Raw genomic sequence first — 43860 nt, forward strand, 5'->3', positions numbered from 1 at the left:
AAGAATGCAGGCACAAAAGCTTTTCAAAGACTATACTCTTCAATCCCTGCTCGATAAATTGGACGTCATCGAGTCCTTTGAATCCCCGGGTCATGCGCTGAGAGTTGGTGAGATCTTGAATGCCCAGAAGGCTATTTATGCGGCACTAGGATCGTCACCCGGATCATGGGATAATACATTCATTAAAGATGGATGGAGATGAATCTCATGACCTTGAACGACCGAGATTTGTTATGGAAAGAACCGTATTGAAGCCTTCGAAGCCAGCGGCCTGAATGGGGCGCAATGGTGCCGGTCTCAGCGGTTTCTGGCTTTATTATAAGCGACTGGAAAAGGGCCGGTTTCAGTGGCCGCCGGCCACCGGTGCTTCGCCCTCTTTAGCGGTTAGCCGTCGCCAGTTGAGCTGGCTGCTCGACGGCTTATCCAAGCCGTTATATGCGAGTGTTGTCTTCGTACCACGGTAATCGCGCTCAATCAGCATGAGCAGCTCACCGAAGATTTTACTCATATTACCCCGATTGATTTCATCAATGATAAAGAAGAAATCTTTGTCCGGCTGGTTTGCAGCTTTTTGGCAAAAACGATAAAAGATACCGTATTTCAACTCAAAACCATCATTCACAGGTTTATAGCCCATCATGAAATCTTCGTAAGAGTAATTCTGGTGGAACTGGACGAATTCAATGCGGCTTTCATCCGATCCATTTCTCCGATCATCGAGTATGCCGAGGCGCTTTGCTGCGAAAGTTTTCCCGACACCAGGCTCTTGTTCGGGTCGCCTTTGACGTCAACAGCAATGTATTTCATCTCCGGCACTTTAATAATTGATGGTGTAGTTCTTGGTTGGTATAAATCTTTTTCGATTTTTTTAAAGTCAATTGGCATTATTCGACCTCATCTCTTTCTCAATAAGCGTTAGTGCAATCCGCAGGGCGTTCACCCGCCTGTCGTTCAGAGTTTTCTGCGATGACTGCAACTTGCCGCCTTCCTGAATCTTCTCGCACTTGTGGAGCGTTGATTCAAGGGAGGTCTTTGCATCTTCTAGTTCCTGTTTTGTGTATTCGTTCATTTGCCCCTCCTCGATTTTGGCTTAATCAGATCGTAGTTTTTACAGTCTAAACATCATACGCCCGATATAGAGCATTCCAAATACCATGAATGACACCGAGCAATACAGCACGACCGTCGTGATAAGTCCACCTGCAATCAGCACCACCTTGTTCGTGTGCTTGCCAGACAGCTTTTTGAGCAAGAAAAACCCGACAATCCCCGAAGCACCGCCAAGGGTGTTCAGCATCAAGTCTGTTGTGTCGCTGCTGCCAATTGCCAATGTATACTGCAAAATCTCAAACACAAGGCTTACGGCAAGAACCGTAAGAATTTGTTTAATCACACCGTGTTTTTTTGCAATCGCTGCAGCATAAAATCCCAGCGGTACAAAAAGCACAAGATTAAAAAGTTTTTCGTACCCGGCGTTACCGCTAAACGGGATCAAATTGATGACGCGCTCTGTGCCGCCGATGAATGGCACACGGAACTTCCACAATATCGCCCAAACAAGGAAGAGCAAATAGACGGCAAACATTACGCTGTTAGCCGCATGTTGCCTTGGTACTTTCTTATTATCACTTGGCATCGTTTCGCCTCCTCACTTTCGGCTTAAACAGGTCATAACTATTCCCGACCATCCTCTTTAACATCTAACCTGACCACACAACCTCGGCAAAAGCCGAGAAACATCTAAATCGACCACTCGCCAAGCCCCCAAAACCCAAAACATCCAAATCGACCACTCACCAATTGCCGACATCTAAATCGCTCTGTCATGAGCAAAATCGTGCCTTTGGTCTTATTTCCACAAAGCGATATTTCTACGATTCTTGCACATTGGATTTTTTCTCTCAAACCTCGAAAGGCCCTTATTTACTGGACTTTCTACATACTCACTCTTTCACCCTTGTTATCAATGCAACCGTCTCCACATGCAGTGTCTGCGGGAACATGTCGACGGGCTGAACCTTTTTGATCGCGTAGCCGCCGGGAACAAGCAGTTTCAGGTCGCGGGCAAGGGTGGCCGGATTGCAGGAGACATAGACGATGCGCTGCGGTTTCATGGCGAGCATCGTTTTGAGCAGAGAAGCCTCGCAGCCTTTGCGCGGCGGATCGACAACAATCACGTCCGGACGGATGCCTTTGTCGTACCATTTGGGCAGGATTTCTTCTGCTTTTCCGGTTTCGAAATGAGCATTGGTGATTTTATTGAGCTCAGCGTTCGCCTGTGCGTCTTTGACAGCTTCGGGAACGATCTCGACGCCGTACACCTGTTTTGCCTTCTGGGCGAGGAACAATGAAATCGTCCCGATACCGCAATAGGCGTCAATCACTGTTTCCTCTCCCGTAAGGTCGGCGAACTTCAGCGCCTTGCGGTACAGCACTTCGGTCTGTCTCGGATTCACCTGATAAAATGACTGTGCGGAGATGGCAAAGGTGACGCTGCCGATCTGATCATAAATAACCGGACGTCCCCACAACGTCTTCGTTTTGTTACCAAGAATCGCATTCGTCCGGCGTTTGTTCACATTCTGAACAATCGATTTGATCTGCGGGTAGTTCTCTGTCAGTTCTTTGATCAGTGCCTTCCGATGCGGCAGGTCTTCGGTCCGGGTCACGAAGACGACCATGACTTCACCGCTCTTCCGGCCGGAGCGGGCCATGATGTGGCGCAGCACGCCGCTGTTCTTCGCTTCGTTGTACGGCTCAATCCCTTTGTCCTCCGCAGCATGGCGGGCAGTCTGGACAATTTTATCAATCAGCGGGTCGGTAATGATGCAGCTGTCCAGATTAACGATCTCATGGCTTCTCTTTTTGAAAAAGCCGAATGCAAACCGGCCGTCCTGCGCGGCGACCGGAACCTGTATCTTGTTCCTGTATTTCCAGGGATCGGCCATGCCGATTGTCATCCCGACGCTGATTCCAGAAAAACCGCCGATGCGTTCCAGCGCGTCGGTCACAATTCGCCGTTTATAATCCAGCTGGCCCTGTGCGCTAAGATGCTGAATCGAGCAGCCGCCGCACTGATCATAGATCGGGCAGGGAGGAACCGCCCGCAGGCTGCTTTTTTCAATCAGCCGGGTCAGACGTCCATACCCGTATCCCTTCTTCGTCTTGACCACCTGCACTTCCGCCGTTTCTTCCGGCAGCGCGCCGGGGACAAACAGGGTGTAGCCGTCAACTTTGGCGACCCCTGACCCCTCCTGAGTGAGATCCGTAAAAGATACGGTCACTTTTTCATTTTTTTCAACAGGTATGGACTCCATCATTTTTGACTCCCTTTTCATGTTTGCGTTTCATTATAGAATACAACCTCATGGCTCAGCAGTTGTTCAGCATTTAATCACTGATCACGTAAAAAGCGGGAGGATTTTGGCTCATTTTCTTTAAAAAGTAACGCGCGATGACGTTTTTCGAATGTACAGAGCTGATCCGGCAGCAAAATCAGTAGTCGATTTCGCGGATATCAGCCAATTCCGGGTTTTATCAGCCGATCTGAGAACATATCAGCCGGATTTGCAGCACCTGGCCGCTTTTTTCCTGAGCAAATAAAATGCGCCTGTTCGCCAGGCGCACCTGTCAGTCAGCCGTTAACTCTTCTGCCTGTTTCTCCGTCGTTGTCACCGCATCCGCGGTCTCTTTCGGCACCATCAGATGCAGATGATGGCGAAGATTAATGATTTCACCGGGCATGACCCCGCCGTACTCGCCATCAACATTCAGCTGCATCTTTTCCGCAGATTCAACCTTGATCCGGTGCGCCTGAGCGTAGATGATCTTCGGATCTTTCATATGCTCGCCGCGGGAAGCCAGTGAGGCGAGCCGGATAAAATCTGCAAGATTCGTCTCTTTCAAGATGATTAAATCAAACAAACCGTCATCCAGTCTGGCATTCGGTGCGATCCGTTCAAATCCGCCGACAGAATTGGTATTCGACACAAGAAAAAGCATGATGTCGCCGGAAAATGTATGCTCGTCATACTCAATTTTCACCTTTGTCGGCCGCAATGAAGGCAGCATTTCAATCCCTTTGATGTAGTAAGCCAGCTGTCCGAGAATTGTTTTCAGTTTGCTCGGCACGTCATAACTTAGTTCGGTCAGTTTACCGCCGCCGGCGATGTTCACAAAATAATGATCATTTGCCTTGCCGATGTCGATCGGAATGGCAACCCCTTCGCAAAGCACATCGCAGGCTTTTGCGATATCGCGGGGAATGTTGACAGCACGGGCAAAGTCGTTTGTCGTCCCAAGCGGCAGCACGCCGAGCGTCGGGCGAAATTCCCTTTCCGCCAGTCCGTTGATCACTTCATTGATCGTCCCGTCGCCGCCGGCCGCGATGACCAGGTCGAACCGGCGCCGGACCGCCTTCCTGGCACCCCGGGTCGCATCACCTTTGCTTTTCGTCGCATAAGCGGAGGCTTCATAACCGGCATTTTCCAGTCGGTCAAGGATATAAGCAATATTCCGCTGTGCGAGTTCTCTTCCGGATGTGGGATTGTATATGAGCCTTGCTTTTTTCATCGTCATCATCCAATCACTTTCAGATAGAGCGCGGTGACGCCAGGGTCAAATTCCGCCTGGCTGCCGGTGAGCCGACGCACGCTTCACACCGGATGCACCTTCAAATTAATTATATGGTATCTATTTTTCAAAATCAAAGCGCCGGTCCGGGGCACGGACCCAGTTTAACCGGTATTTCCGGGAAACATTCAGCCTCAATCAAAAAAGAACGGCAGGGATGTATACCCCTGCCGTCCGACAAAAACAATCAGTTGTCTTACAGTTTTTCAATCTCTTCACGAATGATTTTATTCACTGCCGTAGGATTGGCCTTGCCGTGTGACTGCTTCATCACCTGACCGACAAGGAAGCCCATCGCCCGGTCTTTGCCGTTTTTATAATCGATCATGGATTGCTTGTTGGCTGCCAGGATCGGATCGATCAGTCCATGCAGTGTCGCTTCATCCGAGATCTGAATGAGTCCCTTTTCCCGGACGATCTTCTCCGGATCGCCGCCCTTCTCGATCAACGTCTTGAAGACTTTCTTGGCGATCTTACTGGAAATCGTTCCTTTTTCAATCAGCTGAACCAGTTTGGCCAGTGCCTGCGGTGTCAGCGGTACTTCGTCGATCGTCTTGTACTTGCTGTTGAGATAGGCAGAGATATCACCCATCAGCCAGTTGGCCGACAGTTTGGCATCGGCGCCTTCAGCGATCGTGCTTTCAAAGAAATCGGACATCGTCTTCGTCTGGGTCAGCACCATCGCATCATAAGCCGGCAGGCCGAGTTCGTCCACATAGCGTTTCTGACGGGCATCCGGAAGTTCAGGAATCTCGGCGTGGATCCGGTCGATCCAGCCCTGATCAATTTTCAGTTTGATAATATCCGGCTCCGGGAAGTAGCGGTAGTCGTCTGATCCTTCCTTGCCGCGCATCAGCGTGGTTGTCTTCGTTGCGTCATTATAACGGCGGGTCTGCTGCTCCACCTCGCCGCCGGAAAGCAGAATCCGTTCCTGGCGCTTCTCTTCGAAGGCAATCCCTTTCTCGACAAAAGTGAGCGAGTTCAGGTTCTTCAGCTCGGTTTTCGTGCCGAATTCCTTCTGGCCGTACGGGCGGATGGAGATGTTGGCATCGCAGCGCAGCGAGCCTTCCTCCATCTTGACATCAGATACACCGATGTACTGCATGATCGCCCGCAGTTTATCAAGATAGGCATAAGCTTCCTGAGGTGTGCGCATATCTGCTTCTGAAACAATTTCGATCAGCGGCGTACCGACACGGTTGAAATCGACCAGCGAGCCGGAACCATCCTCAAGGTGGTTCAGCTTCGCAGCGTCTTCTTCAAGGTGAAGCCGGTGTACACCGATCCGCTTTTTCTTCCCGTCCACTTCAATTTCAATATAGCCGTTGCGTCCGATCGGCTGGTCGAACTGCGAGATCTGGTATGCCTTTGGGTTATCCGGATAGAAATAGTTCTTGCGGTCGAACTTCGTCACCCGGGATATATCGCAGTTCAGGGCGAGTGCTGCTTTGATCGCATAGTCCACTGCCTGACGGTTCAACCGCGGCAGGACGCCGGGATGGCCAAGACAGATCGGACAGGTATGTGTATTCGGCGGTGCACCGAATTCATTGGCACAGCCACAGAATGCTTTCGTTTTTGTTTTTAATTCCACATGCACTTCGAGGCCGATGATCGTTTCAAAATTACTCATCAGTCATTCGCCCCCTTGATGGCCGTCGGTGCCAGTTTAAATCCGGCGGTTTGTTCATAAGCGTGCGCTGCGCGATACAGCGTCTCCTCACCGAACGGGCGGCCGATCATCTGCAGACCGACCGGAAGTCCGTCGGCGAGACCGCACGGCAGACTGATCGCCGGAACACCGGCCAGATTGACCGGAATCGTCAGCAGATCGTTGGCGTACATCGTCAGCGGATCATCCACTTTTTCACCGATTTTGAACGCGGTGGTCGGGGTGGTCGGGCCGACGATAATATCATGATTCTCCAGCACTTTTTCAAAGTCCTGTTTGATCAGCGTACGTGCCTGCTGCGCTTTTTTATAATACGCATCATAATAGCCGGAGCTCAGTGCAAAGGTACCGAGCATGATGCGGCGTTTGACTTCATCACCGAAGCCCTGGCTGCGCGACTTCTTGTACATCTCGATCAGGTCTTTGGACTCGGCGCGTTCGCCGTAGCGGACCCCGTCAAAACGGGCCAGGTTGGCCGAAGCCTCTGACGACGCAATGATGTAATAGGCAGGAACTGCGTACCGGGAGTGCGGCAGTGAAACTTCTTCGCAGACAGCGCCGAGCGCTTCGAGCTGACGGACCGCATCTTTGATCTTGTCCTTGATTGCCTCATCGATGCCTTCACCGAGATATTCCTTCGGGACGGCCACACGCAGACCCTTAATGTCTCCGGTGAGTGCCGCCGAATAATGCGGCACCGGCACGTCGGCGCTCGTCTCATCGTAGGGATCCAGTCCGGCGATCGTTTCCATCAGATAGGCATTATCTTCCACCGTCCGTGTGATCGGTCCTACCTGATCCAGGGAAGACGCGAAAGCTACGACGCCAAAACGGGAAACGCGCCCGTATGTCGGCTTCATCCCGACAACGCCGCAGAACGCCGACGGCTGGCGGATCGACCCGCCGGTATCCGTGCCGAGTGCGAACAGCACTTCACCTGAGGCAACAGCCGCTGCCGAACCGCCGCTCGAGCCGCCCGGCACCCGGTCCAGATCCCATGGGTTGCGGGTGATCGCCATGCTGGAGTTTTCCGTTGACGAGCCCATGGCGAACTCATCCATGTTCAGCTTGCCGATCATAATACTTTTTGCGGCTTTGACTTTTTTAATCACAGTCGCATCAAAAATCGGATCATAGTTATCGAGAATATGGCTGGCACAGGTCGTCCTCAGACCTTTCGTCACCATGTTATCCTTGATTCCGATCGGCATGCCGTAGAGCAGCGTATCCGCTGCAGCTTTCTCATCCAGTTCTTTTGCGTCTTCTCTGGCGGCCTCTTCATTCAGCGTCAGAAACGCTTTAACCTGATGATCGACCTTGCCGATGCGCGCATAGGCTTCATCGACAAGATCGGATGCCTTGATTTCCTTCTTATGTATCTTCTCTTTAAGAGACACAAGGCCCTCTTCAAAAAGTGGCATCTTCCGTCTTCCTCCTCCTGTATCGGTCAGTCCGCTTCCATAATTTGCGGTACTTTAACCTGTCCGTCTTCCTGAACAGGCGCATTCTTCAGCGCTTCTTCCCGTGGCAGCGACGGTTCGACCACATCATCACGCATGACATTGTACATATCAAGCACATGGGTTGTCGGTTCAACGCCTTCCGTATCCAGTTCATTCAGCTGTTCGGCAAAGCCGATAATGTCCCCCAGCTGTGTGGTGAACTTCTTGATCTCCTCATCATCAAAAGAAAGCCTTGCCAGATTGGCGACATATTTAACCTGTTCCTCAGAAATTCTGCTCACCAAAAGTCACCTCCAGACTGAATCATTTCGCGTCGTTTGCAGCGTCCGGGCAAACGCTCATAATGCTTTAATCATACCAAATTCTGCCGGTACAGTGCAATGACACCCGATCCCGGCAGAAATAAGAAATTGGATGAATTAATGCTGATAGATGGAGACAAAAGCGTTATTCATGCTCGCTCTCCGTTCAATCAGCGCGTTCTGCACATCTCCTGTTTTTATATTAATTTGAACCGGCACGTCACGGGGAAAGCTGAAACTGTTATTGACGATATTGGCGACATAATTCGTAAAGCCGATAATCTCCGTCTGATCTCTGAACTTGTTCATATTGATGTTCATCGTCAGCTGTTTCAGCGTCCCGTTCTGGTAAAAACCGGAACCCACCACATCGATATAATCCGGGTAGTATTTCTGGACGGCACTTCTGAAGCTGTTGAATCGTCCGGCATCCGCTTTATATGCCGAACTTGCCGCGCTCGACGGAAATACGACATGATGGTTATCCACCGTTGTCCAGCCGCCGATCGTCGAGGACCCGGCACCAACCGTTGTTCTGGCAAAAAAGTCGCCGGAAACCAGCGCATTCGGTGCGGCCGTCATATACAATGTCAGAAAAATCGGTACCTGGCCCAATCCCTTGACACTGCGGATCCGCTGCAGAATCTGCGGCGCGTGCGCTTCACCCCAGGCCCTGACTTTAGCCCTGTTCAGCGGCACCGAAATCTGGTGAATCAGGCCTTTGCTGTCGGTAATGCTGTCGGAATAAACCGAGTTCAGCGACACGGCAATCGAGACGCCGCCAAGCGTATATTTCCCGCCGCCGGTCTTTTTCAAGTAATCCTGTTCGAGAACATAATTGATGTACTTCGGGCTGCTCTGCGCCTTTTTCACCGCACTGCCGCTCTTGGCAAGCGGCGGGTTCATTCCGGAGAGCGTTTTTCCTGTACTCTGGCCGTTCTGCAAGTTGGTCTGCTTCTGGCCCTGACGGTAAATAAAACTGTTGATGGTCGTGACATCAAGGTACTGGCCGGTCTGGAAAACATACTGATTCGGGCTGAACACGCTTTTTGACAGATCCATCAGGCCGGTCTCCAGTTGATCGCTGTCGGAGAGGTTCGTCGCGCCATACTGAATATAGCCGCGGACGGTGTCGTTGGCGAGCGGCCGCATCATCTGGTATTCACCTTTTCCCGATCCGGGTACAATCCGGGCCGTTTCAGTCTTGCCGGTGTGCTTGTTGACCACCTTGCTTGTCGTATTCGTGTTAAACCAGCAGCCGGACAGAACCAGTTGCAGACTGAGCACAACGGCGACCGCCGCGCCCATTTTTTGATGTTTCAATCAGAACCCTCCTCAGTCCTTGAGTGAATCAAGAAAACGTGCTTCATCCCAGATTTCAATAGACCACTTTTTCGCTTTATCAAGTTTCGAACCGGCGGCTTCTCCGGCAATGACCAGATCCGTGCTGGCACTCACACTGCCGGTGACATTGCCGCCGCGCTGTTCAATCTCCTTCTTCGCTTCCGTGCGGGTAAAATGCTCCATTTTGCCGGTCAGCACAACCGTCTTCCCGCTGAATGGCGTATCTGCCGGAGCCGGTGCATCCGGTCCGAGATAGGTCATATTCAGTCCCGCTGTTTTCAGTTCATCGATCAGTGCGGCCACTTCCGGCTTGGCAAAATAGGTGCGGACGGAGTCAGCCATCTTTTCTCCGATCTCGTCCACCGCCGTCAGTTGCTCCATCGATGCCGCGGCCAGCTGATCCATCGTGTGAAAGGCACGCGCCAGGATCTGCGCTGCCTTGGCACCGATGAACCGGATGCCGAGCCCGAACAGCAGCCGTTCCAGGGAATTCTGCTTGGACCGTTCAATCGCCTCAAGCAGATTGGTGACCGATTTCTCGCCCATTCGGTCTAAAGCGATCAATTCGTCAAAATTCAATTTATAAAGATCAGCCACATCATGAATCAGGTGCTTCTCAAAAAGCTGCGTGATGACCTTCTCGCCCAGTCCGTCGATATTCATCGCATTCCGGGAAACAAAGTGAATCAGGCCTTCACGGATCAGCGCGGGGCACTTCGGATTGATGCAGCGCAGGGCCACTTCTTCTTCGAGACGAACCAGCGCACTGCCGCATTCCGGACAGTTCTCCGGCATCGAAAAAGGAATTTCCTTGCCTGTCCGCTGCCCGGTCAGCACATTGACCACTTCCGGAATGATGTCTCCCGCTTTATGGATCACCACCCGGTCGCCGATCCGCAGATCCTTCTCGCGGATCAAGTCTTCGTTATGCAGCGTCGCCCTTCTGACCGTCGTTCCGGCGACCTGAACCGGTGTCAGCACGGCAGTTGGCGTGACCGCACCGGTGCGACCGACGCTGATCTCGATCGCCTCAAGCCGGGACACCACTTCTTCAGCAGGAAATTTATAAGCGATCATCCAGCGCGGCGTTTTGACAGTATGTCCCAGCGCCGCCTGCTGCGCCATGGAGTCCACCTTGACGACAATGCCGTCAATTCCATACGCCAGGGAATCTCTTTTTTCCGTATATTCCTTTATATAGTCAAACACTTCCTGCATTGTCCGGCAGCGCCGCGACTCCGGATTGACCGGCAGCCCGAGCGTCCTGATGGCCTGAAGCAGTCCGTAATGTGTCGTGATCTTTTCCCGGTTAAACGTGCCGGCGCTGTAAAGAAATACCGCAAGCCGCCGGTGCGCCGTGATCTTCGGATCGAGCTGGCGCAGCGAACCGGCAGCCGCGTTCCGCGGATTGGCAAAGAGCGGCTCGCCGTTCGCCTGACGCTGCTGGTTCAGCTTGTCAAATGATTTCTTCGGCATATAACATTCGCCGCGCACCTCAATGGTTTCGTCCGTAGGCAGGGTCAGCGGCAGCGAGCGGACCGTGCGCAGATTGTTCGTGATATCTTCACCGGTCGTGCCGTCGCCGCGGGTTGCGCCGAGTACAAACCGGCCGCGTTCATAGGTCAGGGAGATCGCCAGCCCGTCGATTTTCAGTTCGCATACATAAGTGACGTCATCGCCGACCTGCTGGCGGACACGGCGGTCAAAATCAAGCAGTTCTTCTTCGCTGAACACGTCGCCCAGGCTGAGCATCGGAATCTCGTGGGTCACCTTCGTAAATTCTTTAAGCGGTTTCCCGCCGACGCGCTGGGTCGGAGAATCCGGTGTGATCCATTCCGGATGCGCCTTTTCAGCCGCGATCAGCTCCTGCATCAGCCGGTCGTATTCACTGTCGGGAACACTCGGATTATCTTCCACATAATATTCATAGCTGTACTGATTGAGCCATTTGCGCAAATCGCGGACATGAGCGGGCAGATTGTCTTCCATGTTTCTCTGTACTCCTTTTCAGACGGTGCATCCGTCCTGTGTATTGAAAGAAGGCGTCATCGGTCTCATCATGTACCTTTTCATACTTTTTCAATCGGTGCAAAGGCTCCGAGCAGCCGTTTCAGGCCGACCGGATTCGGGAAAGCAATATCGAGTTCGATGCTGTCGCCCTTCCCCTTTGTGCTGACGACCGTGCCCTCGCCCCACTTTTTATGCCTGACTTTGTCGCCGGCATGCCATTCCTCATCAGACACGGCTCGCTTTTTCAGCATCGGCGCCGGTGTTTTATACACCTGACCGAACCGGCTGCCGAACGGCGAGCCGAATCCGCTCTGAGCGGCAAAATGCCGTGAACTTTCCTGATGCTCCGGTTCCTCAATATCGAGCAGTTCATCCGGAATTTCCTTGACGAATCGCGACACCGGATTGGTCACCGTCTGCCCGTACAGCATGCGGATCTGAGCCGATGTCAGGAACAGGCGCTGCTTGGCCCGGGTAATCCCGACATATGCGAGCCGCCGCTCCTCTTCCATGGCGTCCTCGTCATCCATCGACCGCGACAGCGGGAAAACGCCGTCTTCCATACCGACAAGAAAGACGACCGGAAACTCAAGGCCCTTGGCCGAATGGAGCGTCATCAGCGTCACAGTATCCTTGACATCTGTGTCTTCGGTGTCCTCGGAATCCGTATCCAGAGCCAGCTCGGTCAGAAAATTAATCAGCGACTTGTCTTCGTGAGACGCTTCAAATTCTTTCGTCACGGAGAGCAGTTCATCAAGGTTCTCCAGCCTGCTCTGCGCTTCGATTGTCTTTTCCGCCTTCAGCGCCTTGCGATAGCCGCTCTTATCGAGAACTTCCTCCACAAGGTCGGTCACCGACAGAAATTCCTGCATCTTCGACCAGTTGAGAATCAGATCCGAGAACTCTTCCATTTTCCGGGACGCACGGGCCGCAACGCCGGTCTGCCCGACTTCGCCGATCGCCTTCATCAGCGACAGATCGGCATGAATCGCATAGTCGGCCAGTTTATCCATCGACGACGCGCCGATTCCCCGCTTCGGTTCGTTAATCACCCGGGCCAGACTGATGTCGTCGTCCGGGTTGGCAATCAATTTCAGATAGGACAATATATCTTTAATTTCCTTACGTTCATAGAATTTAATACTGCCGACCATCCGGTAGGGAATGCTGGACTTGAGCAGTGTCTCTTCAATCACTCGCGACTGGGCATTCGTCCGGTACAAAATCGCCAGATCCGAGTACTTGAACCCGTCACGAAACAGATTGCGGATTTTACCGGCGACATAGTACGCTTCATCGTGCTCCGTGCCGGCCTTGTAATAGGTCACCTTTTTCCCCTCGGCATTCTCCGTCCAGAGGTTTTTCGGCTTGCGGTGGTGATTGTTCTCAATGACATGGTTGGCGGCATTCAGAATCATTTTCGTCGAGCGATAGTTCTGCTCAAGCTTGATCACCGTTGCATCCGGATAGTCCTCTTCAAAAGAGAGGATATTGTGAATATCGGCCCCGCGCCAGCCATAAATTGACTGATCGGAATCACCGACCACGCACAGGTTCTTGAACCGGTCCGCCATCATGTGTACGAGCAGATACTGGGCACGGTTCGTGTCCTGATACTCATCAACATGGATGTACTGAAACTTTTTCTGGTAATAGGCCAGTACTTCCGGAACCTTCTGAAAAAGTTTCACCGTGGTCATGATCAGATCGTCGAAATCCAGCGACTGGTTCTGCAGCAGCCGCTTCTCATATTCCTTGTACACATCACGGACCACTTCGTCGTACGGACCGGCCGCCGTCTTCGCAAAATCAGCCGCCGTCTTCAGCACATTCTTCGCACCGCTGATCGTTCCGAGAATGCTGCGCGGCGTGAACTTCTTCGGATCGAAATTCAGATCCTTGAGAATATGTTTGACAACCGACTGCTGATCGGTCGAATCCAGTATCGAAAAATTGCGGCTGATGCCGAGCCGGTCGATATCGCGCCGGAGAATGCGCACACACATCGAGTGGAATGTCGACACCCAGACATCATTAACAAGCGGCCCGGCAAGTTTCGCCAGCCGCTCCTTCATCTCTTTCGCCGCTTTATTAGTAAACGTGATCGCCAGCAGATTCCACGGCGCCACGTCTCGTTCAATCATCAGATAAGCCATGCGGTGCGTCAGCACGCGTGTTTTTCCACTGCCGGCGCCCGCCATGATTAACAGCGGTCCCTCATGATGCCTGACCGCTTTCAACTGCTCGGGATTCAGCCCCTCGAGTAATTCCTGTGACGTGCTGTCCATCGTACCACTTCCTGATTTTCTGTTACTTATCCCTGTTTACTGATTGGCGCCAAGTCGTTTCAGTGTCATTTGATAGCCGTCGTTACCGAAATTGATGCATCGTTTCACCCGGGAAATCGTCGCAGTGCTTGCCCCGGTCTCTTCTTCGATGTGATGGTACGTATGGCCGGCCATCAGCATTCTGGCCACTTCCAGGCGCTGGGACAATGACTGGATTTCGCCCATCGTGCACAGATCGTCAAAGAAACGGTAGCATTCCTCGCGACCTTTCAGCGTCAGGATCGCGTCAAACAGCTGGTCCAAAGCCTTGCCTCGTAATTTATCGATTTGCAATCTCGTCCATTCCTTCCTATAGTCCATCCGATTCAGCCGGAGCGAGTGCCGTTCAGTGTCGTGCACTGCTCTGTGAAAGTATTTCATTTATCATCTTACAACAATTAAACTTGCGATAAAAGGCAAAAAAATTTAGTGTTAAATTGTACCCGGTCATGTCTGAAGAACGGGTTTGAAGGAAATAATCGGGTAATAAGGAGAACTTCAGAGGTGTTTTACAGTCATGAATATTCTATGGGACTTTGACGGGACCCTGTTCAATACCTATCCGGTGTATACAGGGCTGATCAAACAGATTCTCGGCGATGAGGCAAGCAGCTCCGACATATACGGACAATTGAAAAAATCTTTTGGCGAAGCATTCCGGTATTTTCAACTCTCCGGCGCTCAGACACAGCGTTTTTTCGAGTTGTATCAAAGTACGCCGGCCGAGTCGTTTGTCCCTTTTAAAGATGTTGAAAAAGTCCTTGACTACGCGCAGAAAAATTTTATCGTCACGCACAATGACCGGGAGAACCTGTACCGGATGCTGCGGCCGTATCAGTTTGACTCCTATTTTACCGAAACGGTGACCAGCGATGACGGCTATCCGAAAAAACCTAATTCCCTGGCCTACAGGTGTCTGAAAAAGAAATATCAGATCGACCTAGTTATCGGCGACCGGCTGCTGGACATCGTTCCCGGACATGAACTCGGCATCCGCACGTGCCTTTTTCAGAATCATGAGCCCGGCGCGGATTTTTACCTGGACGAGTATAAAGACTTCTTCCGGAAGGTCGTACAGACGGAGAGTACAAATCGATAAGGGATCAGTGGGACTTTTTAAGACCCATCTTCCTCTGCAGCGGAAGCTTCACTTCTGTAATCATCGTGATACTGCTCAGGATAATCGCCAGTCCGGCAAACGTTCCCGGCGACAGCCGTTCATTGAGAAACAGTGCGCCCCACAGCACCCCGTACATGGAAACAAGCAGCGTCACACTGAGCGTTTTCGTCGGTCCGACATTTTTTATCAGATAAAAAAAGAGCAGATAGGCAAAAGCTGTACACAGCACGGCGAGACCGAGCACCGCCGCGAGAATGCCGGTGCCCATGACGGGAAGGCGTCCGGAAGCGGGCAGGCTGAACGGAATCAGAACCAGCCCGGCAGCGAGCTGCTGGCCGATCGTCAGGGTCAGGGAGGATTCACCGCTGAACCCGCGCTTGACATACGCGCCGCCGATCCCGTAGCACAGTGAAGCGAGCAGAGAGAACAGCACGGCCAGAAGCACCATCGGCGACCCGCCCATATGGCCCCAGCCGACGAGTACGGCAACACCGGCAATTCCGAGCAGGATACCGGCCACTTTTTTTACCGTCAGCAGTTCGCCGAGCCAGATGCGAGCAATGATCAAGGCGAACAGCGGCGTCGTCGCATTGAGGATGGACGACACCGAAGCGGTGAGATAAAGCTCCGATGCGGCAATCAGTGTAAAAGGGATCGCCGCGTTGATCGCGCCGAGTGTGAGATAGGCCTTCCATTTCTTCCGGTAGTCGGGGAAGTGACGGATCGCCGCTGCATATAAGAGAAAGATCAGACCTGCAATCAAGACGCGCAAGTCAATCAACAGAAACGGGCCAAGCACCGGCGCAGCAATACGCATAAATAAAAAGGAACCGCCCCATAATGCTCCGAGCAGATTCAAAATCAAAAAGTCTCTGACACTCATGATCGCGCACCTCTCACAACAGTCTTTCCTCAATCTAAACGACATCGGGCCGTGCGTCAATTGTTTTGGGCCGGAGTTGACTGAGTTTAGTATGAATTCGGCTGATATATCCTGAATTCCGCTGATATATCTCCAGATCGGCTGATAAATCTCAAATTCAACTGATATATCCCATTGGAGGCCCGAGAATTCCGCTTCCGGGCAGTTCAATTTATCCTGTTTGAGCGAAATGTCACACCGACCGCTGTTGATTCCGGTACAAATTTTACAGTATTGGCCTCATAAAAACACGGCCCATACTCAACATGGGCCGTGCTGTATCAGCTTATATTCAGATCTATCACATTGCTTATTCTGCCGGTGCTTCCTCATGTTCGGCCAGTGTGCGGTCAATATAGCTCCTGATCAGTTTTGCCGAAGCATTGAAACTCGCCTGTTCTTTTTCGCTCAGATGGAAGTGAAGAATCTCTTCCACACCGTTCCTGCCGAGGACAATCGGCACGCCGATGGTCAAGTCTTTCTGGCCGTATTCCCCGTCGAGCAGAACAGAGGCCGGCGTAATCGTGTGCGCGTCGTTTAAAATCGTTTTGGCAAAAAAGGCCAGCTGATTGCCGATACCGAACTGTGTGTTGCCCTTGCGTTTATGGATCTCCCAGCCGAGGTGACGGGCGGCGTCTTCAATCTTATCGCGATCCAGCTTGCCCAGCCGGCCGCTGTTCTCTTCTTCATAATCATCAATCGACTGGCCGCCGATCCGGACCTGCGACCAGGCAGCAAACTGCGAGTTCCCGTGCTCGCCCAGCATATAACCGCTAATGCTGCGCGGATCGATGCCGCCGACCGCTTCGGAAATCTGCCTGCGGAACCTCATGCTGTCCAGCGCCGTTCCTGTTCCGATGACATGATTTTTGGGCAGTCCGGACAGATGATAAAACAAATATGTAATAATGTCGCAAGGATTGGTGGCTATGACATAGGTTCCGTTGAATCCGGCTTTGCGGAGTCTCGGGGCAATGTCGTAAACAATCGCAGAGGTCCCTTTCAGCAATGCCAGCCGGGATTCCGTTGCTACCAGCGAACGATCCGTTACCGAAACAAGAATAACATCACAGACGGCCAGCTTTTCCAGCGGTACTTCATAAACCCGCGTCCGAGACGGTGTTGCTTCGATACTGTCGGCAAAATCCCAGGCTTCACCCTTCGCCCGTTCTGTGTCGATATCCGAGATGTAAAGCTCATCAGCCACATTGCCGTGCACAATCGCTTCCCCGGCGGCCTTCCCCACGTTCCCGATTCCGACAATACCGACTCTTCTGACAGTTTCGTTCATATGAACTCTCTCCTTTTTGTTTTCGCTCTCTTTTTCTGTGTCGTGCCGCTATTTTACACCTTTATTTTTACTCGATCAAGACAGAAGAGGCAATCAGCCACGAGAAAGAATTGTGCATCCGGAGAAAGAATCGGTCGCCCGGAAAAGAAATCGTTCGTCCTGGCAAAAAATCGTTCGTTTTCGGCATTCAGCAGCTATCTTTTCCTAAATAAAAAAGAACAGAACTCCGCAGGAATGATTCACTGCGTCTTGGTTCTGCTCCATTAAAATTCTATTCTGTTAATTGCATTATCGCAGCCTATTTCTCCGCTGCTTCCAGCGCCCGGTGGCCGATATCCTTGCGGAAGAAAACGGCATCCGTGGCGATGCTTTCAAGGTCGCGGTTGGCGGCATCGCGTGCTTCCTTCAGATGCGCGCCGAGCCGGGTGACGAGCAGCACGCGGCCGCCGTCGGTCAGCCAGGTATCTCCCGCTTTCTTCGTGCCAGCATGGAAAAGCAGAGCGCCATCCGGCAGGGCGTCGAGGTCGCCGAGCTTCAGGCCCTTCGGATAAGACCCCGGATAGCCCTTCGACGCCAGAACAACACCGGCCGCGGTCCGGTCCGACCAGGTAATCTCAGGCTGCCGGCCATCGAGAATGGCCGTTACAGCGTCTATTAAATCAGAGGACATCCGCGGCAGGACAACCTGGGTCTCGGGATCGCCGAACCGGCAGTTGAATTCAATCACTTTCGGACCTTTTTTCGTCAGAATCAGTCCGGCATACAGAACACCGGTGAACGGACAGCCTTCAGCAACCATGCCTTCCGCCGTCGGACGGAGAATCGTCCGCACCGCTTCAGCAACAATCGATTCCGGAATCTGAGGAACCGGGGAATAGGCACCCATGCCGCCGGTATTCGGTCCCTTGTCCCCTTCGAAGGCTCGCTTATGATCCTGGGCGATCGCCAGGGGGCCCACCGTCTTTCCATTGACCAGTGCCATCAGCGAAAATTCATCGCCTTCAAGAAATTCTTCGATAACAACCCGGGCACCGGCATCGGCAAATTTCCGGTCGAGCATAATCTCTTTCAGGCCGGCTTCGGCTTCGGCCATCGTCATTGCGACAATGACGCCCTTACCTGCCGCCAGACCGTCCGCCTTTAAGACAATCGGTGCACCGACCTTCTGGAGATAGTCGCTTGCCTTCCGATAATCCGTGAACGACCGATACTGCGACGTTGGGATCCGGTACTTTTCCATTAGGCGCTTGGCAAACGATTTACTGCCTTCGATTTGTGCCGCCGCCTTTGTCGGACCAAATATTTTCAGTCCCCTTCCGGCAAAATAGTCAACGATCCCGCCGACCAGCGGAATTTCCGGACCGACCAGGGTCAGTCCGACATCATGGGCTTCCGCAAAATCGGCCAGTTTTGTAAAATCAAGCACATCAATCGGCGCACACTCAGCAACGGAAGCTATCCCGTCACTGCCCGGAGCCGCGTACACTTTATCCACCTTCGGACTTTGCGCCGCTTTCCATGCCATCGCATGTTCGCGGCCGCCGCCGCCGACAATCAACACATTCATGCCTGTTCTCCTCTCAAGCAGCCATTGTCTGTCATTCTCCGGGAAATCAGTGTTTGAAGTGGCGCATCCCGGTCATGACCATCGCAATATTGTACTTGTTTGCCATATCAATCGACTCCTGATCGCGGATCGAGCCGCCCGGCTGGATAATTGCCGTAATGCCGGCTTTTGCTGCCGCCTCAACTGTATCGCCCATCGGGAAGAACGCATCGGAAGAAAGTACGGCGCCTTTCGTCTTCTCACCGGCTTCTTCAAGGGCGATTTTCGCTGCCCCGACACGGTTAGTCTGTCCGCCGCCCATACCGACCATTTTTCCATGATTAACCAGTGCGATCGCGTTGGACTTGACGTGCTTGACAATCGTCCAGGCAAACTTCAGGCTTTCCATTTCTTCGTCCGTCGGCTTGCGTTTCGTGACCACTTTCAGCTGATCCTTGATAGCCTCATAGCCCTTGGTATCCAGGTCCTGGACGAGCATGCCGCCGCGAACCGATGTATATTGAACAAAATCCTGCTGATCGTCCGTCATTTTCACCTGAAGCAGGCGGAGGTTCTTCTTCCGTTTTTCCAGGACGGCAATCGCTTCGTCCGTATAAGACGGCGCGATCACAATCTCCAGAAAAATGCTGTGCAGTTTCTCAGCCAGCGCCGCATCCACTTCCCGGTTCAGCGCGACAATCCCGCCGAAAATCGATACCGGATCCGTTTCATAAGCCCGATCGTAAGCTTCGTTGACGTTCTCGCCGATGCCAATACCGCATGGGTTCATATGCTTGACGGCAACGGCAGCCGGCTGCTTGAATTCTTTGACAATCCCGAGCGCCGCATCGGCATCGCGGATATTGTTATAGGAAAGCTCCTTGCCATGGAACTGTTTCGCCGCGGCAATGGTCGACACATTCAGCAGCGGTTCGCTGTAGAATGCCGCTTTCTGATGCGGGTTTTCGCCATAGCGCAGGCTCTGCTTCTTCTCATATGTAATCGTCAGTTTCTCAGGAAATTCTTCACCGGCTTTTTTCGTGAAGTAGTCGGCAATCAGCGCATCGTAGGCCGCTGTATGACGGAATACCTTGGCCGCCAGTTTCTGTCTCAGTGCGAACGGGACTTCAGCATGCTCATCCAGGCTGGAGGCAACCAGATCGTAGTCCGCAGGATCACAGACGACCGTGACACTTTTGTGGTTTTTGGCCGCAGAGCGCAGCATGCTCGGTCCACCAATATCAATATTTTCAACAGCTTCATCATAGGCAACATCCGGCTTTGAAATCGTTTCTTTAAAAGGATAAAGATTGACAATCACAAAGTCGATCGGCTGGATACCCAGCTTGGCAATGGCATCCATGTGTTCCTTTTTGTCACGGACCGCAAGCAGTCCGCCGTGAATCGCCGGATGCAGTGTTTTCACCCGGCCGTCAAGGATCTCCGGAAATCCGGTAATCTCGCTGACCGATTTAACCGGAATGCCGGCGGCCTCGATCGCTTTTTTCGTCCCGCCGGTGGAAATGATTTCAATTCCGGCAGCCACCAGTTTCTTCACAAAATCTGTCAGACCTGTCTTGTCCGATACACTTACAAGGGCACGCTTTGCCACAAGATGACATCCTTTCTTTATTCTGCGAGTAGTTTCGCAATGGTTTTCGGATAGAGCTGATGTTCCATTTCGTGAATCCGCGACTCCAGTGTTTCAATTGTATCGCCGTCTTTGACCGGTACGGCGGCCTGCGCGATGATCGGCCCGGTATCCATACCCTCATCGACATAATGAATCGTGACCCCGGTAACCTTCACGCCCTTGCGGAAAGCCTGACCGATTGCGTCCAGTCCGGTAAACGACGGGAGCAGCGCCGGATGGATGTTGACGATCCGGTGCGGGTAGGCATTCAGCAAGGTCTTCCCGATCAGCCGCATGTATCCGGCAAGAAAAATATAGTCGACCCCGCAAGCCTTCAGCGCCGCCGCAATTTTTTCCTCAAACGCGCGTTTGCTCGGGAAGTCCTTCCGGGCAACCACCAGCGTTTTCACCCCGGCTTTTTCTGCGCGCCCGATGACGGCCGCACCCGGTTGATCGCAGACCATCAGCGCGATCGTCGCATCGATCTCGCCGCAGCCGACGGCTTCATCAATCGCCTGAAAATTTGTCCCGTTCCCGGAGGCAAAGACGGCTATCTTATGACTCATGAGTATTCACCAGTTTCAGTCCTTGATTTTCTGTTATTTTTCCGATCAGATAAGGAGTTTCCCCTGATTCTTTTAATGCTGCCAGTGCCGCCTGCGCCTCTTCGGCAGGAACGGCAATGATCATGCCGATGCCCATATTGAAGGTATGGTACATATCATCGGTATCCAGACTGCCGAGTGTCTGCAGCCAGCGGAAAATAGCCGGCTTCGGCAATGCCGCACAATCAATCTCGGCCCCCAGCCCTTCCGGATACATCCGCGGCACATTTTCATAAAAGCCGCCGCCGGTAATATGGGACAGTCCGTGGACGGTTACAGACCGGAGCAGGCTGAGCACCGGCCGGACATAAATCCGTGTCGGCACAAGCAGTGCGTCGCCGATTGTCTTGCCCGGATCCGGTTCATAAGTGTCGCCGTAATCCAGACCGGCATCGGCCACCAGTTTGCGGACGAGCGAAAAACCGTTGCTGTGAATTCCACTGGATGCCAGACCGATCAGACGATCTCCGGGACGAACCCGGTTTCCGGTAATCCGCTTTGATTTTTCAACGACGCCGACCGCGAAGCCGGCAATGTCATAGTCTTTCTGACTGTATATTCCCGGCATTTCCGCCGTCTCGCCGCCGACCAGCGCGCAGCCGGCCTGGACGCAGCCGTCGGCAATCCCCTTGACGATCGCTTCGGCCTTCTGCGGATCGAGCGCGCTGCAGGCCAGGTAATCGAGAAAATAGAGCGGCTCGGCGCCCTGGGTGATAATATCATTGACGCACATAGCGACGGCATCGATTCCGACCGTGTCATGCTTTCCGGTCGCGAAAGCCACCATCAGCTTCGTGCCGACGCCGTCGGTTCCAGAGACAAGCACCGGCTCTTTGACACCGGTTTTCATCAGGTCAATCGCTCCGCCGAAACCGCCGAGCCCGCCGATGACTTCGGGGCGCATCGTCCGGCCGACATGCTTCCTGATCCGGTCCACCGTTTCATAACCGGCTTCGATGTTGACCCCGGCTTTCTTATATGCTTCGGCCATGCCGATCCTCCTCAGACAAGCAGTTCTTTTTCATGCGGCAGCACCGTATCCGGATAGATCTCCGTCGGATACTTGCCGGTAAAGCAGGCAAGACACTGGCCGCAGTTCTTCAGCGCCGGATCACGGCCGATCGCTTTCATCAGTCCGTCGACACTCAGATAAACAAGCGAATCGGCACCGATTTCTTTGCGTATTTCCTCAACCGAATGCGTTGCCGCGATCAGTTCCGACGACGTCGATGTGTCAATGCCGTAAAAACACGGATGTGTGATCGGCGGTGAACTGATCCGGACATGGACTTCTGTCGCGCCGGCTTCACGCATCATGTTGACGATCCGGCGGCTGGTTGTGCCGCGGACGATTGAATCGTCGACCATCACGACGCGCTTCCCCTTAATAATGGCACGAACCGGGGACAGCTTCATTTTGACACCCTGCTCCCGCAATTCCTGCGACGGCTGGATAAACGTCCGGCCGACATAGCGGTTCTTGATCATGCCGAGTTCGTAGGGAATGCCGGTGGCTTCCGCATAGCCGATCGCCGCCGAGATACTGGAATCCGGAACGCCGGTCACGACGTCGGCCTCCACCGGTGCTTCCTGGGCCAGCATCTTCCCGAGGTTTTTGCGGGCGGCATGAACATTAATACCCTGGATATTGCTGTCCGGCCGTGAGAAATAAATATATTCCATGCTGCAGATGGCCGGCTGGGTATGGTTGGTGAAAAATTCGGAACGCATGCCTTCATTATTAATCATCACGATTTCACCGGGGTTGACGTCACGCACATAGGTGGCACCGATCAAATCAAACGCGCACGTCTCCGAGGCGACCACCCAGGCATCGCCGAGACGTCCGAGTGACAGCGGCCGCAGCCCGTTCGGATCCAGTGCGGCGATCAGCTGATGCTCCGTCAGCATCGTCAGCGCATAAGCCCCTTTGATCACCGATAGAGCATGCTTCAAGCTCTCCATGAAGCTGTCAGCATAATCGCGCTTGATCAGGTGGGCGATGACTTCCGTATCCGACGTCGTCTGAAAAATACTGCCCCGCTCTTCCAGTTCACCCTTCAGCTTGTGGGCGTTCACCAGGTTGCCGTTGTGTGCAATCGACAGCGAATCCTTCTGTGAGCGGAAGACCAGCGGCTGCACATTCGCATAGCTGTTGCCGCCCTGCGTCGAATAACGGACATGGCCGATCGCCGCATAACCTTTGCTCAGATTCTCCAGTTTCTCATGGTCGAACACATCATTAACCAGGCCGAGCCCTTTATGATCATAAATATGTTTTCCATCCGTTACGGCAATGCCCGCGCCTTCCTGGCCGCGGTGCTGCATGCTGTGCAGACCGTAGTAAGTCAGTTTGGCTGCATTGGCATGACCCCAGATCCCGAATACGGCACACTCTTCATTCAGTTCTTTGCCGACATAGCACATGACAGGACACCTCTCCAGTCTTTTTCGAGTTCCGGTCGTCTCAGGGAAACAGATTCCGTGACAAAGTGCATCTCAATGTTTTCACTGCGTGTGACACTGCCGGCAAGTACTGCACCGGCAACGGTTGCTTCAAATTCTTTGCGCAATGCCTCAGGGACAGAAACAAGGTAGCGTGACTGGGTTTCGGAAAAAAGTTCAGTGACCGGATCGGTTTCAAAATGCAGGTCCGCGCCGAATTCCGTACCGAAGACGGCATCGGCTGCAGCCGCCGCCAGTCCCCCTTCGGAGAGGTCGTGAACCGATGAAACATAACCCTTGCGAATCGCCGACAGTACCTCATCCTGGCGCTTCTTCTCCAGTTGCAGATCGATCACCGGCGGTTTGCCGCTCGCCTTGCCGTCGAGCATGATCTGCAGCGCGCTGCCGCCGAATTCCGGTGCAGCTTCGCCGACCACATAAATGGCGTCGCCTTCGTGTTTGAATGACGCGGTCGTCAACCGGCCGAGATCGTCGATCAGTCCGACCATCCCGACAACCGGCGTCGGATCGATCGCCTGATGATTCGTTTCATTATAGAGCGACACATTGCCGCTGATCACCGGCGTTTCAAAGACTCGGCAGGCTTCCGCCATGCCCCTGACTGACTGTTCCATTTCCCAGAACACTTCCGGATTCTCCGGTGTGCCGTAGTTCAGGCAGTCGGTGATGCCGAGCGGTTCGCCGCCGGAGCAGACAATGTTTCTGGCCGCTTCGGCAACCGCGATCTTTCCGCCTTCCAGCGGATCAAGATCAATATATTTCGCGTTGCAATCGGTGGTCATTGCCAGACCCTTTTTCGTTCCGCGCACCCGGATGACCGCAGCATCCGAACCCGGCGCGACCACGGTATTGGTCTGAACCATATAATCATATTGGCGGGTGACCCATTCTTTGGAAGCCAGTGTCGGCTGCGTCAGCAGCTGATGCACTGTTCCGGCAAGATCGGTGATCTCCGGCTTCCAGACCGGAGCCGCCTGATTCGCCGTGTATTCAGCGGGAACACGTGACGGCATATGACGGACCGGCGCTGAAGCCAGCGCATCCGATGGCACTTCGGCCACGATCTTCCCTTTATGCTCCAGACGCAGGACTTCTTCTTCAATCACTTCACCAACGGCGACGGCATGCAGTCCCCATCGGGCGAAGATTGCCTTAATCTCTTCTTCGCTGCCTTTTTTAATGACGATCAGCATCCGTTCCTGGGATTCTGACAGCATCATCTCATAAGGCGTCATATTGGTTTCACGCTGCGGAATCAGATCGAGATTCATGTGAATACCGACCCCGGCCTTGGCAGCCATCTCGCTTGCTGATGAAACCAGCCCGGCGGCGCCCATATCCTGAATACCGACCAGCGCCTCATGCTTCGTCAGTTCAAGGCAGGCTTCCACAAGCAGCTTCTCCATAAACGGATCGCCGACCTGTACGGCAGAGCGCTTCTCATCGGACTTTGCCGAGATCTCCTCAGAAGCAAAGGTCGCGCCGTTGATCCCGTCACGGCCGGTACTTGCGCCGACATACATCACGGTATTTCCGATACCGCGCGCCTGACCGACCTGCAGATCCTCATGCTTCATCACACCGACGCACATCGCATTGACGAGCGGATTGCCGTTATAGCAGTCGTCGAACTGCAGCTCGCCGCCGACGGTCGGAATACCGATACAGTTCCCGTATCCGGCAATGCCGCTGACGACTTCTTCAAAAAGATACCGCACGCGCGAATTGTTCAGGTCGCCGAAACGGAGCGAATCGAGGATGGCAACCGGACGCGCACCCATCGAAAAGACATCGCGGATAATTCCGCCGACCCCGGTTGCCGCACCCTGATAAGGTTCAATGGCCGACGGGTGATTATGGCTTTCAATTTTAAACACTACCGCCTGATCATCGCCGATGTCGAGAATCCCGGCACCTTCACCCGGACCCTGCAGGACACGTTTTCCTTTTGTCGGGAACAATTTCAGCAGCGGCTTTGAGGTCTTGTAGCTGCAGTGCTCCGACCACATCACGGAGAACAAACCGGTCTCCGTATAGTTCGGTTTGCGGCCGAGCAGCCGGACCACTTCCTGATACTCACTTTCTGTCAGGCCCATGGTTCGGTAAATTTTCTCCTGTTCAATCTGTTCCGGTGACGGTTCAAGATGTGTAAGCGGCATGAGCAGATTCCCTCCAGTGATTCAGGATTGATTGAAAAAGCCGGAGTCCGTCGTCGCTGCCGAGCAGCGCATCGGCCGCCCGCTCCGGATGGGGCATCATGCCCAGTACATTGCCCGCCCGGTTCATGATGCCGGCGATGGCTTCGCGTGAGCCGTTCGGATTTTCCCCGTGATACGTGAATACGATCCGGTGATTGTCTTTCAGCGTTTTCAGTGTGGCATCATCACAATAATAATTGCCTTCACCATGAGCAATCGGAATGCGGATGATCTCATCTTTTTTATAGAGCGACGTGAACAGCGTCTCATTATTTTCGACCTTCAGGCGGACGGTTTCGCAGATGAACTTAAGATGGCTGTTCTTCAGCATCGCACCGGGGAGCAGACCCGCTTCAAGCAGGATCTGGAAACCATTGCAAACGCCCAGAACCGGTTTGCCTTCCTGCGCCGCCTTGATCACTGCCGGCATGATGCCGGCAAAGCGGGCGATCGCACCGGACCGCAGATAGTCTCCGTAGGAAAAGCCGCCAGGGATCATGACCGCATCGAAACCGTCCAGGGAAGTTTCCGCATGCCAGACATACTCGACGTCCTCACCGAGCCCGTCTTTGATCGCATAGTACATATCCTGGTCACAGTTCGCTCCGGGAAAAACAATGACTGCGGTTTTCACGAGTGAACCTCCTCTTCGATCTCGTAACGGTAATTTTCAATCACGGTATTGGCCAGCAGCTTATCGCAGATCTCGTCAACTTCAGCGGCCACATCGGCCGTATCCTCCAGTTCAAGTTCGATGTACTTACCGATCCGGACATCCTTGACATTCGGATAGTCCATGTTGTGCAGCGACTGCATGACTGCCTGTCCCTGCGGATCCAGCACGCTCTCTTTCAGGGTGATAAAGACCTTCACCTTTTTCATTTGACAGCCTCCAGTCGGCCCAGCAGTTTCTCATAAGTTTCCGGTAAATCGGCAATGTTGCGGCGGAAAACGTCCTTATCCAGTTTCTCATGCGTCTTCTTGTCCCACAGGCGGCAGCTGTCCGGCGAAATTTCATCAGCCAGCACGATCTTGCCGTCCGACTTCAGCTTGCCGAATTCGATTTTGAAATCAACGAGCAGAATACCGGCTTCGTCAAAAAGTTTCTGAAGAATGCCGTTGACCTTCAGCGCCAGTCGGCGGATTTCCGCCAGATCTTCTTCCGTCGCGATCTTCAGCGCCAGCGCGTGATCGTCGTTGATCATCGGATCGCCGAGCGCATCGCTTTTATAGTAGAATTCGATGATCGTTCTCCCGAATGACGTGCCTTCTTCCAGATTGAAGCGTTTGGCCAGACTGCCGGCGACTACATTGCGGACGACACATTCGATCGGGATGATCGATACGGCCTTGACGAGCTGCTCTGTTTCAGAAATCTTATCGATAAAATGGGTCGGAATCCCGTCCTTCATCAGGACATGAAAAACTTTCGTACAAATCGCGTTGTTCAGTTTCCCCTTGCCCGGGAATACGGCTTTCTTCTTGCCGTTGAACGCCGTTGCATCATTCTTATATTCCACACGCAGCACATTGGGATCATCCGTTGCATACATTTTCTTGGCTTTGCCTTCATAAAGTAACTGACTCATTTTATTTGCCCCTTTTCAGGATGTCCGTCAGGCTCAAGGCCGTTCCGGACAGATTTTCCGGATACAAAACTGCTCAGTCGTTCAGGCCGAGGCGTTCAAAAATCAGATTCACATTCTTCAGGTGATAGGTTTCATCGAAGCAGGCATCCAGATCCTTCGGCGTCAGCCGGTCGGTTACCCGCTTGTCCTGTTCGAGAATCGAGCGGAACGAGGTTTCCGTCTCCCATGATTTCATCGCATTCGGCTGGACAATATCATAAGCCGCCTCACGACTTAATCCCTTCTCGATCAATGCCAGCAGCACATGCTGGGAGAAAGGCAGGCCAAACGTCTTCTTCATGTTGCGGCGCATATGTTCAGGGAAAACAGTCAGGTTCTCCAGTATATTGGTGAAGCGGTGCAGCATGTAGTCAAGAGCGATCGTTCCGTCAGGCAGGATCACCCGTTCCGCAGAAGAATGGGAAATGTCGCGTTCATGCCAGAGCGGTACGTCCTCATAAGCTGTCAGCATATAGCCGCGCAGAACACGCGCCATGCCGCACATATTCTCCGATCCGATCGGATTGCGCTTGTGCGGCATCGATGACGATCCCTTCTGGCCTTTGGCGAAGCCTTCCTCAACTTCGCGGATTTCCGAACGCTGCAGGCCGCGGATCTCAACGGCGAATTTTTCAATCGACGTCGCAATCAGTGCCAGCGTAGCCATGTAGTGGGCATGGCGGTCACGCTGCAGCACCTGAGTGGAGATTGGCGACGGTCTCAGCCCAAGATGTTCGCAGACATATTTTTCGATGGACGGATCGATATTGGCATAAGTTCCGACGGCGCCGGAAATCTTGCCGACACGGATATCTTCCGCCGCATCTTTGAACCTGGCGAGGTTGCGTTTCATCTCCTCATACCAGAGGGCCATAACCAGGCCGAATGTCGTCGGTTCGGCGTGGACACCGTGCGTCCGGCCCATCATGATCGTATTTTTATACTTTTTCGCTTTCTCGCGGATGACGTCGATAAACTTTTCAATGTCTTTCTCAAGAATTTCGTTGCATTGTTTCAGCAGGTAGGATTGCGCCGTATCGACAACGTCGGTCGACGTCAGCCCGTAATGCACCCACTTCTTCTCCGCGCCGAGCGATTCGGAGACGGTCCGCGTAAACGCGACCACGTCGTGCCGGGTAATCTTCTCAATCTCATGAATCCGGCCGACCGTAAACGTCGCATTTTTCCTCAGCCTGACGACGTCTTCTTTCGGGATCTCGCCGATTTCCGACCAGCCTTCACAGGTCAGCAGCTCCACCTCAAGCCAGGCTTTATATTTGTTTTCTTCTGTCCAGATCGCGCCCATCTCCGGCCGCGTGTACCGATCAATCATGCATTCCGACCTGCTTCCTGTTCAATTTTCCAGATATTTAATTTCTCAGCCTTATCAATGCAATCCTGAACCGTATCGCCAAGAATGGTCAGATGCCCCATTTTACGTCCGAAGCGTGCCTCATCTTTACCATAAAGATGAAGATGCGCATCCGACAGCCGCGAGATCTTGTTCAGGACCGGCTGCACATGCTGTCCGAGAATATTCACCATGATCACGGGCCTGAGCAGCTCCGTGCTTCCGAGCGGCAGGCCGCAGATCGCCCGGACATGCTGTTCAAACTGTGACGTATCGCAGGCATTGATCGAAAAATGTCCGGAATTGTGCGGCCGCGGCGCCGTCTCGTTGACATAAACCTTGCCGTCCTTGCCGACAAACATCTCGACAGCAAGCGTGCCGACGAGATGGAGCGCTTCAGCAAGATGCAGCGCATGCTGTGTTGCCTCTTCACGAAGTGCGCCCGAAATTCTCGCCGGCACAAGCGTATGATGCAGGATATTATGACGGTGAATGTTTTCCGCTACCGGGAAAACCGAAGTTTCTCCGGTTGTGCTGCGCACGACAATCACCGATATTTCTTTTTCAAAAGGGAGCCATTTTTCCAGTTCGAACGGCGTTTTGCCGATGTAAGGGAGCGCTTCTTCAAGATCTTCCCTAGCCTTCAGCACGTACTGCCCTTTCCCGTCATAGCCGCCTTCTGTCGTCTTCAGTACGGAAGGAAAACCAATCCCGGCAAGCGCTGTCTCCAGTTCCTCCTGGTTTCTGACCGGCATATAAGGAACGACCGGAAGGCCTGCCTTACGGATCGCCGCTTTCTCATTCAGACGATCCTTGGTGATTTCAAGCAGATGGTAGCCCTGCGGCAGATAGCTGTGCTCCTGCAAATAGTCTGCCGTCTTTACATCAACATTTTCAAATTCATAGGTGACCACATCGGCGATTTCTGCCATTTGTCTGGCCGCTTCCGGGTCATCATAGTCGGCAACGATCGCCTTATCGGCAACCTGCGCACACGGACAGTCTTCCGTCGGGTCAAGCACGGCGATCCGGTAGCCCATCTGTTTCGCCGCAATCGCCATCATCCGTCCCAGCTGCCCGCCGCCAAGAATACCGATCGTCTGTCCGGGCAAAATGGTTTTCACTGTCACTGCAAATCACTGTCCTTTACTTTCTTAACGAGCGAATCACGGTAGTCATTCAGCTTGTCCGCGATCGACACATCGAACGCCGAGAGAAATCTGGCGGCAAGCAGGGCAGCATTGGTCGCTCCGGCATTGCCGATCGCCAGGGTACCGACCGGAATACCTGAGGGCATTTGCACGATCGAGAGCAGGGAATCCATTCCGCTCAGAGCATGCGATTGCACCGGTACACCGAGCACCGGCAGCGTGGTCTTCGCTGCGATCATGCCCGGGAGATGCGCCGCACCACCGGCACCGGCGATGATTACTTTCAGTCCGCGTTCCCGGGCTGTTTCTGCATATCGGAACATCAGATCCGGCGTCCGGTGCGCCGAAACCACCTTTTTTTCATACGGTATTTCCAGTTTGTCCAGAATAGCACAGGCATTTTTCATGGTTTCCCAGTCTGAACTGCTTCCCATAACTACACCAACGATTGCGTTAACCAAGATATTGCCTCCTTGAAAACTCTGAATAAGCGATTTCTTTGCACTCATTCGAAACAAATGGTGAAGAAATAAAAAAGCCCAGAACGGCTGAATCCTCGGAAAGAGAAAACAAGCTGTCTGGTGCAAACCGCAGGCAGCGGTTTCCAAAACAGGACGTTGTTATTTTCCCCTTCATAGTCCGGTCATTTTCGGTAACCGGGTAGAAACAGTTGGGCCATATTCCCAAAAATATATGAGGGCATTTGATTCTCATCTGATGCTTCAATCATATCAGCATTATTCAAAAGGTGTCAACCAATAATCGAACATTAAGTTAACACGTAACGTTATTGTTCGCCTTTTGTGACATTCAGGCGTCCTTCGATCACACACCGCCTGCCGATTACCTCCGGACCATTCTTCCCCTCACGAAATACGGGACGTTCGACACGCATGACCGGACGGTAGCCTTCCGCTTTCATCCGGTCAAGCACCTCGTCAAGGGATTCGTGATCCCCGACGACAAATGTTTTCTTCGCCGGCTTCTGTTTTAAATGGCCTTTATTCCCCTTCTGATTCTTCCTCATGATTCCACCACCGATCAGACGCATTCCTGTTCATTATATACCATGCCGCCCGGCCGGTCAGGCCGCAAGCAGCAGCGAATACGTCTCAGACAGCCATAAAGGCGAGTGCGACAAAACCCATGACGATCAGCAGTGATCCGGAAACCCCGGTGACTGTGTGGATGACATGGCCCGGTATGAATTCAACGATCTTTCCCTCAATTGACAATGCAATACTGGCCGAGTTGTCCTTCCCTTTTTCATGGTCGGCATGTTCCAGCAAATGCTTCCCCGCCCGGCGCAAATTCCGATGGAGGAAAAAGCCGCCCGACAGAACCGCAAAACCGGCCAGCCAGAAGATAATGGCAAATATCAGTGCTGCCATAGCAATCACGTCCCTGTTGTTTAGTCATTCTAGTTTGCCTTACCGGAGAACGTCTATGCAGCAGGTTCAGGATCCGGGCAAAATAAAAAATCCCCTCCCGCATGACGCGAAGAAGGGATTCTGCACCGGAAAAACCGGTCAGCTGATTACTGAATGAACAGTGCCCAGAAGAAGATCAGGAAGATCACGAACAGGCCATAGACGATCGGATGGATCTGTTTCCATTTGCCTGCGGCAACCATGGTAATCACATAAGTAATAAAGCCAAGCGCAATGCCGTCGGAAATGCTGTATGTCAGCGGCATACCAAGTACGGTCAGGAATGCAGGTACGGCAATTTCAAATTGATCCCACGGGATCTGCTTGAGTGCCGACGCCATCAGCACGCCGACGATGATCAGCGCCGGCGCCGTAACCTGAGACGTAACAACGGCGAGAAGCGGCGAGAACAGCAGGCCGACCAGGAAAAGAATCCCGGTGACAACCGCAGCGAAGCCGGAACGTCCGCCGACAGCAATACCCGTCGACGATTCGATATAGGCCGAGGTCGGTGAGGTACCGAGTACAGAGCCGACCAGCATCGATGAAGAGTCGGCGAGAAGCGCACGGCCGACGCGCGGCATCTTGTTGTTCTTGATGAACCCGGCCTGTTCGGCGAGGCCGATCAGCGTGCCCGCCGTATCAAAGAACGTGACCAGCAGGAACGTCAGAACAACAATCGCCAGCTGAACCGTATTGATATCGGGGATATGCGTGATGGCAACACCAAATGTCGGAGCCAGGCTGGGTGCCGGCGAGATGATCGCCGTCGGAAGCTTGATCAATCCGAAGATCATGCCGACAACGGACGTCAGTACCATGCCGATAAATACAGAGCCGGGAACTTTGCGGACCATCAGGACGATGGTGACCAGCAAGCCGAAAATCGTCAGCCAGGTTGTTCCTGAAGTCAGCATATTAAATTTAACCAGCGTTGAAGGATCCTTAACGATCAGGCCGCCCTGCTGCAGGCCGATGAAGGCGATGAACAGGCCGATGCCGGCTGCCATTGCCAGTTTCAGGCTTTGCGGTACGGCATCGATAATCATTTCACGGATCTTGAAGACCGTGATCAGGAAGAAAATAACCGATGCAATGAACACACCGGCGATCGCTGTCTGCCACGGTACCTTCATGCCGATGACGACAGAAAAGGCAAAGAAGGCATTGACACCCATGCCCGGTGCGATCGCGATCGGATACTTCGCCAGGATACCCATGATCAGGCAGCCCAGCGCACTGGCCAGCGCCGTCGCGGTGAATACCGCTTTCGGATCCATTCCCGCGTTAGCGAGAACAGACGGGTTGACGAACAGTATGTAAGCCATCGCGATGAATGTTGTCAGACCGGCCAGTGTTTCACGGCCCAGTGTGGTTTTCAATTCGGAAAACTGAAAATAACGGGACAACCAATTTTCGTTCACAATAATCCTCCTTGTATTGTTTGCTTCTCCATCCGGACAAGCCGTTCCTGACGTCCGAAAAACCTGATAAAAAGATAAACTGGGAATAAGAGCATGGAGCCGGGAAAATATCTTTCGGCAGGCCGGAATACAGAGAAAGCACTTTTCTATCAGCCATTATACCAGCGCATTTGATTGCAAGTCAACAAAAATGCGAACATTCATCGTTCCTTACAACATATTGTTCGTGTATTATGAAAGCCTGCAGTTACTATTCTCCAATCAAAGAGAAACCGGCTTTCACGATGCGAAGCATTTTCGTTTCGCAGTGAAGCCGTTTACATCATTTACAAATTCAGCTAAACTCAAGACGGGAAGTGCAGATCACTGCACTGCCATTGAAGGGGATGTATCGATTGAAAATCCTTTTTTTCAGCGTTACTGAAGATGAGAAAGAGCCGGTTGCGCACTGGTCGGCAGAGCATCATATTGACGTCGACACGACGCGGGATCCTCTGTCGCTCGCAACGGTCGACCGTGTTAAGCGCTATGACGGGATCTGTATTCAGCAGCCCGTTTCGGTGGGCGCACCTGAAGTTTACCGGAAACTGAAAGCCGGCGGGATCCGCCAGATCTCCACCCGTTCGGCAGGCTACGACGCTATTGATCTTGAGGAAGCAGGAAAAAACGGAATTGTAGTTACCAATGTACCGGCGTATTCTCCTTACTCGGTTGCCGAGCTGGCGGTAACGCAAGCGCTGCAGCTGGAACGCCATATCCCTCAATTCAGCCGGCGGATCCACCATCAGGACTTCAGGTGGGACGGGCTGATTTCAAGAGAAATGCGGTCGCTCACAGTCGGCATCATCGGAACCGGGCATATCGGTGCAACCGCTGCCCGGCTCTTTCATGGTTTGGGTGCCCGGGTGATCGCTTTCGATAAGTATCCAAACGAACAGCTGCGCACAGTTGTGGCGTACCAGCCGTCTTTTCAGGACGTGCTCAGAGGCGCCGATATCGTTTCGCTCCATACACCGCTGCTTGATACGACACGCCACATGATCAACAAAGAGACACTTGCGCTGATGAAGCCCGGATCCTTCCTGATCAATATTGCCAGAGGCGGACTGATCAACACCGCCGATCTGATTGATGCCCTTGAACACCATCAGATTGCCGGTGCCGCACTGGATACTTTTGAAGATGAAACGATGATCAATCAGGATCTGAGCGGTCAGCCGCTCCGTGATCCGCTGCTGGGCCGGCTGATCGCGATGGATCAGGTGATTCTGACACCGCACATCGGCTTCTTCACAACGACGTCAGTAAAAAACATGGTTGAAGGGGGTCTGAACGGGGTTGTCGACATTCTGACTACCGGCACGAGTGCAAATCTCGTACACATCTGATCGTTCGCATCATCCAATCGGGCCGCAGGGGAACATCCCTGCGGCCCGATTGCCCCATCACTTCAGCGCTTCCCGCTCATTTTTCAGCAGGCCGCGCAGGCTCATTGCCATCATGTCCAGAAACTGATTGATGATCGGTTTCAGCGCATCAATGCTCGCGCCCGGATGTACTTTCAGATAGCCCATAGCCTGAGCGGAATAGTAATTACAATGGGACTGGAGGACGGCCAGCAGTGTCACCGGATCAACGTCATCCTTGAGGTCAAGTCCGTCAATCAGCTTCTTCAAAAATTGCGGTGCCAATGCGGAAAGTTCCGTGAACAGGCGGCTCATTTTCCCGCTCAGTTTCTCCGGCGGACTGGCGAACGCCGAGATAATCAGCTGGTAGACATCCGGATAATCTTTGTAAAACAGTAATTCCTGCTCGCTGTACTGCTTCAATTTTTCCATCAGATGGGTACACAAATCCCATTTCTCATAGTCCAGTTTCTTCATTGAGAAAGCAATCGCGTCATTGACACATGCCTCAAAAAGTTTCTCCTTGGACTCAAAGTAGTGGAAAATCAGCCCTTTCGAAACGCCGGCCTGCTTTGCGATGCGATTGGTCGACGCCTGTTCAAAACCCTTTTCCGCAAATTCATGAATGGCTGCGGTCAGAATCGTTTCTTCTTTCGATGCTTCCATTCAGACTTTCAAATCCTTCCGTCGATAGATCACGCAGGTCAGCAGTGCGGCAACCACTAGGACGATCAGATCGGTGACGACATATTTCCATTCGATGCCGTTCTTGAATACGGCACTGGGGAGCGCCGTGTCCACCGGTGAGAAATAGATCAGCGACTGAAATTTGTCATTGAGTTTCCCGACAACACCAAGAATGAACGTCAGGAAAACGATCGCCAGCGACAGTGAGGTGGCCGGCTTATTCGATTTCATCAGCGACGACAGCAGGAAACCGACACTCATGAACGTCAGACCCATGATCCATCCGGTGAAGGTCAGCTGCGTGAACGACCTGAAGAGGCCGGATACAGATGCCCCCGATTCTTTAAAAATCAGGCAGGCGAGAAAAGCGACAGCCATCGACACCAGCCAGTAAAGAGTGTACAGGAGCACATTGGCGATCATCTTTGCCGTGACGATCGACAGTCGCGAAATCGGTTGCGCGTAGAGGTAGCTGATTGTGCCTTCCGTTTCTTCCCGGGAGAGGGCGTTGGTTCCGAGTGTTGCTGCAAAAATACCGGTCGCAAGCATCACATATTGGTACTCATAGCCGAAATACCCTTTAACCGTGGCCAGTGCGGCCATATCGGACAGATTGAATGCCTTCAGCATGTCTTTGGGCATCGCGTTAAGATCGATCTGCTGCAGGCCCATACTCTTCATCGAGGGGAACAGCGACAGTAGACCGAACGTCAGCAGAGCAACTACGACAATCCAGATCAGCAGTGTTTTCAAATGCGTCCGGCATTCCAGTCTGAAAAGTGTCATCAGCGCGTCGCCTCCTGATTTTCATACATCGACATAAACTGTTCTTCAAGATCCCGATTATCAACGGTCACATCGTCCAGTTTCGGAGCAAGTTCCGAGAGCGTCCGGAACAGTTCCGGAAGCCCTTTTTCATAGGTGAACCGCGCCTCGCAATCGCTCCTTCTGATACACTCGGCACCGATGGTCTCCATCTGTTCAACCGGCAGACGATCCCCTTTTAAAGTAATAATTTTTACATTTTTATTAATCGTCGTCAGGTCTTCCACACCAATCAGGTGTCCGGCCTTAATAAACGCAACCCTGGAACAATAGTCCTGAACCTCTTTCAGGTTGTGGCTTGAGAGAAACACGGTCACGCCCTGCTGCTGTTTCTCCTTCATCAGCTGGAACAGCCGGGCATGCATCAGCGGATCCAGACCGTTCGTCGGTTCATCGAGAATCAGCAGGTCCGGGCGCATGATCATCGCACAGATCACTGCTACTTTTTTCTTATTCCCGAGCGACAGGTCCCCGAATTTCTTTCTCAGATCCACATCGAACAGATCGCAATAATACGTCAGCTCTTTCCTGTCCGCATGCATCCGGTGAAAATCCAGTGTATAGCGAATCAGATCCTCCACATGAAGCTGCGGATAGAAGCGGACATCGCTCGGCACATAGCCGATCCGCTTCTTAACGTCGACATTGGCCGACGGCATGTTCTCCCCGAACAGCCGGATGCGGCCTTCGCTGTTCTTAATAAAGTGCAGGATCATATTGATCGTTGTCGACTTGCCGGCGCCGTTCGGTCCGATAAAGCCGTAGAATTCTCCTTTTTCCACGTTCATCGACAGGTCTTTGACAGCAGCAAACTTGCCGAAATACTTGCTGACATGATCCAGTTCAATGACAGCCATCCTGACCACACTCCTTTTCGCATTGACCACCTGGTCAGTTTCAATATATCACGCGTTGACCAAGTGGTCAATAACAATCCAATTATTTAGTGTGGCAGATATTCTGTCACGATTGGCGTAGATTATTTTCTAAGTGCTATGCTTTTGTTGTCGCTACTTGTGACGGCATTACGACTTTTACTAAATTATCGGGAGGCCGTGTCCGTATGGCTTATTCAGAAGCAACAAAAACCATCTTAGAGGCAAAAGAGAAAAAAGGACTGAGCTTTGCACAAATTGCGGAAACCGCCGGCTGCTCGGAAGTATTTTGTACCGCCGCCCTTTTTGGCCAGCAGACATTAAGCCCGGAGCAAGCAAAGGCAGTCACCGGACTGCTGGGGCTTTCCGCTGAAGTTGAAAATGATTTGAAGTCGATTCCGTTCCGCGGAACAAATTTTTCTGCCCCGCCTGCCGACCCGACCATATACCGGCTCTATGAAATTGTGCTCGTCTATGGAGATACCATCAAAGCACTGATTCATGAGAAGTTCGGAGACGGGATCATGAGCGCCATTGACTTTAAGATGGATCTGGATAAGGAAGAAGATCCACATGGAGACCGTGTGGTGATTACCTTGAACGGTAAATTTCTTAAATATAAAACGTTCTAACTCCGTGGCATCAAACTCATAATTTCTCCCTTTCACGGCATAATAAGTTTACTGAGAAGGAGGAATTTCAATGGCAAAACCGGATGATCGTTCAGACAATCTGGAAAAGATTGCGAAGAATATCGGCCATACCCTGAAAAATATGGACGAAGCCAATGATTACCTAAAAGCGCACGGGGACGAGATGAGCGACGAGGAGAAGCAGCGATTCCAGAGCAAGAATCAGCGCCGCGAGCAAACCGTTTCCGGTCTACGCGAAGAAGCAAGAGACGAAGCTGCCTACAGCAAAACACACTGAACAGTGAAAACTGCCACGAACTGCCGCTCTGCCTCTGTACAGGGCGGCAGTTTTTTTTCAAAAAATCCTCGTCAGTTAGTCCTGCTGAGGCGTCTCTTCCACGTCAAAGTACAAAGGATAATCCTTTGCACATCCGGGATTGAACGCTGCACCGCAATACGGGCAGTGGTAGCCGGAGGTCATGTAGTCATGAATGGTCAGCTCCCGGCCGCACGCACCGCAGAGGATGGCCTTTTCATCATAATCCTCACGGGACCAGGGAACCGCCGGATGATCCGCCAGCGCCTGATGACACTGATAACACGAATAGTACGTTCCGCAGCATTTGAATTTGATCGCAATAATATCCCGCTCCGTATGGTAATGGACGCAGCGCGTTTCCGGATCGACATCAATGCCGTATACTTTAGGTCTTTGAATCATTGTTTACCGCTCCCCGCTTTCATTTCTTTCTTGAGTCTACACTCTATACGAGGAGCCTTGGATGATGATGATATTAAATCCTTGAATAATCAGGATGATCCTTGAAATGCTGGTAAGGATGTTGATTACTGTAACAATTAATGTATCCACATAGCTTTTTCCAATGGCCGTTACAAAAATACTGTAAGTCCCCTGAAAGTAATAATTAAAAGCGCCTCCCAGACCGGTCAGTAAAATGACAAGCATTGTCGTTGACCAGCTTATTGTGGAATGAACAAACACAGGATAGAGAACGGCGATAGCGATCACACATAGAAAATAGTACACGCCCGTTTTCTTATAATAATCAGAGGTGGCCGACAATATTTCGTTGATGCTTTTCTTATCGGCATTCGCCACTTGTCGATATAACGCCTGCAAAGATGCAGCACCCACACCGGCTTCAAGCAGAGATAAGTAAACGACAATCTGGCTGATTGAAGAGATAAGACCATTCACCTCAGAACCAAAGTGAACGAGAAACAGTCTGGGAATAAGCACACCAAAAGCAACAACTACAAATTGGCTGATTATACCAAATATTAAATTTTTAATACTTCGCTTTACTTTCATTAGAAACCTCTTTTCAATTGCGTCAATCAGATGGACAAGCGATTGATGCTCTACTTTTTTCACCAGACGGACACCGTATTAAAATTTCAGTGATACTATACCATATCTTGAAGTCGTAAAAATCAGTAATTTCCGCATGTTTTGTCGCAGATTAACAGGTATTTTCTTCAAAACCAGATGCCCATCAGTTCCATATTCAAATTTTCGCTGTCCTCCCTCTTTGAAATGCCTGTTCATCTCTTTTGCCATAAAACTGTAAGGTATGTTACATTAAAGAGTTACTTTCTTAAACCAAATTTTACTTTATCCGGAAGATGATTACGGGCTCACGTTTTCATTGGCCAATATTAAAAGTTAGTATCGTTCATCGGTTTTATCATTTTTACGGAGAGGTTCTTTTGAAAAGCTCTGTTAAACTGGTCTGTTTTTTTCGCTTGAGCTCGCTTCAGGATACATTCCCCCTGATTGCGGTAAAAAGTTTATTGATTGATGCACCCAAATGATTACGGAGACCAAACCTGGGAAAAGGAATGTTTCCGTATCAATTTACATCCGGTGATGAATGCTCATCAGACAAAGAAGCATCCCGACCATTCCTCAACCACAGGAATTGCCGGGATGCTTCAAATCGATTTAGATTTCCTAGATCATCATGCTAAGTTCCGCCCATAGCGCAAGATCTTTCGTGTCGTGGTTTTCTCAAATTCCTTTTCAAGCACTTCGAACATGCGAATGTGCTTGTAGCCGGGCATTTTATTGTTGACGTCATCGATGATCGATTTGATATTCGCATAGATTTCTTCTTTCGTCGGCAGGTGACCGAGAATACCGGCGATATTGTCAAAATTCGGAAAGATTTTGGCTTTGACACAGGTCTCGCCCTGACGAGAGTTCCCTGAAAGAATCAGTGCCTCGCTGATCGACTTCTTTTCCAGGAGCCGCGCTTCCAGTTCCTCCGGATAAATGTTCTTGCCATTGGCGGTAACGATCACGTTCTTCATCCGGCCTTTGATATACAAGAAGCCATCCTTGTCCAGACAGCCCAAATCACCGGTACAGAAATAACCGTTGCGAAAGGCGCCGGCCGTTGCTTCGGGATCATTGTAATAGCCAAGCATGATATTATCGCCTTTTGCGAGAATTTCCCCGACACCGGCTGCATTGGGGTGATCGATCTTCAATTCAACACCGGGAACGGCCACGCCGGTGGACGACGGATTGAAATAGAAATCGTTGTTGCCGGCCAGGAGCGGCGCGCATTCAGTAAGCCCATAACCCTGCAAAGGGCGGATGCCGAGGGCGAGAAAGTCTTCCACAACATCCGGGGACAGATCTGCGGCACCGACAATGCACGTGTGAATTTTACCCCCCAGAGCTTTTTTCACCTTATGACGAATGATCATTCGTAAATATACAGGCAGTTTCCCGAGAGCCTCTGAAATCGAGAAATTTTCGAAGCTTGATCGATATTTTTCCGGACAGCCTTTGATGATGGTTGCCTGAAGCCGTTTGTCAACAAGCTCAAGCAGCGCAGGAACGACCACAAGTATCGTGGGATGGTATTCAAGAATATTGCGGCGGATCGCATTCAGGCTGTCTGCATAGGCGATACAGGCGCCACGCGACAGGATCAGCAGGCAGTTTAGCGTACATTCATAAGTATGGTGAAGGGGCAGAATCGATAGCGTCTTATCTCGGGATGTCACTTTCACGATTCTTGACGTGGAAAAGATATTCGCGCAAATGTTCTTTTGCGACAGACAGACACCCTTGGAATGCCCGGACGTACCGGAAGTGAAAATCAGAACGCTCATGTCCTCTTCCCTAACCGGAAGCCTGTCAATCCGGCGGTCGTTCACCGGCATCGCCGGCAGATTTCTTTGCAGCGACAGGAGCAATAGACCGCTCCCGACCAGCGGCTTCAGGCGTTCGAGTATTTCGGCGTCCGCGCAGATCGCCGAACAGCCGGCGGAAGCAATAAAGTCGCGCATATCTTCCGGCGACAGCTCGCGATCAATCGCAACAGCTGCGCCGACCGTCGCCGCGCACAGATAATGCAGCACCCACGGGTAACTGTTTTTACCGATCACAGCAATGCGCTTTCCCTGCAGACGAGCATTCAGAAAATGCGTGCCAAGCGCCCTGTAGTCCTCTTTAAACTGTGAATACGTGACATACTTATAGTGACCGTTTCCTATTTTTATCTGAAAAGCAGTTTTTTTCGCAAACTTCAGCGCACTGCCGTAAACCATTTCCCGAAAATTTTCATATTCAGTTGCTGCATTCAGCTTTTGTGCGGACAATGGCCTGCACCCCCTGTTTTCTCTCTTGGCCTTGCTGACAAGTATTCGGACACGATACACATCAATACGTGCACAGAGGTTAAAATGTTTCACTCACAGGCTTAAAAAAAGTGTCATGACAAGCCCTACTTGAAAACTATTTCTTAAAGGAGAAAACCATACCACAGAAACACCGGCGGCAGATTGTGTCTCTGGATTTCTGCCACCGGTGTTCAGATGTTCCATGTCTATTTTGTGGGAAACGATCAGTTGGTTTGTTTGTCCAGCAGCTGGAATTTTTCCTTGATCGTATCCGCAGAATGTTTGAATTTTGCTTCCTCTTCATCAGTCAGCGGCAGCGTGGTGACTTCTTCAACACCATGCTTGCCGATGATCGCCGGCTGGCCGACATAGGTGCCGTACTTCTCGCTGTAACAGGAGCAGATGTATGCCGCTCTGGCATCAGCAAGTACAGCCTGGCTCAGTTTTACGGCGCAGGTCGCGATCGCCCAGTTTGTATAATGCTTGCCGACATAAACTTCCCAGCCGCCGCGACGTGCGGCTTCTTCCAGTGCAGTCAGATCCAGGCCGCGCTGCCTGGCCAGTTCGGTCACAGCCAGACCGTTTACCTGAACCGTCGACCAGGCTGTAAACTGGGATTCGCCGTGTTCACCGTAGACATAACCGGACACATTCTTCGGGTCGACATCAAATTTGTCCGAGACGACTTTCTGCATCCGGGCGGTATCCAGGAACGTTCCGGTCGCAAAGATTTGCTGCCGGCTGAGTCCTGTATTTTCCTGTAAATACTGTGTGATCGCGTCGCAAGGATTCATCGTATCAATCGCGACACCATGGAAACCGGATGCCTTAATCTTCGGGGCAATGTCTTTGACAATTTCTTTTGTATATGTAAATTCTGCCCAACGGTTTCCCTGTGCCTGCGGTTCTTCATAGGCGTGAATATTGCCGGCCGTGATGAACAGAATGTCCGTATCAGCCAGCTCGCTGTAATCATTGATCTTAATGATCGTCCGCGTGTCGATTCGACCCTGCATGTCCTGCAAATCCAGCTGCTCGGCACGGGCCAGCTTCTCATTCGTGTCGATAATCGTCAGTTCATCCGCAATACCCTTACTGACCAGAGTGTAGGCAACTGCCGCGCCAACGTGGCCAATGCCAATGATTGCGTATTTCCTCATCTCTCTGCCTCCATTTTCGTATTGATAATATCCTTAATACGTTTATCTTATCATAAATGATAATCTTCTGAATCAATCGAATAGCATAATCAGGCACGAGAAAGATATTTTGTGAACCATCCTGATTTAAGAGGATTGCTGCCAGTGATTGGCGCTCAGATTTTCTCGTCTCCGGACGGCGCCTGATGGTTCAGATCTTACGTGTTATCCCGTTTGTATATACCAAATGCATAGTAACAGGCAACCACGAGACAAAGAAAGATAATCCCGACAATCAGCGACAGCCGCGTGTCCGGGTTGAACCACATCCCGACTAATACGACAATTAAAAAGGCAATCGTCAGATAGTTTGAAAAAGGTGCAAGCGGCATTCTGAATGGGTGCTCCCGCAACTCAGCTCCCTTAATCCTTCTGAACCGGAGCTGGCTGATCAGGATAACGAACCAGGGAACCATGCCTGGAAGGACACTCGCACTGTAAACGTACACAAAGATTTTCGGCGGTGCGACAAAATTCAGAACAACCCCTATGGCCAGACCGATGAGCACCGCAATCGTGCCATACAGCGGTACACCGTTCCCGGAGACTTTTTTGAAACTTTTTGGCGCCTGTCCGAATACACCGAGCGTATAAAGCATCCGTCCGGCACTGTAAATACCGCTGTTGCACCCGGACATGGCAGCTGTAATGACAACAAAGTTTATGATCGCCGCCGCAGCGGTAATACCGATTTTAGAGAATGTAATGACAAATGGGCTGCCCAGTTCATTAAGCTGATCCCACGGATAGACGGTGACAATGACAAAGATTGCCCCGATATAGAAAATCAGAACGCGCCAGATAATGTTCTGGATCGCACGGGCCAGCGTCTTTTGCGGATGCTTCGCCTCACCGGCCGTAATGCCGATGAGCTCGACCCCCTGGAAAGCAGCGACGACAAGCGATAATGAAAAGAAAAAGCCTTCCCATCCCTTTGTGAAAAAGCCGCCGTGTGCCCAGAGATTCGATAAACCGATCGCTCTGCCCGAATTGCCGAACCCGAAGAAAATCAGTCCGATTCCGGCAATAATCATCAAGATGATGGTCACGACCTTGATCATCGCAAACCAGAATTCAAATTCGCCGAACGACCGGACGGAAACCAAATTCGCCGTGCCGAGAATAATGACCACGAGGACACTTGGGATCCAGGCCGGCAGCTCCGGGAACCAGAATTTCATGTAGGCCCCTACGGCGATCACTTCGGACATGCCGACGATGATCCATTGGAACCAATTGCTCCACGCCGTCAGATAACCCGCCAGCGGATGAATATACTTGCGCCCGAATGTCGCAAATGATCCGGTGCTCGGCTCAACGTATAACATTTCCCCCATCGCCCGCATGATAAAGAAAATAAACAGGCCGCTGATCGCATAAGCGAGCAGCACGGACGGACCCGTCCACTGAATCGTACTGGCCGAACCCATAAACAAACCCACACCGATCGTGCCGCCCAGTGCAATCATTTGAATATGGCGCGCACTAAGGCCTCTCTTTAATTTCTCTCTCTCCACACAACTTCACCCTTCTGTTCTTTTTTCTGAAACCATCAAGATCCGTCAGGAAAAGTGTTCTAATGTATCTCAGTGCTCCTGACAGCAGACAATGGTTTCATTTTAACAATGATTTCCCTTCCTGTCTCGCCGATGACGAAACAGGTTGCCGCTCCGCTCAGTTCCCGATGAGATGATTAATGTGATAGATCTATGAACAGCTAGAGTTGATCCTAATCAGGGAAAAGTCGATCCTAATCAGGACGAAGTTGATCCTATTCCGCTTAAAGTTATAATGAACGAAACTAGCCCCACTATCGCAGCAACGTGGGTTGATTGAAGTACAATAAAAATGCATCAAGGACTTCAAACAGAGCCACAACGCGAAGGGAGCTAGCATAATGAATCATAACATAATTTACGTCGGTTTGGATGTTTCTAAGGATAAGATTGCCATGGCGGTCGCTCCGGAAGGCCGGCGCCAGCCGGATTATATCGGGATGATGCCTAATCAGGCTTCGGCAATACTCCGACAAATGAAGCGGTTAGGAAAACCCGAGCAACTCCG

The 43860-nt window shown here is 51.9% G+C and carries 42 protein-coding genes, 2 pseudogenes and 1 riboswitch; of the genes and pseudogenes, 6 read left to right on the forward strand and 38 right to left on the reverse strand.

The genetic code is table 11. The annotated features are described in order from the left end of the window. Together D889_RS15785 and tnpB are read left to right on the forward strand one after the other, a co-directional pair. A pseudogene (locus D889_RS15785) lies at positions 1-202 on the forward strand (hypothetical protein); the annotation flags it as partial. 73 nt (positions 203-275) lie between these two features. Further along, positions 276-464 carry an IS66 family insertion sequence element accessory protein TnpB gene (tnpB, locus tag D889_RS15995; protein WP_081618914.1) on the forward strand — a complete coding sequence of 63 codons (189 nt, stop codon included), beginning with the start codon at positions 276-278 and terminating at the stop codon, positions 462-464. Positions 465-511: 47 nt separating this feature from the next. On the opposite strand, the pseudogene D889_RS16000 reads toward tnpB, so the two are convergent. The 13 genes and pseudogenes from D889_RS16000 to D889_RS0113015 form a co-directional block, all read right to left on the reverse strand. Continuing rightward, positions 512-724 (reverse strand): annotated as a pseudogene (locus tag D889_RS16000) (AAA family ATPase); the annotation flags it as partial. After that, the gene (locus D889_RS16005; RefSeq protein WP_010632515.1) at positions 637-885 is read right to left on the reverse strand and encodes a hypothetical protein; all 249 of its coding nucleotides are present in this window, start codon (positions 883-885) and stop codon (positions 637-639) included. The pseudogene D889_RS16000 and the gene D889_RS16005, both read right to left, overlap by 88 nt. Then, positions 875-1069 (reverse strand): hypothetical protein, encoded by a 195-nt coding sequence (locus D889_RS0112960; protein ID WP_010632514.1) that lies wholly within the window; start codon positions 1067-1069, stop codon positions 875-877. The genes D889_RS16005 and D889_RS0112960 overlap by 11 nt, the downstream gene beginning before the upstream one ends. Before the next feature lie 39 nt (positions 1070-1108). After that, positions 1109-1636 carry a VanZ family protein gene (locus D889_RS0112965; RefSeq protein WP_010632513.1) on the reverse strand — a complete coding sequence of 176 codons (528 nt, stop codon included), beginning with the start codon at positions 1634-1636 and terminating at the stop codon, positions 1109-1111. A 307-nt stretch (positions 1637-1943) separates the two neighbouring features. Then, positions 1944-3317, reverse strand: coding sequence for a 23S rRNA (uracil(1939)-C(5))-methyltransferase RlmD (gene rlmD, locus D889_RS0112970; protein WP_010632512.1), 1374 nt, complete (start codon positions 3315-3317; stop codon positions 1944-1946). A gap of 313 nt (positions 3318-3630) precedes the next feature. Beyond that, positions 3631-4572 (reverse strand): diacylglycerol kinase, encoded by a 942-nt coding sequence (locus D889_RS0112980; protein WP_026039119.1) that lies wholly within the window; start codon positions 4570-4572, stop codon positions 3631-3633. Positions 4573-4828: 256 nt separating this feature from the next. Next, the gene (gatB, locus tag D889_RS0112985) at positions 4829-6265 is read right to left on the reverse strand and encodes an Asp-tRNA(Asn)/Glu-tRNA(Gln) amidotransferase subunit GatB (protein WP_010632510.1); all 1437 of its coding nucleotides are present in this window, start codon (positions 6263-6265) and stop codon (positions 4829-4831) included. After that, positions 6265-7725, reverse strand: a complete 1461-nt coding sequence (gatA, locus tag D889_RS0112990) for an Asp-tRNA(Asn)/Glu-tRNA(Gln) amidotransferase subunit GatA (RefSeq protein WP_010632509.1) — start codon at positions 7723-7725, stop codon at positions 6265-6267. The genes gatB and gatA overlap by 1 nt, the downstream gene beginning before the upstream one ends. Before the next feature lie 26 nt (positions 7726-7751). Then, positions 7752-8048, reverse strand: a complete 297-nt coding sequence (gatC, locus tag D889_RS0112995; protein WP_010632508.1) for an Asp-tRNA(Asn)/Glu-tRNA(Gln) amidotransferase subunit GatC — start codon at positions 8046-8048, stop codon at positions 7752-7754. 138 nt (positions 8049-8186) lie between these two features. Beyond that, complete coding sequence (locus tag D889_RS0113000; RefSeq protein ID WP_010632507.1) at positions 8187-9392, reverse strand: CamS family sex pheromone protein; 1206 nt, start codon at positions 9390-9392, stop codon at positions 8187-8189. A gap of 12 nt (positions 9393-9404) precedes the next feature. Further along, positions 9405-11402, reverse strand: coding sequence for an NAD-dependent DNA ligase LigA (gene ligA, locus D889_RS0113005; protein ID WP_010632506.1), 1998 nt, complete (start codon positions 11400-11402; stop codon positions 9405-9407). Positions 11403-11482: 80 nt separating this feature from the next. After that, positions 11483-13711 carry a DNA helicase PcrA gene (gene pcrA / locus D889_RS0113010; RefSeq protein WP_010632505.1) on the reverse strand — a complete coding sequence of 743 codons (2229 nt, stop codon included), beginning with the start codon at positions 13709-13711 and terminating at the stop codon, positions 11483-11485. A 36-nt stretch (positions 13712-13747) separates the two neighbouring features. Further along, a complete protein-coding gene (locus tag D889_RS0113015) occupies positions 13748-14044 on the reverse strand; it encodes a YerC/YecD family TrpR-related protein (protein WP_010632504.1) in 297 nt (98 codons plus the stop codon). A gap of 223 nt (positions 14045-14267) precedes the next feature. Between D889_RS0113015 and D889_RS0113020 the strand changes: the two genes are divergently transcribed. Then, on the forward strand, positions 14268-14849 hold the full coding sequence (locus D889_RS0113020; protein WP_010632503.1) for an HAD-IA family hydrolase: 582 nt from the start codon (positions 14268-14270) through the stop codon (positions 14847-14849). 4 nt (positions 14850-14853) lie between these two features. Here D889_RS0113020 and D889_RS0113025 read toward each other — a convergent pair whose 3' ends face one another. The 17 genes from D889_RS0113025 to D889_RS0113110 form a co-directional block, all read right to left on the reverse strand. Further along, the gene (locus D889_RS0113025; RefSeq protein ID WP_010632502.1) at positions 14854-15753 is read right to left on the reverse strand and encodes a DMT family transporter; all 900 of its coding nucleotides are present in this window, start codon (positions 15751-15753) and stop codon (positions 14854-14856) included. A 349-nt stretch (positions 15754-16102) separates the two neighbouring features. Further along, positions 16103-17083, reverse strand: a complete 981-nt coding sequence (locus D889_RS0113030) for an L-lactate dehydrogenase (RefSeq protein WP_010632501.1) — start codon at positions 17081-17083, stop codon at positions 16103-16105. 298 nt (positions 17084-17381) lie between these two features. Further along, on the reverse strand, positions 17382-18650 hold the full coding sequence (gene purD, locus D889_RS0113035; protein ID WP_010632500.1) for a phosphoribosylamine--glycine ligase: 1269 nt from the start codon (positions 18648-18650) through the stop codon (positions 17382-17384). Between the two features lie 46 nt (positions 18651-18696). Next, positions 18697-20241 carry a bifunctional phosphoribosylaminoimidazolecarboxamide formyltransferase/IMP cyclohydrolase gene (gene purH, locus D889_RS0113040; RefSeq protein ID WP_010632499.1) on the reverse strand — a complete coding sequence of 515 codons (1545 nt, stop codon included), beginning with the start codon at positions 20239-20241 and terminating at the stop codon, positions 18697-18699. A gap of 17 nt (positions 20242-20258) precedes the next feature. Continuing rightward, positions 20259-20828, reverse strand: coding sequence for a phosphoribosylglycinamide formyltransferase (purN, locus tag D889_RS0113045; protein WP_010632498.1), 570 nt, complete (start codon positions 20826-20828; stop codon positions 20259-20261). Continuing rightward, the gene (purM, locus tag D889_RS0113050) at positions 20818-21858 is read right to left on the reverse strand and encodes a phosphoribosylformylglycinamidine cyclo-ligase (protein ID WP_010632497.1); all 1041 of its coding nucleotides are present in this window, start codon (positions 21856-21858) and stop codon (positions 20818-20820) included. Before purM ends, purN begins: the two co-directional genes overlap by 11 nt. A gap of 11 nt (positions 21859-21869) precedes the next feature. Beyond that, positions 21870-23294 carry an amidophosphoribosyltransferase gene (gene purF, locus D889_RS0113055; protein ID WP_010632496.1) on the reverse strand — a complete coding sequence of 475 codons (1425 nt, stop codon included), beginning with the start codon at positions 23292-23294 and terminating at the stop codon, positions 21870-21872. After that, positions 23270-25492: a phosphoribosylformylglycinamidine synthase subunit PurL gene (gene purL, locus D889_RS0113060; RefSeq protein ID WP_010632495.1), complete on the reverse strand. Its 2223-nt coding sequence runs from the start codon at positions 25490-25492 to the stop codon at positions 23270-23272. The genes purF and purL overlap by 25 nt, the downstream gene beginning before the upstream one ends. Continuing rightward, positions 25473-26165, reverse strand: coding sequence for a phosphoribosylformylglycinamidine synthase subunit PurQ (purQ, locus tag D889_RS0113065; protein WP_010632494.1), 693 nt, complete (start codon positions 26163-26165; stop codon positions 25473-25475). Before purQ ends, purL begins: the two co-directional genes overlap by 20 nt. After that, positions 26162-26413 (reverse strand): phosphoribosylformylglycinamidine synthase subunit PurS, encoded by a 252-nt coding sequence (purS, locus tag D889_RS0113070; protein WP_010632493.1) that lies wholly within the window; start codon positions 26411-26413, stop codon positions 26162-26164. The genes purQ and purS overlap by 4 nt, the downstream gene beginning before the upstream one ends. Beyond that, a complete protein-coding gene (gene purC, locus D889_RS0113075) occupies positions 26410-27120 on the reverse strand; it encodes a phosphoribosylaminoimidazolesuccinocarboxamide synthase (protein WP_010632492.1) in 711 nt (236 codons plus the stop codon). The genes purS and purC overlap by 4 nt, the downstream gene beginning before the upstream one ends. 73 nt (positions 27121-27193) lie before the next feature. Continuing rightward, positions 27194-28492 carry an adenylosuccinate lyase gene (gene purB / locus D889_RS0113080; RefSeq protein WP_010632491.1) on the reverse strand — a complete coding sequence of 433 codons (1299 nt, stop codon included), beginning with the start codon at positions 28490-28492 and terminating at the stop codon, positions 27194-27196. Continuing rightward, positions 28489-29640, reverse strand: a complete 1152-nt coding sequence (gene purK / locus D889_RS0113085; protein ID WP_010632490.1) for a 5-(carboxyamino)imidazole ribonucleotide synthase — start codon at positions 29638-29640, stop codon at positions 28489-28491. Before purK ends, purB begins: the two co-directional genes overlap by 4 nt. After that, positions 29637-30095 (reverse strand): 5-(carboxyamino)imidazole ribonucleotide mutase, encoded by a 459-nt coding sequence (purE, locus tag D889_RS0113090; RefSeq protein WP_033403983.1) that lies wholly within the window; start codon positions 30093-30095, stop codon positions 29637-29639. Before purE ends, purK begins: the two co-directional genes overlap by 4 nt. 181 nt (positions 30096-30276) lie before the next feature. Beyond that, positions 30277-30378: riboswitch (purine riboswitch) on the reverse strand. Between the two features lie 70 nt (positions 30379-30448). After that, entirely contained in the window at positions 30449-30688 is a 240-nt protein-coding gene (locus D889_RS0113095; protein WP_010632488.1) for an NETI motif-containing protein, read from the reverse strand. 85 nt (positions 30689-30773) lie between these two features. Beyond that, positions 30774-31052 carry a hypothetical protein gene (locus D889_RS0113100; RefSeq protein WP_010632487.1) on the reverse strand — a complete coding sequence of 93 codons (279 nt, stop codon included), beginning with the start codon at positions 31050-31052 and terminating at the stop codon, positions 30774-30776. A 146-nt stretch (positions 31053-31198) separates the two neighbouring features. After that, the gene (locus tag D889_RS0113110) at positions 31199-32500 is read right to left on the reverse strand and encodes an NCS2 family permease (protein WP_193379234.1); all 1302 of its coding nucleotides are present in this window, start codon (positions 32498-32500) and stop codon (positions 31199-31201) included. Positions 32501-32901: 401 nt separating this feature from the next. Here D889_RS0113110 and D889_RS0113115 point away from each other — a divergent pair, with 401 nt between their 5' ends. After that, on the forward strand, positions 32902-33903 hold the full coding sequence (locus tag D889_RS0113115; protein WP_248676842.1) for a D-2-hydroxyacid dehydrogenase: 1002 nt from the start codon (positions 32902-32904) through the stop codon (positions 33901-33903). Between the two features lie 57 nt (positions 33904-33960). On the opposite strand, the gene D889_RS0113120 is transcribed toward D889_RS0113115, so the two are convergent. Genes D889_RS0113120 through D889_RS0113130 form a run of 3 tightly spaced genes read right to left on the reverse strand, consistent with a single transcriptional unit; the run spans position 33961 to position 36290 of the window. After that, positions 33961-34587 carry a TetR/AcrR family transcriptional regulator gene (locus tag D889_RS0113120; RefSeq protein ID WP_010632484.1) on the reverse strand — a complete coding sequence of 209 codons (627 nt, stop codon included), beginning with the start codon at positions 34585-34587 and terminating at the stop codon, positions 33961-33963. Then, on the reverse strand, positions 34588-35394 hold the full coding sequence (locus D889_RS0113125; protein WP_010632483.1) for an ABC transporter permease subunit: 807 nt from the start codon (positions 35392-35394) through the stop codon (positions 34588-34590). Continuing rightward, positions 35394-36290, reverse strand: coding sequence for an ABC transporter ATP-binding protein (locus tag D889_RS0113130; protein WP_010632482.1), 897 nt, complete (start codon positions 36288-36290; stop codon positions 35394-35396). The genes D889_RS0113125 and D889_RS0113130 overlap by 1 nt, the downstream gene beginning before the upstream one ends. Positions 36291-36496: 206 nt before the next feature. Here D889_RS0113130 and cynS point away from each other — a divergent pair, with 206 nt between their 5' ends. Both cynS and tlp read left to right on the forward strand, forming a co-directional pair. Continuing rightward, the gene (gene cynS / locus D889_RS0113135; RefSeq protein WP_010632481.1) at positions 36497-36940 is read left to right on the forward strand and encodes a cyanase; all 444 of its coding nucleotides are present in this window, start codon (positions 36497-36499) and stop codon (positions 36938-36940) included. A 70-nt stretch (positions 36941-37010) separates the two neighbouring features. Beyond that, a complete protein-coding gene (tlp, locus tag D889_RS0113140) occupies positions 37011-37238 on the forward strand; it encodes a small acid-soluble spore protein Tlp (RefSeq protein ID WP_010632480.1) in 228 nt (75 codons plus the stop codon). Between the two features lie 75 nt (positions 37239-37313). Here the strand turns inward: tlp and D889_RS0113145 are convergent, their stop codons facing one another. From D889_RS0113145 to D889_RS0113165, 5 genes are all read right to left on the reverse strand, one after another. Then, complete coding sequence (locus D889_RS0113145; RefSeq protein WP_010632479.1) at positions 37314-37661, reverse strand: CHY zinc finger protein; 348 nt, start codon at positions 37659-37661, stop codon at positions 37314-37316. Positions 37662-37697: 36 nt separating this feature from the next. Then, positions 37698-38336, reverse strand: a complete 639-nt coding sequence (locus tag D889_RS0113150) for a hypothetical protein (protein WP_018962394.1) — start codon at positions 38334-38336, stop codon at positions 37698-37700. Between the two features lie 587 nt (positions 38337-38923). Beyond that, positions 38924-40576, reverse strand: coding sequence for an AMP-binding protein (locus D889_RS0113155; RefSeq protein ID WP_010632477.1), 1653 nt, complete (start codon positions 40574-40576; stop codon positions 38924-38926). 245 nt (positions 40577-40821) lie between these two features. Next, a complete protein-coding gene (locus D889_RS0113160) occupies positions 40822-41757 on the reverse strand; it encodes an L-lactate dehydrogenase (protein ID WP_010632476.1) in 936 nt (311 codons plus the stop codon). Positions 41758-41954: 197 nt separating this feature from the next. Then, positions 41955-43265 carry an amino acid permease gene (locus tag D889_RS0113165; RefSeq protein WP_018962395.1) on the reverse strand — a complete coding sequence of 437 codons (1311 nt, stop codon included), beginning with the start codon at positions 43263-43265 and terminating at the stop codon, positions 41955-41957. Positions 43266-43860 lie beyond the last annotated feature (595 nt).

The organism is Sporolactobacillus vineae DSM 21990 = SL153 (assembly GCF_000377985.1).
In the GTDB taxonomy this organism is placed as follows: domain Bacteria; phylum Bacillota; class Bacilli; order Bacillales; family Sporolactobacillaceae; genus Sporolactobacillus; species Sporolactobacillus vineae.

Bases quoted from the DNA above. Each gene is read 5' to 3' on its own strand.
- cynS (WP_010632481.1), top strand. From the start codon at position 36,497: ATGGCTTATTCAGAAGCAACAAAAACCATCTTAGAGGCAAAAGAGAAA.
- D889_RS0112965 (WP_010632513.1), bottom strand. From the start codon at position 1,636: ATGCCAAGTGATAATAAGAAAGTACCAAGGCAACATGCGGCTAACAGC.
- D889_RS16005 (WP_010632515.1), bottom strand. From the start codon at position 885: ATGCCAATTGACTTTAAAAAAATCGAAAAAGATTTATACCAACCAAGA.
- purC (WP_010632492.1), bottom strand. From the start codon at position 27,120: ATGAGTCAGTTACTTTATGAAGGCAAAGCCAAGAAAATGTATGCAACG.
- purB (WP_010632491.1), bottom strand. From the start codon at position 28,492: ATGATTGATCGGTACACGCGGCCGGAGATGGGCGCGATCTGGACAGAA.
- D889_RS0113160 (WP_010632476.1), bottom strand. From the start codon at position 41,757: ATGAGGAAATACGCAATCATTGGCATTGGCCACGTTGGCGCGGCAGTT.
- D889_RS0113100 (WP_010632487.1), bottom strand. From the start codon at position 31,052: ATGGCAGCACTGATATTTGCCATTATCTTCTGGCTGGCCGGTTTTGCG.
- gatB (WP_010632510.1), bottom strand. From the start codon at position 6,265: ATGAGTAATTTTGAAACGATCATCGGCCTCGAAGTGCATGTGGAATTA.
- ligA (WP_010632506.1), bottom strand. From the start codon at position 11,402: ATGGAAGACAATCTGCCCGCTCATGTCCGCGATTTGCGCAAATGGCTC.
- D889_RS0113120 (WP_010632484.1), bottom strand. From the start codon at position 34,587: ATGGAAGCATCGAAAGAAGAAACGATTCTGACCGCAGCCATTCATGAA.
- D889_RS0113115 (WP_248676842.1), top strand. From the start codon at position 32,902: ATGTATCGATTGAAAATCCTTTTTTTCAGCGTTACTGAAGATGAGAAA.
- D889_RS0112980 (WP_026039119.1), bottom strand. From the start codon at position 4,572: ATGAAAAAAGCAAGGCTCATATACAATCCCACATCCGGAAGAGAACTC.
- rlmD (WP_010632512.1), bottom strand. From the start codon at position 3,317: ATGGAGTCCATACCTGTTGAAAAAAATGAAAAAGTGACCGTATCTTTT.
- D889_RS0112960 (WP_010632514.1), bottom strand. From the start codon at position 1,069: ATGAACGAATACACAAAACAGGAACTAGAAGATGCAAAGACCTCCCTT.
- D889_RS0113030 (WP_010632501.1), bottom strand. From the start codon at position 17,083: ATGAACGAAACTGTCAGAAGAGTCGGTATTGTCGGAATCGGGAACGTG.
- D889_RS0113020 (WP_010632503.1), top strand. From the start codon at position 14,268: ATGAATATTCTATGGGACTTTGACGGGACCCTGTTCAATACCTATCCG.
- purN (WP_010632498.1), bottom strand. From the start codon at position 20,828: ATGAGTCATAAGATAGCCGTCTTTGCCTCCGGGAACGGGACAAATTTT.
- purD (WP_010632500.1), bottom strand. From the start codon at position 18,650: ATGAATGTGTTGATTGTCGGCGGCGGCGGCCGCGAACATGCGATGGCA.
- pcrA (WP_010632505.1), bottom strand. From the start codon at position 13,711: ATGGACAGCACGTCACAGGAATTACTCGAGGGGCTGAATCCCGAGCAG.
- D889_RS0113095 (WP_010632488.1), bottom strand. From the start codon at position 30,688: ATGAGGAAGAATCAGAAGGGGAATAAAGGCCATTTAAAACAGAAGCCG.
- purL (WP_010632495.1), bottom strand. From the start codon at position 25,492: ATGCCGCTTACACATCTTGAACCGTCACCGGAACAGATTGAACAGGAG.
- D889_RS0113165 (WP_018962395.1), bottom strand. From the start codon at position 43,265: ATGATTGCACTGGGCGGCACGATCGGTGTGGGTTTGTTTATGGGTTCG.
- purE (WP_033403983.1), bottom strand. From the start codon at position 30,095: ATGGGAAGCAGTTCAGACTGGGAAACCATGAAAAATGCCTGTGCTATT.
- purS (WP_010632493.1), bottom strand. From the start codon at position 26,413: ATGAAAAAGGTGAAGGTCTTTATCACCCTGAAAGAGAGCGTGCTGGAT.
- purM (WP_010632497.1), bottom strand. From the start codon at position 21,858: ATGGCCGAAGCATATAAGAAAGCCGGGGTCAACATCGAAGCCGGTTAT.
- D889_RS0113025 (WP_010632502.1), bottom strand. From the start codon at position 15,753: ATGAGTGTCAGAGACTTTTTGATTTTGAATCTGCTCGGAGCATTATGG.
- D889_RS0113130 (WP_010632482.1), bottom strand. From the start codon at position 36,290: ATGGCTGTCATTGAACTGGATCATGTCAGCAAGTATTTCGGCAAGTTT.
- tnpB (WP_081618914.1), top strand. From the start codon at position 276: ATGGGGCGCAATGGTGCCGGTCTCAGCGGTTTCTGGCTTTATTATAAG.
- D889_RS0113145 (WP_010632479.1), bottom strand. From the start codon at position 37,661: ATGATTCAAAGACCTAAAGTATACGGCATTGATGTCGATCCGGAAACG.
- tlp (WP_010632480.1), top strand. From the start codon at position 37,011: ATGGCAAAACCGGATGATCGTTCAGACAATCTGGAAAAGATTGCGAAG.
- D889_RS0113125 (WP_010632483.1), bottom strand. From the start codon at position 35,394: ATGACACTTTTCAGACTGGAATGCCGGACGCATTTGAAAACACTGCTG.
- gatA (WP_010632509.1), bottom strand. From the start codon at position 7,725: ATGCCACTTTTTGAAGAGGGCCTTGTGTCTCTTAAAGAGAAGATACAT.
- purF (WP_010632496.1), bottom strand. From the start codon at position 23,294: ATGTGCTATGTCGGCAAAGAACTGAATGAAGAGTGTGCCGTATTCGGG.